At 35.2% G+C, this 57671-nt stretch carries 63 protein-coding genes and 1 tRNA gene (1 of these 64 running past the window's edge); 16 read left to right on the top strand and 48 right to left on the bottom strand.

From position 1 onward, the window contains the following. Positions 1-53, bottom strand: the 5' portion of a protein-coding gene (gene serA / locus RQM59_RS10470; protein ID WP_349242056.1) for a phosphoglycerate dehydrogenase. It extends 1840 nt beyond the left edge of the window; only the first 53 of its 1893 coding nucleotides appear in the window; it begins with the start codon at positions 51-53; the stop codon falls past the left edge of the window. A gap of 147 nt (positions 54-200) precedes the next feature. Next, positions 201-1016 carry a UbiA prenyltransferase family protein gene (locus RQM59_RS10465; RefSeq protein ID WP_349242055.1) on the bottom strand — a complete coding sequence of 272 codons (816 nt, stop codon included), beginning with the start codon at positions 1014-1016 and terminating at the stop codon, positions 201-203. A 129-nt stretch (positions 1017-1145) separates the two neighbouring features. Between RQM59_RS10465 and gcvP the strand changes: the two genes are divergently transcribed. Together gcvP and RQM59_RS10455 are read left to right on the top strand one after the other, a co-directional pair. Further along, entirely contained in the window at positions 1146-3998 is a 2853-nt protein-coding gene (gene gcvP / locus RQM59_RS10460) for an aminomethyl-transferring glycine dehydrogenase (RefSeq protein ID WP_349242054.1), read from the top strand. Positions 3999-4146: 148 nt separating this feature from the next. Then, positions 4147-5019, top strand: a complete 873-nt coding sequence (locus tag RQM59_RS10455) for a TolB family protein (RefSeq protein WP_349242053.1) — start codon at positions 4147-4149, stop codon at positions 5017-5019. 53 nt (positions 5020-5072) lie between these two features. On the opposite strand, the gene RQM59_RS10450 is transcribed toward RQM59_RS10455, so the two are convergent. Beyond that, positions 5073-5324 (bottom strand): type B 50S ribosomal protein L31, encoded by a 252-nt coding sequence (locus tag RQM59_RS10450; protein WP_349242052.1) that lies wholly within the window; start codon positions 5322-5324, stop codon positions 5073-5075. Between the two features lie 169 nt (positions 5325-5493). Here RQM59_RS10450 and RQM59_RS10445 point away from each other — a divergent pair, with 169 nt between their 5' ends. Both RQM59_RS10445 and RQM59_RS10440 read left to right on the top strand, forming a co-directional pair. After that, entirely contained in the window at positions 5494-6537 is a 1044-nt protein-coding gene (locus RQM59_RS10445) for a glutaminyl-peptide cyclotransferase (protein ID WP_349242051.1), read from the top strand. A 41-nt stretch (positions 6538-6578) separates the two neighbouring features. Beyond that, on the top strand, positions 6579-8093 hold the full coding sequence (locus RQM59_RS10440; protein ID WP_349242050.1) for a hypothetical protein: 1515 nt from the start codon (positions 6579-6581) through the stop codon (positions 8091-8093). 247 nt (positions 8094-8340) lie between these two features. Here the strand turns inward: RQM59_RS10440 and RQM59_RS10435 are convergent, their stop codons facing one another. Together RQM59_RS10435 and RQM59_RS10430 are read right to left on the bottom strand one after the other, a co-directional pair. Next, positions 8341-9363, bottom strand: coding sequence for a hypothetical protein (locus RQM59_RS10435; RefSeq protein ID WP_349242049.1), 1023 nt, complete (start codon positions 9361-9363; stop codon positions 8341-8343). A 64-nt stretch (positions 9364-9427) separates the two neighbouring features. Next, complete coding sequence (locus RQM59_RS10430) at positions 9428-10708, bottom strand: metal-dependent hydrolase family protein (protein WP_349242048.1); 1281 nt, start codon at positions 10706-10708, stop codon at positions 9428-9430. 68 nt (positions 10709-10776) lie between these two features. Between RQM59_RS10430 and RQM59_RS10425 the strand changes: the two genes are divergently transcribed. From RQM59_RS10425 to RQM59_RS10415, 3 genes are read left to right on the top strand one after another with little or no spacing between them, the layout of a single operon-like run. Continuing rightward, positions 10777-11457 carry an SDR family NAD(P)-dependent oxidoreductase gene (locus tag RQM59_RS10425; protein WP_349242047.1) on the top strand — a complete coding sequence of 227 codons (681 nt, stop codon included), beginning with the start codon at positions 10777-10779 and terminating at the stop codon, positions 11455-11457. A 9-nt stretch (positions 11458-11466) separates the two neighbouring features. After that, positions 11467-12057: a SprT-like domain-containing protein gene (locus RQM59_RS10420; RefSeq protein ID WP_349242046.1), complete on the top strand. Its 591-nt coding sequence runs from the start codon at positions 11467-11469 to the stop codon at positions 12055-12057. Then, entirely contained in the window at positions 12050-13120 is a 1071-nt protein-coding gene (locus tag RQM59_RS10415; RefSeq protein WP_349242045.1) for a mannose-1-phosphate guanylyltransferase, read from the top strand. Before RQM59_RS10420 ends, RQM59_RS10415 begins: the two co-directional genes overlap by 8 nt. Positions 13121-13145: 25 nt before the next feature. On the opposite strand, the gene RQM59_RS10410 is transcribed toward RQM59_RS10415, so the two are convergent. From RQM59_RS10410 to RQM59_RS10390, 5 genes are all read right to left on the bottom strand, one after another. Next, positions 13146-14606: a DUF389 domain-containing protein gene (locus RQM59_RS10410; RefSeq protein WP_349242044.1), complete on the bottom strand. Its 1461-nt coding sequence runs from the start codon at positions 14604-14606 to the stop codon at positions 13146-13148. Positions 14607-14672: 66 nt separating this feature from the next. Continuing rightward, positions 14673-17069 (bottom strand): TonB-dependent receptor, encoded by a 2397-nt coding sequence (locus RQM59_RS10405; RefSeq protein ID WP_349242043.1) that lies wholly within the window; start codon positions 17067-17069, stop codon positions 14673-14675. 105 nt (positions 17070-17174) lie between these two features. Then, positions 17175-17247, bottom strand: a tRNA-Lys gene (locus RQM59_RS10400). Positions 17248-17305: 58 nt separating this feature from the next. Continuing rightward, positions 17306-18073 (bottom strand): ABC transporter ATP-binding protein, encoded by a 768-nt coding sequence (locus RQM59_RS10395; protein ID WP_349242042.1) that lies wholly within the window; start codon positions 18071-18073, stop codon positions 17306-17308. Continuing rightward, positions 18073-18813, bottom strand: coding sequence for an MlaE family ABC transporter permease (locus RQM59_RS10390; RefSeq protein ID WP_349242041.1), 741 nt, complete (start codon positions 18811-18813; stop codon positions 18073-18075). Before RQM59_RS10390 ends, RQM59_RS10395 begins: the two co-directional genes overlap by 1 nt. Positions 18814-18923: 110 nt before the next feature. On the opposite strand from RQM59_RS10390, the gene pafA reads away from it, so the two are divergent. Further along, entirely contained in the window at positions 18924-20564 is a 1641-nt protein-coding gene (gene pafA / locus RQM59_RS10385; RefSeq protein ID WP_349242040.1) for an alkaline phosphatase PafA, read from the top strand. Here pafA and RQM59_RS10380 read toward each other — a convergent pair whose 3' ends face one another. Continuing rightward, the gene (locus RQM59_RS10380) at positions 20565-21239 is read right to left on the bottom strand and encodes a PrsW family intramembrane metalloprotease (protein ID WP_349242039.1); all 675 of its coding nucleotides are present in this window, start codon (positions 21237-21239) and stop codon (positions 20565-20567) included. It lies immediately after the preceding gene. A gap of 68 nt (positions 21240-21307) precedes the next feature. On the opposite strand from RQM59_RS10380, the gene RQM59_RS10375 reads away from it, so the two are divergent. Both RQM59_RS10375 and RQM59_RS10370 read left to right on the top strand, forming a co-directional pair. Beyond that, positions 21308-21601 carry a CpcT/CpeT family chromophore lyase gene (locus RQM59_RS10375; RefSeq protein WP_349242038.1) on the top strand — a complete coding sequence of 98 codons (294 nt, stop codon included), beginning with the start codon at positions 21308-21310 and terminating at the stop codon, positions 21599-21601. Then, the gene (locus tag RQM59_RS10370) at positions 21588-21926 is read left to right on the top strand and encodes a chromophore lyase CpcT/CpeT (RefSeq protein ID WP_349242482.1); all 339 of its coding nucleotides are present in this window, start codon (positions 21588-21590) and stop codon (positions 21924-21926) included. Before RQM59_RS10375 ends, RQM59_RS10370 begins: the two co-directional genes overlap by 14 nt. Here RQM59_RS10370 and ctlX read toward each other — a convergent pair. Further along, positions 21923-22858 (bottom strand): citrulline utilization hydrolase CtlX, encoded by a 936-nt coding sequence (gene ctlX, locus RQM59_RS10365; RefSeq protein WP_349242037.1) that lies wholly within the window; start codon positions 22856-22858, stop codon positions 21923-21925. The two genes, RQM59_RS10370 and ctlX, sit on opposite strands and share 4 nt — an antisense overlap. 136 nt (positions 22859-22994) lie before the next feature. Between ctlX and RQM59_RS10360 the strand changes: the two genes are divergently transcribed. Next, positions 22995-24155: a M20/M25/M40 family metallo-hydrolase gene (locus tag RQM59_RS10360; RefSeq protein ID WP_349242036.1), complete on the top strand. Its 1161-nt coding sequence runs from the start codon at positions 22995-22997 to the stop codon at positions 24153-24155. Positions 24156-24255: 100 nt separating this feature from the next. Beyond that, complete coding sequence (locus tag RQM59_RS10355; RefSeq protein WP_349242035.1) at positions 24256-24798, top strand: cupin domain-containing protein; 543 nt, start codon at positions 24256-24258, stop codon at positions 24796-24798. On the opposite strand, the gene RQM59_RS10350 is transcribed toward RQM59_RS10355, so the two are convergent. From RQM59_RS10350 to rpsL, 36 genes are all read right to left on the bottom strand, one after another. Then, a complete protein-coding gene (locus RQM59_RS10350; protein ID WP_349242034.1) occupies positions 24784-25698 on the bottom strand; it encodes a dimethylarginine dimethylaminohydrolase family protein in 915 nt (304 codons plus the stop codon). The genes RQM59_RS10355 and RQM59_RS10350 overlap by 15 nt on opposite strands. 60 nt (positions 25699-25758) lie before the next feature. Beyond that, positions 25759-27045, bottom strand: a complete 1287-nt coding sequence (locus RQM59_RS10345) for a citrate synthase (RefSeq protein ID WP_349242033.1) — start codon at positions 27043-27045, stop codon at positions 25759-25761. A 175-nt stretch (positions 27046-27220) separates the two neighbouring features. Continuing rightward, a complete protein-coding gene (gene eno / locus RQM59_RS10340) occupies positions 27221-28507 on the bottom strand; it encodes a phosphopyruvate hydratase (protein WP_349242032.1) in 1287 nt (428 codons plus the stop codon). A gap of 321 nt (positions 28508-28828) precedes the next feature. Continuing rightward, positions 28829-29947 (bottom strand): glutamine-hydrolyzing carbamoyl-phosphate synthase small subunit, encoded by a 1119-nt coding sequence (gene carA / locus RQM59_RS10335; protein WP_349242031.1) that lies wholly within the window; start codon positions 29945-29947, stop codon positions 28829-28831. A 91-nt stretch (positions 29948-30038) separates the two neighbouring features. Then, positions 30039-30524, bottom strand: a complete 486-nt coding sequence (gene rplQ / locus RQM59_RS10330) for a 50S ribosomal protein L17 (protein ID WP_349242030.1) — start codon at positions 30522-30524, stop codon at positions 30039-30041. A gap of 61 nt (positions 30525-30585) precedes the next feature. Continuing rightward, positions 30586-31578 carry a DNA-directed RNA polymerase subunit alpha gene (locus RQM59_RS10325; protein WP_349242029.1) on the bottom strand — a complete coding sequence of 331 codons (993 nt, stop codon included), beginning with the start codon at positions 31576-31578 and terminating at the stop codon, positions 30586-30588. A gap of 98 nt (positions 31579-31676) precedes the next feature. Next, the gene (gene rpsD, locus RQM59_RS10320) at positions 31677-32282 is read right to left on the bottom strand and encodes a 30S ribosomal protein S4 (protein WP_349242028.1); all 606 of its coding nucleotides are present in this window, start codon (positions 32280-32282) and stop codon (positions 31677-31679) included. 82 nt (positions 32283-32364) lie between these two features. Then, positions 32365-32748, bottom strand: a complete 384-nt coding sequence (gene rpsK / locus RQM59_RS10315) for a 30S ribosomal protein S11 (RefSeq protein WP_349242027.1) — start codon at positions 32746-32748, stop codon at positions 32365-32367. An 80-nt stretch (positions 32749-32828) separates the two neighbouring features. Then, positions 32829-33194 carry a 30S ribosomal protein S13 gene (gene rpsM, locus RQM59_RS10310; RefSeq protein WP_349242026.1) on the bottom strand — a complete coding sequence of 122 codons (366 nt, stop codon included), beginning with the start codon at positions 33192-33194 and terminating at the stop codon, positions 32829-32831. After that, the gene (ykgO, locus tag RQM59_RS10305; protein WP_072554239.1) at positions 33194-33310 is read right to left on the bottom strand and encodes a type B 50S ribosomal protein L36; all 117 of its coding nucleotides are present in this window, start codon (positions 33308-33310) and stop codon (positions 33194-33196) included. The genes rpsM and ykgO overlap by 1 nt, the downstream gene beginning before the upstream one ends. A 12-nt stretch (positions 33311-33322) precedes the next feature. Then, positions 33323-33538, bottom strand: a complete 216-nt coding sequence (infA, locus tag RQM59_RS10300) for a translation initiation factor IF-1 (protein WP_068206835.1) — start codon at positions 33536-33538, stop codon at positions 33323-33325. Positions 33539-33540: 2 nt separating this feature from the next. Continuing rightward, positions 33541-34875 carry a preprotein translocase subunit SecY gene (gene secY / locus RQM59_RS10295; protein WP_432208144.1) on the bottom strand — a complete coding sequence of 445 codons (1335 nt, stop codon included), beginning with the start codon at positions 34873-34875 and terminating at the stop codon, positions 33541-33543. A 13-nt stretch (positions 34876-34888) separates the two neighbouring features. After that, positions 34889-35338: a 50S ribosomal protein L15 gene (gene rplO, locus RQM59_RS10290; RefSeq protein WP_349242024.1), complete on the bottom strand. Its 450-nt coding sequence runs from the start codon at positions 35336-35338 to the stop codon at positions 34889-34891. 15 nt (positions 35339-35353) lie between these two features. Beyond that, positions 35354-35533, bottom strand: coding sequence for a 50S ribosomal protein L30 (gene rpmD / locus RQM59_RS10285; RefSeq protein ID WP_349242023.1), 180 nt, complete (start codon positions 35531-35533; stop codon positions 35354-35356). An 11-nt stretch (positions 35534-35544) separates the two neighbouring features. After that, a complete protein-coding gene (gene rpsE / locus RQM59_RS10280; RefSeq protein WP_349242481.1) occupies positions 35545-36069 on the bottom strand; it encodes a 30S ribosomal protein S5 in 525 nt (174 codons plus the stop codon). Between the two features lie 3 nt (positions 36070-36072). Beyond that, positions 36073-36423, bottom strand: coding sequence for a 50S ribosomal protein L18 (rplR, locus tag RQM59_RS10275; protein WP_349242022.1), 351 nt, complete (start codon positions 36421-36423; stop codon positions 36073-36075). Between the two features lie 11 nt (positions 36424-36434). Beyond that, the gene (rplF, locus tag RQM59_RS10270) at positions 36435-36980 is read right to left on the bottom strand and encodes a 50S ribosomal protein L6 (protein WP_349242021.1); all 546 of its coding nucleotides are present in this window, start codon (positions 36978-36980) and stop codon (positions 36435-36437) included. Between the two features lie 10 nt (positions 36981-36990). After that, a complete protein-coding gene (rpsH, locus tag RQM59_RS10265) occupies positions 36991-37389 on the bottom strand; it encodes a 30S ribosomal protein S8 (RefSeq protein ID WP_349242020.1) in 399 nt (132 codons plus the stop codon). Between the two features lie 161 nt (positions 37390-37550). After that, positions 37551-37820 (bottom strand): 30S ribosomal protein S14, encoded by a 270-nt coding sequence (rpsN, locus tag RQM59_RS10260; RefSeq protein ID WP_349242019.1) that lies wholly within the window; start codon positions 37818-37820, stop codon positions 37551-37553. Between the two features lie 3 nt (positions 37821-37823). Next, positions 37824-38375, bottom strand: a complete 552-nt coding sequence (gene rplE, locus RQM59_RS10255) for a 50S ribosomal protein L5 (RefSeq protein ID WP_349242018.1) — start codon at positions 38373-38375, stop codon at positions 37824-37826. Positions 38376-38377: 2 nt separating this feature from the next. After that, positions 38378-38686, bottom strand: coding sequence for a 50S ribosomal protein L24 (gene rplX, locus RQM59_RS10250; RefSeq protein ID WP_349242017.1), 309 nt, complete (start codon positions 38684-38686; stop codon positions 38378-38380). A gap of 12 nt (positions 38687-38698) precedes the next feature. Next, positions 38699-39067, bottom strand: a complete 369-nt coding sequence (rplN, locus tag RQM59_RS10245; protein WP_093868908.1) for a 50S ribosomal protein L14 — start codon at positions 39065-39067, stop codon at positions 38699-38701. Between the two features lies 1 nt (position 39068). Continuing rightward, positions 39069-39326, bottom strand: coding sequence for a 30S ribosomal protein S17 (gene rpsQ, locus RQM59_RS10240; RefSeq protein ID WP_349242016.1), 258 nt, complete (start codon positions 39324-39326; stop codon positions 39069-39071). Positions 39327-39345: 19 nt separating this feature from the next. After that, positions 39346-39537, bottom strand: coding sequence for a 50S ribosomal protein L29 (gene rpmC / locus RQM59_RS10235; protein ID WP_349242015.1), 192 nt, complete (start codon positions 39535-39537; stop codon positions 39346-39348). Positions 39538-39549: 12 nt separating this feature from the next. Further along, positions 39550-39981, bottom strand: coding sequence for a 50S ribosomal protein L16 (gene rplP, locus RQM59_RS10230; protein ID WP_349242014.1), 432 nt, complete (start codon positions 39979-39981; stop codon positions 39550-39552). Between the two features lie 23 nt (positions 39982-40004). Next, positions 40005-40724, bottom strand: a complete 720-nt coding sequence (rpsC, locus tag RQM59_RS10225; protein ID WP_349242013.1) for a 30S ribosomal protein S3 — start codon at positions 40722-40724, stop codon at positions 40005-40007. A gap of 11 nt (positions 40725-40735) precedes the next feature. Beyond that, on the bottom strand, positions 40736-41140 hold the full coding sequence (gene rplV, locus RQM59_RS10220) for a 50S ribosomal protein L22 (RefSeq protein WP_349242012.1): 405 nt from the start codon (positions 41138-41140) through the stop codon (positions 40736-40738). A 6-nt stretch (positions 41141-41146) separates the two neighbouring features. Next, positions 41147-41425 carry a 30S ribosomal protein S19 gene (gene rpsS / locus RQM59_RS10215; protein WP_288955405.1) on the bottom strand — a complete coding sequence of 93 codons (279 nt, stop codon included), beginning with the start codon at positions 41423-41425 and terminating at the stop codon, positions 41147-41149. A gap of 6 nt (positions 41426-41431) precedes the next feature. After that, a complete protein-coding gene (gene rplB, locus RQM59_RS10210; protein WP_349242011.1) occupies positions 41432-42256 on the bottom strand; it encodes a 50S ribosomal protein L2 in 825 nt (274 codons plus the stop codon). An 11-nt stretch (positions 42257-42267) separates the two neighbouring features. Then, the gene (gene rplW, locus RQM59_RS10205) at positions 42268-42558 is read right to left on the bottom strand and encodes a 50S ribosomal protein L23 (protein ID WP_349242010.1); all 291 of its coding nucleotides are present in this window, start codon (positions 42556-42558) and stop codon (positions 42268-42270) included. Positions 42559-42562: 4 nt separating this feature from the next. Next, the gene (rplD, locus tag RQM59_RS10200; RefSeq protein ID WP_349242009.1) at positions 42563-43189 is read right to left on the bottom strand and encodes a 50S ribosomal protein L4; all 627 of its coding nucleotides are present in this window, start codon (positions 43187-43189) and stop codon (positions 42563-42565) included. After that, positions 43189-43806, bottom strand: coding sequence for a 50S ribosomal protein L3 (rplC, locus tag RQM59_RS10195; protein ID WP_349242008.1), 618 nt, complete (start codon positions 43804-43806; stop codon positions 43189-43191). The genes rplD and rplC overlap by 1 nt, the downstream gene beginning before the upstream one ends. A 186-nt stretch (positions 43807-43992) precedes the next feature. Continuing rightward, positions 43993-44298: a 30S ribosomal protein S10 gene (rpsJ, locus tag RQM59_RS10190; protein WP_024740605.1), complete on the bottom strand. Its 306-nt coding sequence runs from the start codon at positions 44296-44298 to the stop codon at positions 43993-43995. 19 nt (positions 44299-44317) lie between these two features. Then, positions 44318-46435 (bottom strand): elongation factor G, encoded by a 2118-nt coding sequence (gene fusA / locus RQM59_RS10185; protein ID WP_349242007.1) that lies wholly within the window; start codon positions 46433-46435, stop codon positions 44318-44320. Between the two features lie 5 nt (positions 46436-46440). Then, positions 46441-46917 (bottom strand): 30S ribosomal protein S7, encoded by a 477-nt coding sequence (gene rpsG, locus RQM59_RS10180; RefSeq protein WP_349242006.1) that lies wholly within the window; start codon positions 46915-46917, stop codon positions 46441-46443. A 27-nt stretch (positions 46918-46944) separates the two neighbouring features. Beyond that, a complete protein-coding gene (gene rpsL / locus RQM59_RS10175; RefSeq protein ID WP_018943587.1) occupies positions 46945-47319 on the bottom strand; it encodes a 30S ribosomal protein S12 in 375 nt (124 codons plus the stop codon). Between the two features lie 266 nt (positions 47320-47585). On the opposite strand from rpsL, the gene RQM59_RS10170 reads away from it, so the two are divergent. From RQM59_RS10170 to RQM59_RS10155, 4 genes are all read left to right on the top strand, one after another. Next, a complete protein-coding gene (locus RQM59_RS10170; RefSeq protein ID WP_349242005.1) occupies positions 47586-49154 on the top strand; it encodes a BamA/TamA family outer membrane protein in 1569 nt (522 codons plus the stop codon). Between the two features lie 89 nt (positions 49155-49243). After that, positions 49244-52486, top strand: a complete 3243-nt coding sequence (locus RQM59_RS10165; RefSeq protein ID WP_349242004.1) for a VCBS repeat-containing protein — start codon at positions 49244-49246, stop codon at positions 52484-52486. A 2-nt stretch (positions 52487-52488) separates the two neighbouring features. Then, positions 52489-53823: a vanadium-dependent haloperoxidase gene (locus RQM59_RS10160; RefSeq protein ID WP_349242003.1), complete on the top strand. Its 1335-nt coding sequence runs from the start codon at positions 52489-52491 to the stop codon at positions 53821-53823. A gap of 415 nt (positions 53824-54238) precedes the next feature. Beyond that, positions 54239-57535, top strand: a complete 3297-nt coding sequence (locus RQM59_RS10155) for a SusC/RagA family TonB-linked outer membrane protein (RefSeq protein ID WP_349242002.1) — start codon at positions 54239-54241, stop codon at positions 57533-57535. Positions 57536-57671 lie beyond the last annotated feature (136 nt).

Below are 57671 nucleotides of genomic sequence, written 5' to 3'. Positions count from 1 at the left end.
CTAGTCAATGTGCTATCAAAATCAAATACAAAGTTTCTCTTTGTTGGGATCATGTCTAAATTTTACAAGGGATAAACTTACAAAATGAAGTGTTAATATGATACTTTTATTATACCTTTTTACTAAACCGTTTTCTTAATTCTATATTGGGTAAAGAATTCACATACAACTTACTAAATGATACAGGAAATGTAGTTTCCTTAGGAGATCATCAAAAGGGATAACCACCAAAAAATGGGAATCGCCTCTACAAAAAAGGAGCTATAATATTTAGGTTGATCTTCTTTGGCTCTCATTAAGAAAACAAGAATGACAAAGAAGAATATCATAAATACATTTTTAAAAGATGTGTTTGATGCCTCCATAAATTCAATCGTCAATGCAAACAACATTAACGCCAATCCAAATCTTTTGGTCTGAGCCACACCAATCCTTTGAGGAATGGTTTGAAGAGAGACCTCATCATACCTTAGGTCCCGGATATCGAAAGGTAGGATAAGAACTACTACAAGAAGAAATCGTTGTACTGCCAACAAGATTGCACTTGCTTCTATAGGTTCTTCCATGTGATATATCGGTAATAATACTGTCGTAGCCGCCCAAATGAAAGCTATTACCAAAACCTTCAAATGTCCAATGCTTCTCAAATTTTTTTGAAAACCACTTAAAAAAGGTACTGCATATAGCACAGTGAGAATTCCGAACGGCACAAAAAACAACAAGGTTCTAATGGGTAATTTATATGCATACCAGCACATAGCAATAAAACAAACCAGTGAAAAAAGCTGAATGATCCGTAAATTTTTAGTTAAGCTCATATGGTGTAATTTTGCAACTCCCGCATATTTCACAAAATTATACCCCGATATGGTAGCAAAAAAAATAAAGTAGTCAAGGTCCTCTTGATAATCAATTCCAAAATACAATGCCGTGATCCTTGTAAAAGCATAAACTGCTAAAGCTACGTGAATACTGGAGTTGATATAAAAATCAAAAATCACTTTTAGAAAACTCATATTACAAAAATAAGTATTCTTTTTACAATAGGAACCTTTTATATAGGCATCGTTTTTTTTATGATAATTGACATATTCTAAATCTCTTTTTTTCACTATTTTTGATACGCAAAATTTAACATACAACTAATGAATACAAATTCGTTTCAACTAAGGCATATTGGTCCTAATCCATCAGAACAGGAGCAGCTATTGTCTGCTATTGGTGTATCCAGTTTAGAACAACTAATTGATGAAACTATCCCAGATGATATTAGATTAACGGCACCTTTACAATTAGACGCTCCAATGAGCGAATATGAATACTTAAACCATATAGAAGCGGTTTCTAAAAAAAATAAAGTATTTCGAAGTTATATTGGACTGGGGTATCATGAAGCGATTATACCTAGTGTAATTAAAAGAAATATTTTAGAAAATCCAGGATGGTATACGGCATATACCCCGTATCAAGCTGAGATTGCACAGGGAAGATTGGAGGCATTACTAAATTATCAAACAATGATTTGTGATTTAACTGGAATGGAGTTAGCGAATGCTTCATTGTTAGATGAATCTACGGCTGCTGCTGAAGCAATGGCCTTATTATATGATGTACGAGAGAGACCTCAGAAAAAAGCAGGCGTAAATAAATTCTTTGTTTCTGAAGAAATATTACCACAAACTTTATCGGTTTTACAAACTAGAGCGATTCCTATTGGCGTCGAATTAATTGTTGGTAATCATGAAGAGTTTGATTTTTCCGATGAATTTTACGGAGCCATTGTTCAATATCCTGGAAAACATGGACAGGTATATGATTATACAGGTTTTGTAGGAAAAGCGAATGCTAACGGAATCAAAGTTGCAGTTGCTGCGGACATCTTATCATTGGTAAAGTTAAAAGCACCAGCCGAATTTGGCGCAGATGTCGTTGTAGGAACTACACAACGTTTTGGTATTCCACTGGGCTATGGTGGTCCTCACGCTGGTTATTTTGCAACTAAAGAAGCATATAAAAGAAGTATTCCAGGAAGAATTATTGGAGTTACTAAGGATAGAGATGGCGGTAGAGCATTACGTATGGCCTTACAAACTCGCGAACAACATATTAAGCGTGAAAAAGCAACTTCTAACATTTGCACAGCACAAGTATTATTGGCGGTAATGGCTGGAATGTATGCCGTTTTTCATGGTAAAAACGGAATGCAGTTTATTGCGGATAGTGTACACACGAGTACAACCACGCTAGCCAATGCCTTAACTGATTTAGGTTTTGAACAAACCAATTCACATTATTTCGATACGATTACTGTAAAAACAGAAGCCGCTGCCTTAAGAACGGTTGCAGAAGCAAATGAAATCAACTTTAATTATATAGATAATAATACCATTTCAATTTCTATAAACGAAACTGTTGGACTAAAAGAAATCAATGCTATTGTGCATACCTTCACGACAGCTTTTAACTTGCCAACAACAGAAGTGGATACTTTTGTAAAGACCGATGTAATTCCTGATTTAGCTAAAAGAAATACCTCTTTCTTAGACAACGAAGTATTTAATTCCTATCAATCAGAGACTGAAATGATGCGTTATATCAAACGTTTGGAACGTAAAGATTTAGCATTGAATCATTCCATGATTTCTTTAGGTTCTTGTACTATGAAATTAAATGCAGCTTCTGAAATGCTACCATTGAGTTTGGCAAATTGGGGAAATATTCATCCTTTTGTTCCTCTAGATCAAGCTCAAGGATATCAAGAGGTACTGAAGAAATTAGAAGAACAATTAAACGTAATTACTGGTTTTGCTGGTACCTCATTACAACCTAATTCGGGTGCGCAAGGTGAATTTGCTGGACTAATGACTATTAGAGCGTATCATCATAGTAATGGAGATTACCATAGAAACATCTGTTTAATTCCTGCTTCTGCGCATGGAACCAATCCTGCTTCAGCAGTGATGGCAGGAATGAAGGTAATTGTAACCAAAACAGCAGATAATGGAAATATTGATGTTGAAGATTTAAGAGCGAAAGCGATTGAACATAAGGATAATTTAGCAGCGTTAATGGTTACTTATCCTTCTACACATGGAGTATATGAAAGTGCTATTAAAGAAATTACGCAAATTATTCATGATAATGGTGGTCAAGTCTATATGGATGGCGCAAATATGAATGCTCAGGTTGGATTAACAAACCCTGCAACTATTGGTGCTGATGTATGTCATTTAAATCTGCACAAAACATTTGCAATACCACATGGAGGTGGTGGTCCAGGTGTTGGGCCTATTTGTGTGGCTCCACAATTGGTTCCATTCTTACCTTCGAATCCAGTAGTAATACCCACAGGAGGTAATCAAGCAATCACTGCTATTTCTGCTGCTCCTTGGGGTAGTGCTTTGGCTTGTTTGATTTCTTATGGATATATTACCATGTTAGGAGCACAAGGCGTAACAGATTCAACTCGACTGGCTATTCTCAATGCTAATTATATCAAAGAACGCTTACACGGTCATTACGAAACGTTGTATTCTGGAGAAATGGGTAGAGCTGCGCATGAAATGATTATTGATTGTCGTGATTTTAAAGAAAATGGCATTGAAGTGGTAGATATTGCAAAACGTTTAATGGATTACGGATTCCATGCGCCAACAGTATCCTTCCCTGTAGCTGGAACTATGATGATAGAACCTACGGAATCTGAAAATAAAGCAGAATTAGATCGCTTTTGTGATTCAATGATCTCTATTCGTAAAGAGATTGCTTTTGCTAAAAAGGAAGACCCAAACAATGTGCTAAAGAATGCACCCCATACGATGGCTATGGTAACAAACGATGAATGGGATTTCCCGTATTCTAGACAAGAAGCGGCATTCCCACTAGAGTTTGTCTCAGATACTAAATTCTGGCCAAGTGTGCGTCGTGTTGATGAAGCTTTTGGTGATAGAAACTTAATCTGTTCTTGTAATCCTATTGAGGATTATATGGAAGCATAAAGAGAAACTAGTACTCTTATAATATATAAACTCAGCAATTGAATTGCTGAGTTTTTTATGCCCATTTATCACAAAATCAACAGCACGTCACAAAAGTGATCCATAGGCAATTGCTAATCTTTAATTTTAGAGTATTAAAACACCCAGTATGAAAATTCTACACTGGCTATTATTCATTTTAGTCCTTCTTTGTATTTCAACAACGATACATTCACAAGAGTATCAGATTCTTTTTACCAAACAGATTAATGGTTCAGATCAATTATTTACATTAGATTCCTATGGAACTTTAAAACAAATTACCAAACATCCAAGAAAAGATAGTAGTCCGGTAATTTCTCCTAGCGGAAGTCATATTATATTTACCTCTGAACGTGTTGGCTGGTGGAAAATCTGGTCTATGGATATCAAAAAGAATTCATTTAAACAGTTAACAAATTCAAATGCTGCGACATACAATCCTTCATGGTCTCCTAATGGTAAAAAAATTGTGTTTGTTTCTTCAAAAAGTGGCAATAGTGACATCTATATAATGGATAAAAGAGGTCAAAAGCAAAAACGAATTACCCGAAGTAAAAAAACAGATACTATGCCTATGTGGGGAAATGATAATTTTATCTACTATTCTTCAGAAATTGATGGAATTTACCAAATCGTAAAAATAAAACCCGATGGCTCTGGCAGACACATAATTACTACCGGTACTAGCAATAAGTTTGCCCCTCAATTATCTAAGGATAAAAAGAAGATTCTCTATTATGGAGACAAGGATGGTAATCTCGAGATTTACGTGTATGACATCCTGGACAAAAAGACAACGCGCATTACAAAAAATCCTTTAATGGATATACGTCCTAAATGGTCCTTTGATGATACCAAGATTGTATTTGAAAGAGGTAATAAAAGAAATAATCAGCATATATATATTATGAATGCAGATGGAAGCAATCAAAAAAAGTTGACTAATAGAAACTACAACTATGCGCCATCATTCATCCCTATAAAATTCAAAATAGAATGAATAAAAAAAGCCTCGACAATGTCGAGGCTTTATATGCTTTAAATTCTAAAAGATTACTTTTTGAATTTTGAGTATTTGTTTTTGAATTTGTCAATACGTCCTGCAGTATCAACTAATTTAGACTTACCAGTGTAAAATGGGTGAGATGTTCTAGAAATCTCTAATTTTACTAAAGGATACTCAGTACCGTCAACATCTAAAGTTTCTTTTGTGTTGGCAGTAGAACGTGTTAAAAAAACATCTCCATTAGACATGTCTTTAAATGCTACCATTCTATAATTTTCTGGATGAATTCCTTTTTTCATTGTATATACTTTTAATACTTTAACTTATATTTATCTCCGAGTAAAGTTGGTAAAGCTATTACTCTAAAAATAGTTAAATACTCACTTTTAACTATCGAGGGTGCAAATTTAACCATATTTTTCTATTTACAAACAAATAAATTATTTTATTTGTATAAAACAATCTCAAATGAATTTCAAAAAGTATAGTATCCTTTGTTTATTGACTATCACGCTGTTATCTTCTTGTGACACGCCCTATAAATTTAAAGTTGATGCTCCTAAGTCGGTCAAAATGAATGGTTCGTTTACAGTGAAGCTGACTGAAAAAAACAATCAACCTATAGATTCGGTACAATTTTTTGTAAATGGAGTACCATATGCCTCGGATGCAAAACATAGTTTTTCGGCAAATTCTGCTAACATTGGTTTAGGAAAACATGCGCTTAAAGCGTTGGTATTCTATCCAGGAAAAGTAAAAAGATTAAACAACACTATAGAAATATTTTCTGACTTCGCCCCTGCCATTTATACGTACAAAATTATAAATACCTATCCTCATGATGCTAAAGCATATACACAGGGCTTAGAATATCATAATGGATTTCTATATGAAAGTACAGGACAACGTGGTGCATCTTCCATAAGAAAAGTAGAAATTAAAACAGGGAAAGTATTACAGAAGATAGATATTGATAAAAAGTATTTTGGAGAAGGTATCACCATCTTTAACGATAAGATCCATTTTCTAACTTGGCAATCGAAAAAAGGTTTTGTCTATGATCTAAAAACCTTGAAAAAAGAAAAAGAGTTTGCATATGGAAAAAGTTCAGAAGGCTGGGGCTTTACTCACAATGATTCTGAATTAATTAAATCTGATGGAACTTATAAGATCTGGTTCCTGGACCCTGAAACGCATAAAGAAAAAAGAGCTATTCAGGTGTATCACCATAAAGGAAGCGTAAAAGATTTAAACGAGTTGGAACTGATCAATGGAGATATTTATGCCAATTATTGGAAAAAGCCAACAATCGCAATTATCGATGCTTCAACAGGAGCTGTAAAAGGATTGGCCAATTTATCTGGGCTTCAAAACCAAATTAAGAAAAGCCAAAAACTTGAAACGGATGATGTATTAAACGGAATTGCTTTTGATGCTAAAAACAATAGATTATTTGTTACAGGGAAAAATTGGGGGAAATTATTTGAGATTGAATTGGTAAAAAAGCAATAATAGAACCGAATAAAAGTTATATTTTTAGCTAAATTTATTGCATGAGATATCTAGTATCTGCCTTACTACTCTTACTTCTAATTTCTATCACTTCCTGTAGAAAAGATTTTAGCACGATCCCAAGTTCGGGAAACCTTGCATTTTCTAAGGACACGGTATATCTAGATACTGTTTTTACCAATATTGGATCGGCTACCTATAATTTAAAAGTATACAACAGAAGTAATAGTGACATTACAATCCCAGACATTCGCTTGGAAAATGGTACGAGTTCTAAGTACAGATTAAATGTTGATGGAGTTCCTGGAAAGGCTTTTCAAAATGTAGATATTTTGGCTAAAGACAGTATATTCATTTTTATTGAAACTACCATTGATATTACTTCGGTAACCAATCCATTATACACAGATAAGATCTTATTCGATACAGGTTCGAATCAACAAGATGTAGATCTAGTTACGCTAGTACAAGACGCTAGATTCATTTATCCTGGCCGGGATCCAGTAACCATGGACATAGATGTGCTTACCTTAGATGGCCAACCCACTACAATACATGGGCGCTTTTTAGAAGACAGTGAGCTGACATTTACCAATGCGAAACCCTATGTAGTTTATGGATATGCTGCAGTACCTGCGAATAAAACGTTGACCATTGAGGCTGGTGCCAGAATTCATTTTCATAGCGATTCTGGATTAATTGTAGACGATGGCGGTAGCTTGAAAGTAAACGGTTCTTTGACTGATAAAGTGACTTTTGAAGGGGATCGGTTAGAGCATTCTTTCAGTACCATTCCTGGACAATGGGGTACCATATGGATGCGTGCCGGTAGTATTGACAACGAAATACATCACGCCATTATAAAGAATGGTATTGTTGGTGTTTTGGTGGACTCGATTTCCGATACTACCACAAGAACCTTAACGCTAACCAATACTGAGATTTATAATCATTCAAATTACGGAATCCTTGGTAGGGAAACCAATATCCAGGGAACAAATCTTGTCCTTGGAAATGCTGGACAGGCGTCTTTAGCAGCGACCATAGGAGGAACTTATAATTTTACACATTCAACCTTTGCTAATTATTGGAACAACGGTATTAGGCAGTTACCTACGGTTTTAGTGAACAACTTTTTTACGTTTACCAATAGTAGCGGTCAAGAAGTAACAGAGACCAGAGATTTACATGCCGCCAATTTCAACAACTGTATCATTGATGGGAATTCCAATATTGAGTTTATCTTAGATAAGGTAGATGGTAGCCTCTTTAATTTTAGCACTACAAATTGTATGATCCAGTTCAATGATATTAATGGCACGTATGCTGGGGTTTCTGAGCTTGATTTTACAAATGCTACTAAGTATCCTGGAGTCATATTAAATGGTACTCCTCATTTTAGAAACACTGCTATCAATGACTTCATTATTGGGAACATGAGTGATGCGATTAACAAGGCCAATGGTGCATTTTCTGCACTTGTACCTTTAGATATATTGGGAGTTGATAGAACAAGCATGCCCGATATTGGAGCGTATCAGCATATTACTTTTTAAGGTTTTCTGACTTTCTTTTTTTATAAAAATCATACAGCGAAAAAAAGCCTATTGCCGTCCAAACAGTCCGGTACAACCATATATTGATCTCAAAATTTAAAAATCTAGGAGTAAACGTTTCACTAACAAAACTCTTCATTAGGAATGCGATACAAACACCTCCGATAATTATTCCAGTGTATTTCATTGCAAACTTTATTCTTGGTTATATTTTGTAACACTATTAGTATATCATTCACCTCATTCGTTACACTGATAAAATATAATTTTCAACGGTCTCAAAAAATCGCTGTTTATCATCTACATAAATAGCTAAGGAAGATGCTTTTTTCTTCAATCCATAAAACCCTGAAAATTGTTCTTCGTTATTAAAATGTAGAATCACATTATGTTCTGTAAGTCCTCCTAAGGGAGAAAAAGGCACAATACTTTTATCCTCAGGAAGGTCTTTATTAGACAATTCTACTTCTCGAATGTTATGTAACGATACAGACCATTCTGAAAAGAATCCAAATCGCAATATTAATTCCTTCTCTTTCATATCAACTGTAATGGGTCTTTTAGAAATAGATCTGGCCAAAGCAAAAATTTGCAATGCTGTATAAGCACTTAATATGGTAAGAATCCAAGCCGCCACGGAGCTCCATTTCAGCAGTAAGAAATGTACAGCAAAGGTTTCAATGAGAATTACCATTAAGAATCCAACTATAATGGAAAGCGTAGTACTCTTTTTATGGTATGAAAATTCATCTTTCTTAAGTTTTTTCTTTCTCCAATGTATAAAACCATAGTACACCACTGAAATCTCCGTAACTAAGATTGCCGCTACCTGCTGGGGCAACACTTCAGAAGCGGCCTTTTTCATCGCTGTGTAAAAATCTCCTGAATTCTTTTGTTCTTTATAGGATCTGGATATCTTCACTGTTTTATAAACAACGAAACTTAATACCGTAACCTCTACAATCGGTATCGCAAATACTTTTATTGCCGTCAATAAAGATTGGTTTTCTTCTGGTAGTGCGAAACTCAAAACCACTATACCTAATACGAACATACTCAGTACCGTAATTTTAGGGATGTTTCGTTTACGTATGATTAAAAAGTAAACGAATGGAATCGTGATTAAGAAGTCTATGGTAATGGCTGTTGACAACGCGCTTGCATTTTGTACGAATGCTTGAGATTGTATGATCAACAATAAACTTATTCCAAACAAAACGGGAATAAAAAGTGGTACCATTTTATTCCCGTATCGAAGTATATTTTTCATCTAAATTGATTTATCAATTCTACATAATTAGTAGAAAATCAACGAAATATGTTACATAAAAAACCTATTTTTTATACACTTTTCCATCTTTCATTACGAACACCACATTTTCCATTGTTTTAATGTTCTTTGTCGGATCTTCATCAACAGCAATGATATCTGCAAAGAATCCTTTCTTTACTTGACCTATTTCGTTATCCATTTTTAAGATCATCGCATTCGTAATGGTCGCTGATTGTATTGCTTCCATTGCTGGCATTCCAACTTCGACCATATAGCCAAATTCTTTTCCGTTTTTTCCATGTGTAAAAACACCTGCATCAGTTCCAAAAGCAATTCCAACACCTTTCTTATATGCTCTTGCAAATGTCCCTTGAATTTGTGGTCCAACTGCCAATGCCTTTGGCACAACAATCGCTGGATAATATCCTTTTACTTTAGCCTTCTCTTCTACTTCCTTTCCTGCAGTAATGGTAGGAACTAAATAGGCATCATGTTTTTTCATCAGCTCCATCGTTGCATCACTCATATACGTTCCATGCTCAATAGTTTTTACGCCTCCGATAATAGCTCTTTGCATTCCAGCATCGCCGTGTGCATGCGCAGCAACGTGCATTCCGTAATCTTTGGCCGTTTCGCATATTGCCTTAATTTCTTCTACGGTAAATTGCGGATTATCTCCGCTCTTCGCCACACTTAATACGCCTCCTGTTGCCGTTATTTTAATACAATCTGCTCCATTTTTATATCGCTGACGTACTGCTTTCTTAGCATCATCAACACCATTCACCACACCATCTTTCGGCCCAGGGTTTCCAACCAATTTTCTACTACTTCCATTTGTTGGATCTGCATGACCTCCTGTTGTTGCCAAAGATTTACCTGCCGTAAACACCCTTGGCCCAACTATTTTACCTGCATCAATCGCTTTTCGCAAGGATATATTAACTCCAGAACCCCCTAGATCACGTACAGTGGTAAATCCTGCCAGTAGCGTAGTTTTGGCGTAACCAGTTGAATTAAAAGCCACATCAGATGGATTTAAAATATATCTTTCTAATCTTGTTTTCGGTCCAAATTCATGTTCTATATGTACATGCATATCTATTAAGCCAGGTAATACCACCTTATTTTTAAGATCTATAGACGCATCTCCTTTAGCTTTACCTTTTATATAGCCGTTTAACACATCTACAATTTTGTTCTTCTCAACAACTACTGTCTTTTTTGTCAACACTTTTCCCGATTTGGTGTCAACCAATTTTCCACAATGGATATATGTTTTTTGAGCAAAAATGTGCGTTGCTAAAAATAATAATGATAGGGTGATTAGTAATTTTCTCATTGTTGTTTGTTTATTGCCTAAATGTATGAAAAAATGACTAGATTGCTCTTTGAAATGAATAGGAAAGCATGAAGAATATTATTATTACAGGAACCAGTAGAGGTATTGGTTTTGCCTTAGCTCAACATTTCGCTAAGAACGGACACAATGTATTAGCAATCTCCAGAAATACAGCAACTATTGACAACCTCAATCTTTCAAATATTACAGCTTTATCGGTTGATCTTTCGGAATCTAGTGATTTAAAAAAAGTCTCTGATTTTGTAAATTCAAAATGGGATCATGTTGATATTGTAGTTAATAATGCAGGAATGTTAATCAATAAACCCTTTTCAGAATTGACCGAAAAAGATTTTATAGATGTATATAAAGTAAATGTATTTGGTGTTGCGGCCATCACGAAATTATTGATTCCTTTTATGCAATCTGGAGGGCATGTAGTAACCATGAGTAGTATGGGTGGCATTCAAGGAAGCATGAAGTTTCCTGGACTTGCGGCATATAGCTCTGCAAAAGGAGCCGTTATTACCCTTTCAGAAGTTTTGGCAGAGGAATATAAAGAATCTGGCATTGCTTTTAATGTATTAGCCATTGGTGCCGTCCAAACGGAAATGCTGGAAGAAGCTTTCCCAGGATACCAAGCGCCTTTATCCGCTCCTCAAATGGCAGATTATGTATACAATTTTGCGCTAACTGGTAATCAGTTTTACAATGGTAAAGTTTTACAAGTCTCAAATTCTACACCATAAGATCGAACTTTGAATTTTCAAGAGTACATCCCTGAAACAGCAGTTCCTTCCGTCACATCTTTGATTTCTGAATATAATATTAATCTAAAGATCGTCAATGAACGTCAAACAAAGCATGGTGATTTTAGGAGACTTCCCAATGGTCAATTTTTGATAACCGTTAACAACAATCTCAATCAATATCAATTCTTGCTAACGTTTATTCATGAAATTGCGCATCACGTAACCTATCAAAAATACGGTCGTGTTAAACCTCATGGGAAGGAATGGAAGATGACATTTCAACATTTAATGCTTCCCTTTTTAACCTCTGAGATATATCCTGAGGCTATATTAAAACCACTAGCTCAATACCTAAAGAACCCTAAAGCAAGTACTGGTTCTGATGTAAACTTAACACTAGCTTTAAAAGAAGGTATCGCTCCTAAAGGAAAGAGTTTTATCTTTGACGTTCCAATGGATGGTAGTTTTACTTTTAAAGGGAAGCTATATAAACGAGGAAAAAAAAGAAGAACGCGATATGAATGTCTGCAAGTTTCGACAAATAAAATGTATTTGTTCAATCAAAATGCAGAAGTAAAAACTATAGAACATGAATAACTATTATGCGGTAATTATGGCCGGTGGTGTCGGATCGAGGTTTTGGCCAGTAAGCACGCAAGAATTCCCTAAACAATTTCATGATATGCTGGGGGCAGGAGAGTCGTTAATTCAAAGGACTTTCAATAGAATTAATGGACTAGTTCCTTCTGAAAATATATTGATTGCCACAAATGAACGCTATGAAAATCTAGTTTTAGAACAATTGCCTAAAGTCTCTAAAAACCAATTACTTTTAGAACCTATCATGCGAAATACTGCGCCCTGCATTCTGTATGCCGCGTTAAAAATATATGATCAAAACAAAGATGGTGTAATGTTAGTGGCTCCTTCGGATCATTGGATCAATAATGAAGCAGAGTTTATTCGAAACATCGAAACATCTTTTAAAGCTTCTTCTGAGAATGATATCTTAATGACTTTAGGAATACAACCCAATTCTCCAAATACAGGGTATGGTTATATTCAGTTTGAAGAAGGCTCAAATGATATAAAAAAGGTGAAAAACTTTACGGAGAAACCAAATCTGGAAACGGCAGAAAAATTCTTAGCTAGTGGAGACTATCTATGGAATGCCGGCATCTTCGTTTGGTCTGCAAAGAGTATCATTGAAGCATTCCAATCACATTTACCAGAGATGATCTCGCTGTTCAATGAGAGCGGCACCTACAATACAGAAAATGAAAAGTCCTTTATAAAAGATCATTATAAGGATGCCGAAAATATCTCAATTGATTTTGGTATTATGGAACGTGCTGGCAATGTACATGTACTTCCTGTTGATTTTGGATGGAATGACTTAGGAACCTGGGGCTCTTTATACAACAAGTTAGAAAAGGATGCTCATAAAAATGCTACTGTCGGTGCAGATACTATTTTTAGAGACGCCAATGGAAACATGATAAAAACGCAAAATGGAAAAAAAGTAGTGATCCAGGGATTATCAGATTTCATAATTGTTGAAAAAGAAGATGTATTATTGATCTGTCCGAAAAAGGATGAACAAGATATTAAGCAAATTGTCTCGGAAGTACGGGATACTTTTGGAGATTCACAAGTCTAAAAAAAAGCACCATATGGTGCTTTTTTTATTTTTCTCTTTTAATATATAATGTATCTAAGCCTAATTCTCCTTGCATCCAGGCTCTCAATTCATTCTCTTTAATCGAAATGATACTATCACTCAAATTTGGTTGCCAGGAAATCATGGCAACTGGAATCGTGTCAATTTTGATAAAATCCTTTGACGATAGAACGTTAGCAAACCCAATAGTATTGATATCAATATACCTAATCTTCGCTTGTTGCGCAATTCTGCTAAAAGCAATGGCCTTTTGATTATTTGCTTGTGCATCTTGCTCTATTCTATTATTTAAGGAAGTGATTGTTTCTTCTAAATCCTTGATTTTATTTTGTAATCCTTCTATAATATTCTTGCTCTCCCTTAGCTCATCTCTTTTTTCCTGATAAGCGGTGGTGATCAGATCAAAACTTTTTGTATCACTTCCCTTTATCTTCAATTTTACATCCACCAGATTCGCATATCTAGGGTCGTTTACCAATTGGTTTTTTAAAGAGTTCTCCTCCGCTACATTGACCTCATTAAAAAAGTTCAAGTTGAGCGTTTTGGTTTGCATATCAAAATCTTCATCCATTAATTGGTACGAAGGATTTGCATTAATTTCGTTTTTAATAAAAGCTGCAATCTGATTATTGATTTTGTTTTCCTTATACACCGTTATAAAAGTAAAAACAGCAGGAATCATTACTACAATACCTACTACTGCAGCAATCGTTTTATAGCGTTTTCTTTTAGCAGAATTCGCATACTTATGCATTGGGAAGTTCAATAGTTTCAATACGATGAAAGTAGCGAGTGCAATAAAAATAGTATTGATCGTAAACAAGTACATAGCTTGTGAGAAATATACCAAGTTCCCTTCGGCTAAACCATACCCGGCGGTACATAAAGGAGGCATTAAAGCGGTTGCAATAGCTACCCCAAATATTACAGAAGCAATGGTTCCTTTTTTTGTTCTAGCAACCATTAATGCTAAACCTCCAAAGAACGCTATTAACACATCTCTAATATCTGGTTTTGTTCTACCCAATAACTCAGAGGTATCTTCGCTTAGCGGAAATAAATAGAAGAATAAGAATGATGCGAATAAACTCAGAACGATCATCGTTGCCAAATTCACCGCCGATTTTTTAAAAGTATCTATATCATTCAAAGCAAATGACATTCCAACGCCCAGTATTGGCCCCATTAAGGGCGATATTAACATGGCTCCTATTACCACTGCCGTTGAATTTGCATTCAGTCCAATGGACGCAACAAACACTGCGAATATGAGAATCCAAGCAGTGGCTCCTTTGAATGGAATATCATTTTTTATCGCCTCTACGGTAGCCGCATGATCAGTGTCATGCCTAAAGTCTAATAACTCAACTAAAAACCTCTTTATACTTTCAAATAAGCCCCTAGCATCTTTTTGAACATCTTGTTTGGACTGCTCTACATTATCTTTGACAGGCTGCTCTTCCATAAATTCAATTCTCTTTTTAGATTACCATGGAAATATACAAAAACAAATCGTACTACTTGAAAACAATTAAAAATCAACGATGAATCCAAACCTTGGTAAAACCGTTCCATTTTCGTTCTTAATCTCTTCTAGAATATATCTATTAGCGTCATTTGGATCTATTAATGGATTCCCGTTAACATCTAAGCTTGGAGTAAGAAATGGTTGCTCGAGTGCTTTATTGTTTAATAGATTCTGAATATCGACATAGAAGTTTAATGCCCACTTCTTCCAATACCACGTTTTATCAATTCTAACATCCAGCTGAGAAAAAGCATTGAATCGTGCGGTATTCAATTGTGTGAAATCTAAGATTCCCTGATTCGCGACATTGTAATTCGAGATCAAACTTGAGGCATTCATATCATAAGGTGTATAGGGCCTACCTCCAACCAAGCGGTACTTTACACCAATCTCCCAGTTTTTTTGAAGCTTTTTACCGCCAGTAAATGTCAATAGATGTCTATTATCCCATGTGGCTGGTATAAATTGATTTGAAGCATTCTTAAATTCACTGCGAACATATGTATAGGACAGTATTCCATATAGTCCATCATATGATTTTTTCTGCGCCAAAAGTTCAAAACCAAAAGCTCTTCCTTCAGAATTTGATGTTACTTCTTCTGTCCCCACTACGCCAAAATCGGATCCCAGATTTGCCAAACTAATTTGATCTCTTAACGAAAAAGGATAGTTACTATATCTCTTATAAAATCCTTCTAAAGTCAGTTTGATCGTTTCTGTCGGTTTATTTTCAAGGCCCAAAACAACATGGGTTGCCTTTAAGAATTTTAACCTATCTCTATTCACTAATACACTTGCATTATTTCTAAACCCTAGTATGGTATACGCTGGCAGTTGTTGATAGATCCCAGTTGTGGCATTTAAAGACCATGTATTACTTAACGCATAGTTCACAGAAATCCTAGGAGAGAACTGATTCCATGGGTTTTTCATTTCACTATTATAGTCATTTGCATCCAGCCTGAAACCAGCAGAAAGTGAAAGCCTATCCCCAAAATAACGTTTCGATAATTGTCCAAATAACGCATATTTAAACATGTTTAGCTTCGTGTGATAATTTCGAACATCTACTCCTGAGCTATTGGCTATTTGTTGAAACGTTGTATTCTTGTAAGTAGACTGCTCTAATCCCACGCCAACATTTATTGAGTAACCATTTAAAGTAAATCTATTCTCAAATCTAAACCTGTTCTCAATCTCTCTAGAATCGTAATCTAATAAGAGGTCAGTTACTATTCCAGAATTCTGAAAATACTTAATCGCGCTATTATCCCAAACACTTCTGCTTAGCACAAATTGTTGTGTGCCATGTTCTTTAAAAACCTTGTAATTTGCACCGATGGTATAATTCCATTGATTCTGAACAGGAATATTTGCCAATATATATCGATTTCTTTTCAAAGTTTCTTCATCACTTACATCGTTGTTAACCTCTTCATTCAATTCAAAAGTATCTATAGCTCCAATACCTATAATGGACAGTTGACTATTTTCGAACTCTGTTTTTATATTGAATTGAAAGTCATTGTAAGTAGGCAAAAAAGGTAGTTTAATAAGTTTAAAGAGTACCTGTAAATAGGACTGTCGAACAGATGCTATTAAAGTTGTATTCTTACCTAAAGGTCCATCTATGGTAATTCCAGCATCTGATGTTCCTAAAGTAGCTCTAAAATCAAACCGATCGGGGTTTCCTGTTTTTTGAGTAAATTCTATAACTGAACTTAACGTGTTTCCCCTATTCGCAGAAAAAGCACTGGAATAAAAATCAACATTTCGTATTAAATCTGTATTCACGATTCCGACTGGGCCGCCAGTAGCTCCTTGGGTTTGGAAATGGTTGATAACTGGAACCTCTATCCCGTCTAGGTAAAACTTATTTTCTGAAGGAGCCCCTCCTCTAATGATAATATCATTCCTAAACCCAGGATTAGAAGCTACTCCAGGCAATGACTGTAGCACCTTTAATATGTCTCTGTTTCCTCCAGGTATTTTTTCTATTTCTGCTAAACCTAATGATTTTAGAGATAATGGGTTCTCAATGTTTTTTTTAAATAGCTTTCTCTTGATCACAACCTCGTCTAATGCACTATTTTCCTCTTCCAATTCAATAAGGATATAGGGTGTTTTTTCTTGTGTAACTAGGTAATCTGAGGAAAGTATCGTTTTATAACCTAGATATGAAGCTTGGATTTTTACATAACCAAAAGGAGCATTTTCAATCTCAAAAGTTCCATCATCTTTAGTAACTCCTCCAACAGATGTTCCTACAATACTAATATTCACAGAAACGAGCGGTTCTCTAGTTGCTGCATCAATTACTTTACCACTAATTCTTCCTTGTGAAAGCACAGAGGAAATAGACAATAACAGCGCGAAAGAGAGAGCTATGGTATGTTTCAATTTTTGTTTAATTTATTCTAATTATCATTAAACAAAAATAAGTTTTTCTTTTCAAATAGGAAAGTCTTGAAAACAAAAAAGCTTCTCAAATTTGAGAAGCTTTTGTGACCGGGCTGGGGCTCGAACCCAGGACCCTCTCCTTAAAAGGGAGATGCTCTACCAACTGAGCTACCCGGTCATCCTTTCTTAGCGGGTGCAAATATAGAAACCTATTTCATAAAAACCAAAGGAATTTTTTATTTTGTTTCATTTAAATATGCCTCTCGAACTTTCTTAAATAATTTGGAACTATACACAAATTTTACAACCGACTCATTATCAGTTTTAAAGATATCATCCTTAGTTCCTTCCCATGCTTTTACACCATCTTTCAAAAAAACTATTTTCTCTCCGATCTCCATAACCGAGTTCATATCATGGGTATTAATGACCGTAGTAATTTGGTATTCGTGCGTAATTTCTTGTACAAGATTATCTATCAATATTGCCGTGTTAGGATCTAATCCTGAATTAGGCTCATCACAGAATAAATATTTAGGATTCATCACAATCGCTCTAGCAATGGCAACTCTTTTTTGCATTCCTCCAGAAAGCTCTGCTGGCAACTTAAAATTTGAGTTTTCCAAATCTACTCTTTGTAACACAAAGTTGACCCGATCTAACATTTCATCTTCAGGTTGTTTTGTAAACATTTTTAGCGGAAACATAACATTTTCCTGAACGGTTTGAGAATCAAACAGCGCACTTCCTTGAAATACCATCCCAATTTCTTGACGCCATTCTCTTTTCTGTTCTAACGTAAAGTCAATATTCAATTTTCCGTCATAGGAAATCGTTCCTTCTTCTGGAGTATGCAGTCCAATTAATGACTTTAGGAATACGGTTTTTCCGGAACCACTTTGACCAATGATCAAACTTGTTTTACCTGGTTCAAAAGTGGTTGTAATTCCCTTTAACACCTGAACATCATTAAATCCTTTATGTAAATTTTTGACTTCTATCATTATGTTAACAACATTTGTGTTAAAAAGTAATTGGCAATTACAATTAATATAATGGTCCAAACTACAGATTGAGTACTTGCTTTTCCTACTGCTATGGAACCTCCTTTTACATAGTATCCATGATACGAAGGAACTGTTGCAATTAAAAAGGCAAAGACCAATGTCTTTACAAGGGCATATTTAATTAGAAAAGGATCAAACTGCAATTGTACTCCATATAAAAAATCGACATGAGAAAAGATTCCAGAAGTAACTCCGGCAACCCATCCTCCTAAAATTCCTAAAAACATGGACAGCACAATTAAAAATGGGTAGAAGAAAACAGTAGCCAATACTTTTGGAAAGACTAGGTGGTTTATCGAGTTTATCCCCATCACTTCCAAGGCATCTATTTGCTCTGTTACCCGCATTGTACCAATACTAGACGTTATATACGACCCTACTTTTCCTGCCAAAATAATAGAGCAAAATGTAGGAGCAAACTCTAAAATGATAGATCTCTTCGTGGCAAATCCAATTAAATATTGCGGTATAAAAGGTGATTCGATATTCAAGGCAGTCTGTAACGCAATAACTCCGCCAATAAAAAAAGAAATGAACATAATAATACCCAATGACTTCAGACCAAGTTCATCAATTTCTCTAAACAAGGCTTCTTTGAAAACACGTCCTCTTTGAGGCCTTCTAAAAACCTGACCCAACATTAAAAAATATTTACCAATATGACTTAGGTAATTCATCCAAAATTAATTTATGCTAAAGTATTAAAATATCATTAACTCTCTGTGTAATTGTAATGAACAAACGAAAAATAATTACATTTGATATATCTAAATCCAATTTCCTATTTATGAGAAATTTAATCTCAGTTTTTCTTCTTACATCTCTTATTTGTTTAGGTTGCAAAAAAGAAAAAGAAATTCACAAAAAACCATCCTTAGTGGTTGGAATCGTAATCGATCAAATGAGATATGATTATCTCACCAGATACCATGACAGATATGGGAATGATGGTTTTAAAAGAGTACTTAAAAACGGGTTTTCTTTAGAAAATGCGCATTACAATTATATTCCTACTTACACAGCTGTTGGTCATACTTCTATTTATACTGGGACAACTCCAGATATGCACGGTATAATTGGTAATTGGTGGTATGACAAATATGCGCACAAATCTATTTATTGCGTCACTGACACAACGTATACCACCGTAGGATCTGAGTCTAAATATGGTCAACGTTCTCCATACAGAATGTTTACAACAACGATTACCGATCAATTACGACTGGCTCAAAATATGAAAGGTAAAACTATAGGTGTGGCTATAAAAGATAGATCGTCTATCTTACCTGCGGGTCATACTGCAACCGCTGCTTATTGGTTTGATAGTTCACCTGAAAGTAAGGTTATCACTAGCAGCTTCTATATGAGTGAACTTCCACAATGGGTGCAGCACTTTAACAACTCTAAACCCGCTGAAAAATATGTTTCAAAACCGTGGAAAACACTCTATAATATTCATACATACACGAATAGTCTGCCCGATAATAATCCATTTGAAGCAACATTTAAAGGGGAAGAGACGCCTACATTTCCACATGATTTACCAGGTTTAAAGGATCAGAATGGAGGAAATAGTATTATCAAAGAAACACCTTTTGGCAATTCGCTGACATTGGATCTTGCTAAGGCAGCATTAAAGGGTGAAAATCTTGGAAAAACAACATACACCGATTTTTTAGCCATTAGCTTTTCTGCTACCGACTATGTTGGACATAAATATGGTCCTGATGCGGTTGAAGTAGAAGATACTTATTTGCGCTTAGATAAAGATTTGGCAGAACTTTTTGCGTTTTTAGATACTGAAGTTGGAAAAGGTAATTATACCTTATTTTTAACGGCTGATCATGCCGCTGCTCAAGTTCCTTCGTACTTACAATCTATCAGAGTGCCTGCACATTATTTTGATTCGAAAGGATTCAGACAATTTGTGAAAGACCTTTGCATAAAACATTTTAAGTCGGGTAATCTTGTAGAGAATATTTCAAATCATCAAGTATTTTTAAACAAGAAAGAATTGGAAAGGTTAAGATTATCAGCTGATAAGGTAAGTCAGATAATCGCTGATGAGGCCATTAATTTTGATGGCATATTTAAAGCCCTTACAGCCAGAACAATGCAAACGACCAGTTTTACTGACGGTATTTTAAAGACACTACAAAATGGCTATAATCAAAAATTCTCTGGTGATGTATTACTTGTTCCATACCCTGCATCTATAACTGGTCATAAAAATGGAGGTACTACGCATGGCTCAGGGTATTCATATGACACACATATTCCGATGATCTTTTATGGAAATGGTATTAAAAAAGGAAGGTCGGCAAAGCGATATAACATTATCGATATTGCTCCAACACTTTCAAATTTATTACAAATAGAGTTTCCGAATGGATCTACCGGGAAAATAATACACGAAGTACTTGAATAGTTAAAACCTAAAGTTAGAGCTGTTCTGATGCGTCTTCATTGCTCTTTTTGATAATACAATTCCTACGATCAACGAAACAATGGCTCCTAACCATATTCCTGGAATGTAATTGATAAACAAAAAGAAATCATATGCTCCATGAAAAAGAGTAGCAACGAATAACCCAGTTAGGTTTAGTACAACTCTATTTGTAGAGAATTTGGCTTTCCCCATAAAGTATCCCATCAGAATGGCAAAAGTTGCATGCGCCGGCACAGCGGTAAATGCTCTGGTAATACCTGTGCTAACCCCATACTGAAAAACATAGAGGATATTCTCCAAAGTTGCAAAACCCATAGACACCATTACAGCGTAAACAATCCCATCAAAAGGCTCATTAAACGCTTTATTTCTTTGTGAAACATATCTAACAATAACATATTTAGAAAACTCTTCAACCAGTGCAACTACTATAAATGCCTTCAGAAACATCTGGAACACACTCCTTTCATCAGGTAGTGGTAAAATACTCCCAACCAAATATCCTAATGCAATAGTAATAAGAACACTTATAATTGCGCCTAACAGAAAATTCTTAATTAGTAATCGTAAGGGTTCTTTTTCAAACTTATCTTTTATGTAGATATATATAATAATTACCATAGCGGGTGCTATAGCCAACAATAGTAAATTCATAATGCGAAAGATACATTTAATTTTGACATCTGATCAGAATTCTTAACTTAGCGAGAAACAACCAACTTATGAAACGTCTACTTTTTTTACTTGCTATTCTATTAGGTTTATCTAGCTGCAAAAATGAGCAGAAACCTGATGTCGAATTAAACGAATTATTTGCCATAATGCAAGGTTCTTTTAACTCCGAAGCGCAAGCAAAAATAGACTCTTCCTATTATAATATTTCGCTTCATATGTATCCTATTTGGAGAGACAAAGGAAATTATTTGTATGTCGAACAAGCTTTGAATTCTATGCAAAACAGACCCTATAGACAACGCGTATACAAAGTAACTCGTTTAAACGATAGCGTTTTTTAGTTCTGCCATATATACTATTCCTTCGGATTCTTTATGGATAGGTGCATGGAAAAACCCTAAAGATTTTGACAAGATCCTACCTGAGGACCTTACGGAGCGAACCGGATGCGAAGTGTTACTTAAAAAGGTTGGGGCAAATCACTTTAAAGGTGCCACTGGAGTTAAAACATGTAAAAGTTCGTTACGTGGAGCTAGTTACGCGACCAGTGAAGTGGAAATCACAAAAGGTAAAATAGTATCCTGGGACAGAGGTTTTGACTCAGACGGGAATCACGTCTGGGGAGCGGAAAAAGCGGGGTACGTCTTCGACGAAATAGAAAATTAATTTCTCGGCAAAAAGACTTCCGCCATCATACAACGTGCACTACCTCCACCGCAAGCTTCAATAGTATCTAATGAACTAGAAATAATTGGACAGTGTTTTTCAATTTGAGCTATTTGTGCTTTGGTAAGTGAATCATATGCCGCTTGGCTCATCACCAAAAAACGTTGATCTCTTTCACCTCTAACCTGCAACATATTTCCAGCAAAATTGTTGACTTGATCTTCAGAAATATCAATTACTTCTTTACCATCTTGTTTTAAGTGCTTGATCACATTTTTTCGTTCTTTCTTATCATCAATACTATCTAAACATATTACGGCAAAAGTTTCTGCTAAACACATCATAACATTAGTATGATAAATAGCCTCTCTTTTTCTGTTCACTGTTTGATTTGCCGTAAAAACAACGGGCGTGTATTCGAAATCTTCACAAAACTCAATAAAGAGGTCTTCGTCTGCTCTTGGTGATAATGCACAGTATGCTTTTTTATGGATTCTATCCAACAACAGACTCCCTGTTCCTTCTAAAAAAACTTCTTCTTCTTCGGCCGAAGTATAATCCACAATATCATTTATAAGAAATCCTTCAGACTCTAGTTTTTCTAGGACATCTTCTCTTCGTTCCAAGCGACGATTTTCTGCAAACATCGGATATAGTCCAACGGTTCCCTCCTGATGAAACGAGATCCAATTGTTGGGGAATATAGAATCTGGTGTATCAAATTCTTTTGTGTCAGATACCACAACTACATGAATACCATAACTACGAAGCTTTTCAACATATTGATCAAACTCTTCCTGTGCTTTTTTGTTCACTGTTGCTGGTAATAAATTATCGAGCACCTTTTGATAATAGTTATTTACAGCAGTTTGTTCGTTCATCCTAAAACCTATAGGGCGAATCATTAGAATGGTATTTGTAGTCTGTTGCATTTATAAAATCTTGATACGCAAAATTATCACTTTAAATGGAATTTATAAATAGATAACAATAATAAAAAAGGTCATTTTCGTCATCCTTTGTTAATCGCTTGAAAAGCCATAAATTAGCACAATCATTAATTCAAATATGTTTAAACAAATACTCCTGAGCTTTTTGTTGTTTATAGTTCTGTCTGCTACTGTCAGCGCTCAAACATTGAATAGCTTTTATAGCGGAATCGTAAATAACGTTTCTTCTGCTAATATTCTAGCAGATCTTAACACCTTTGAAAGTTTAGGCGTTAAAGAAATCAATACCACTGCATTAGATAATACTCAAGCCTGGATAAAAAGCAGATATGAGAGTTTAGGTTATACTGATATTGTGGAACAAGCATTTTCTTTTTCCGGCGGAACAACCCATAATATTATCATAACTAAAACGGGAACCCTTTATCCGAATACATATGTGATCATCGATGGACATTATGATACTATTAATGGAACTGGAACCAATGATAATGGTAGCGGAACCGCTTTGATTTTGGAATTGGCCAGATTGCTAAAAGATATTGACACAGAATACTCCATAAAGTTTATACACTTTAGTGGCGAGGAAAATGGTTTAATTGGGAGTAACTATTACGTAAATAATACTGTGGTCCCACAAAGTTTGGATATTGAGCTTGTTTTTAATATTGATGAAGTAGGTGGTGTCAGTGGTATGGTAAATGATACCATAGTTTGTGAACAAGATACAAGTAGTCCAACCACCAACAACGCTGCATCTGCTGCTATGACACAAATTCTAGCGAATGCTATGGAGTTGTACTCTACTTTAGATACAGAAATATCGAATGCCTATGGATCAGATTATGTTCCTTTTGAAAATAATGGAGAGATTATTACTGGTTTATACGAAAAAAACGAAAGCCCTTACGCTCATACTTCAAATGATGTGTTATCCAACATGGATGTAGATTACCTTTTTCAGGTGACCAAAGGATCTTTAGGAGCAGCGCTACATTTTGCCGTTGGCACGCAAACACTGGGTGTAGATCTGGAGGATGAAATGGCTAAAAAAGTTACGATCTATCCTAATCCTTCCGATGGAATCATTAATTTGAAAAACACTAGTACAAAAACATTTAATATTAAAATACTAAATGTATTGGGTAAAGAAGTGTACACGTCTTCGATCGATACTACTACCACAAGTCTTGACCTATCTTCATTAAGAAAAGGTATCTATATGGTGGTCTTTAAAACTGAGAATGCTTCCTTTACCAAGAAGATCGTATTAAACTAGCTGGACGTTTATTAATTATGTGACAAAGTACACACATATGTGACGAATTGCTGATGCACGAACTCACATCTCTGAGTATCTTTGTAAAAACATTTTAAGCATGAGTGATACGCTGTTTAATCCAGTAACTGGAGATACTCTTAGATTTATTAAAACGGCCAAGGAAACAAATGGCGAAGTTTCAGAATTCATTTTAACATTAGCACCTAAATCGGATTGGGCAAAAAGTCCAAAACATTTTCATCCACATCAAAAGGAAAGCTTCAAAGTATTGTCGGGTGAACTACATCTTTATGAAGGAAAAAAATTGCATATTCTCACTGCAGAAAGTGATAAGGTTATCATTGATAAACTGACACTACATGCCTTTTGGAACCCGTTGGATACAGAGACCGTTTTGCATGCAGAAATTTATCCTCCAGTTGATATAGAAAAGGGGTTACGGTTCAATTATTATCTTGCTCAAAAAGGGAAAGTTTACAAAAATAATATTCCGCGCAACTTGTTTCACAGCTTTATTTTGATGAACTATGTCGACTCTTATTTCAAAGGAATTCCTTGGAAATTTCAAAAACAGGTTTGGAAATTTGGCGCTAAGATTGCACGCTTTTTAGGCTATAAGGATCCCTTAATCTCTAATTAAAGGCATCGTGGAACAACGTAACAGCCCTTCTTGTTTTGCTATTTCTTGATACGGCACTTCCTCTACGGTAAATCCTTGGGCTCTTAACCAGGTGTTTAACCGGGTGAAGTTCTTTTCTGAAATGATTACATTTTCCGAAATTGAGAATACATTACTATTCATATTGTACATCTCTTCTTTATTAATTTCGAAAATATTCTCTTGACCGAAATAACTAACCAGCCATTCATACTCGCTCTCAACTAAAAAGCCATTCTTATGTAGTATTGCTTTGTCTTTCCCTATAGGTTGAAAACAACAATCTAAATGCAATGCATTATCCTTTGCATTTGTATTAGATTTTCGGAGCTCAAAAGACTTCACTTTCTTATTTGGAAATAATTCTTGTAATGCAATTACCGCGTCCATATTTGTTCTTGCAGTAATATAGTCTGGGTAATCTTCACCTGAATACGTACCAACAAAGATATAATCATTCCATGGCATTACGTCCCCTCCTTCTATATGACATTCTTCAGGTAATGTAATTCTATTTTCTTTTGGTATTTGGCTCCAGACATGTTCTATCGCTAAAATCTCTTTATCTCTATCAGGTAAAATATTCGCTCTAATAAATTTATCTTCAATAACAAAAGCTATATCACGTGAAAATATTTGATTATAGTCTTTAATAATCTCTGGTCGATATACTGCTACGTCGTACTTATTAAAAACAGCTGCTACCGATTCCATTTCTGGTATCATGTCTTCTTCTTTTGGGTACGTTCCAGCTAACACATGTTCTCTACTCTTTGGGTCGTAACATTCGTCAAGTAACGGCGCTGGGCCATTATTTTCAGCAGTCCCTAGTACTACTGCTCTTAATCTTGACGTTTCGTTCTTTATATTTAATTTTAGCATAAACTACACATAAAAAAGCTTCATTGGAATATGAAGCTTTCATTTTATATTATATCTAAATTATCTTTTTTTAATTTCTGTAAAGGCTCTATGGTTTTCTCCAGTATAAATCTGGCGAGGCCTTCCAATAGGCTCCTTGTTTAAGCGCATTTCTCTCCACTGCGCTATCCATCCCGGTAAACGTCCTAAGGCAAACATTACGGTAAACATTTCTACTGGGATTCCCATGGCTCTATAGATTATACCTGAATAAAAATCTACATTAGGATACAATTTTCTATCTACAAAATATGGATCGTTCAATGCTTCTTGCTCCAGGCCTTTAGCAATCTCCAAAATAGGATCCTCTACTCCTAGGTCATTCAAAACTTGATCCGCAGCTTTTTTTATGATCTTAGCTCTTGGGTCAAAGTTCTTATAAACTCTATGTCCAAACCCCATTAAACGGAAAGGGTCATTCTTATCCTTAGCTTTCGCCATGTATTTTTTAGTATCTCCTCCATCTTCTTTAATAGCTTCCAGCATTTCTAGCACCGCTTGATTTGCTCCGCCATGCAATGGTCCCCAAAGCGCTGAAATTCCAGCTGATAAGGATGGAAATAGTCCTGCATGAGAAGATCCAACTATTCTTACCGTTGAAGTAGAACAATTCTGTTCGTGATCTGCGTGTAAAATCAATAATTTATCAAGAGCATCTTTTATAATTGGATTAATTACATATTCTTCATCTGGTCTTTGGAACATCATTGTTAATACATTCTCTACATATCCTAAAGAATTGGAACCATAGCTTAATGGTAGGCCTTGTTTTTTTCGCATTGCCCAAGCTACTAAAACAGGAAATTTCCCCATAATTTTCACAATCGCTCTGTACATTTCTTCTTCAGAATCAACATTTACAGATGACGGATTAAAAGCTGTCAACGCAGATGTTAGTGACGATAACACTCCCATTGGGTGTGCCACTTTCGGAAAAGCATCTAAAATTTTCTTTACATCATCATCTATAATTGCTTTTTCACGGATATCACTGTGAAATTGTGCTAACTGATCAGTCGTTGGTAAATCCCCAAAAATTAACGCATAAGCAACCTCTAAAAAATCCGCCTTCTCTGCTAGCTCTTCAATAGAATACCCTCTGTATCTTAAAATTCCTTTTTCTCCATTTAAAAAGGTAATCCCACTTAAACAAGCTCCTGTGTTTTTATATCCTGGGTCAATAGTGATTATGCCATTAGTAGCTCCTCGAAGCGTTTTTACATCAATTGCTATTTCATTTTCTGTTCCTTCTATTAATGGAAACTCATAAGAATTTCCTCCTACTTGCAACGTTGCTTTATCTGACATTATATATATTTTTTTAATTATTCTGAAGTCTTACAAAGATAGCCAAATTAAAGTATTTTTAAAAAATACAGCTATAGTTTTTCGATATGAGAAAATAACTTCTGTCGATTATGAAAGTCGAAAAAAAACCTCATAATTTACATTATGAGGTTTTCACTTTATTTCGTTTACTATATTAGATTTTAAATGCCTTTTGCTGAGGAAAATAGGCAACTTCTCCTAATTCTTCCTCTATACGCAATAATTGATTGTACTTCGCCATTCTGTCAGATCGAGATGCAGAACCCGTTTTAATTTGCCCAGTATTTAATGCTACAGCCAAGTCTGCGATTGTATTATCTTCTGTCTCCCCTGATCGGTGACTCATTACGGATGTGTATCCAGCATTTTTTGCCATGTTAACAGCTGCAATGGTTTCCGTCAATGTACCAATTTGGTTTACCTTTATTAAAATAGAATTCGCAATACCATTATCAATTCCTCTAGACAGACGTTCAACATTCGTTACAAATAAATCGTCCCCTACTAATTGTACAGTATCTCCCACTTTTTCCGTTAAATACTTCCATCCTTCCCAGTCATTCTCATCCATTCCATCTTCAATTGAAATAATTGGGTATTTTTCAGTTAATTCAGCTAAATAATCTGCTTGTTCTTGACTGGTTCTAACTTTTCCAGAATCTCCTTCAAATTTAGCATAGTCATATTTTCCATCTACGTAGAATTCTGCAGCGGCACAATCTAGAGCAATCATAATCTCATCTCCAAATGTATATCCAGCATTTTTCACAGCTAACTCAATCGTATCTAGAGCATCTTCTGTACCATCTAACGTAGGTGCAAATCCACCTTCGTCTCCTACAGCGGTCGATAGGCCTCTATCATGTAACACTTTTTTAAGGTGATGAAATATTTCTGACCCCATTTGCATTGCCTCTGTAAAATTTGATGCTTTTACTGGCATGATCATGAATTCTTGAAAGGCAATCGGTGCATCTGAGTGAGAACCTCCATTTATAATATTCATCATTGGAAGTGGTAATGTATTTGCAGAAACACCTCCTACATATCTATACAATGGCATTCCAAGTTCATTCGCCGCTGCTTTAGCCGCCGCAAGCGAAACTCCTAAAACAGCGTTCGCCCCTAGCTTTGATTTATTTGGTGTTCCATCAAGGTCGATCATTATTTTATCTATCAAGTTTTGCTCAAACACAGAAGTTCCAAGTAATTCTTGAGCAATAATGGTATTTACATTTTCCACAGCCTTTAAGACTCCTTTTCCCATATATGTAGTTCCTCCATCTCGTAATTCAACAGCCTCATGTTCTCCTGTAGAGGCTCCTGACGGTACAGCTGCTCTTCCTGAAATACCGTTTTCGGTAGTTACATCAACTTCAACCGTTGGGTTTCCTCTTGAATCAAAAATTTGACGCGCGTGAATGTTAATTATGATACTCATATTGGTTTATTTTTTATGTTTTTTATTACCATTATTTTTCACGCGCTAATTTACGCAATAAGTAGGGTTTTTATAGATATGAAATTAGATTTATTACGAAATCGATTTCAAGAAACCTCTTTAGAAAAAAACAAATGGAAATATATGGCATAAAAAAACCCACTCCTAAGAGTGGGAAAATTGCTATGAAAAAGAAAGTGATATAAATATCACTCACGTCAAAAATAGCAGATTAATGGGCTTTTACCAAATAAAATCGATAAAAAGTTTAATTTCTTAGATGAATGGTAAAAAAATATCGTTCAATGAAAAAAACTGCTGTTATATAACAGCAGTTTTTTGTTTTTTAATATTTTCTATAAACTCATCGAATAAATATTCGGCATCATGAGGTCCTGGGCTAGCCTCCGGATGGTATTGAACAGAAAAAATATTTTTACCTTTTATCCTTATTCCAGCTACTGTATGATCATTTAAATGCTCATGCGTAATTTCTATATCCGGATGTGTTTCAGTTTCCTCTCTATTGATGGCAAATCCATGATTCTGCGAAGTAATCTCTCCTTTTCCTGTAATCAAGTTTATTACTGGGTGATTGATTCCTCTATGTCCATTATGCATCTTATATGTCGAAATTCCATTAGCTAATGCAATTACCTGATGACCTAAACAAATTCCAAATAACGGCAGGTCTCTTTTTATAATTTCCTTGGCTACATTTTGTGCATCTGTTAGCGGTTCTGGATCCCCAGGTCCATTAGAAATAAAATACCCGTCTGGGTTAAACGCTTCTAGCTCTTCAAAGCTGGCATTGTATGGGAATACTTTTACATACGCTCCTCTCTTCACTAAATTTCTTAAGATATTCTTTTTAATTCCGATATCCAGGGCAGCCACTCTATAAGGTGCATTTTCATCACCCACAAAATAAGGTTCTTTGGTAGAAACTTTAGATGCTAGTTCCAATCCTTCCATACTTGGTACCTCATCTAATTGTTTCTTAAGCGTATCTATATTACCAACTTCTGTCGAAATAATAGCGTTCATAGCTCCATTATCTCTAATATATGAAACCAACGCTCTGGTGTCTACATCAGAAATAGCCACCAAATTATGCTTTTCAAACCAATCAAAAAGATTCCCATCAGAATCCACTCTCGAATGTGGAAAACTAAAGTTTCTACACACTAGACCGGCAATTTTTATTCCTTCAGACTCTACTTCTTCTTTATTTACTCCATAGTTTCCAATATGTGCATTGGTAGTTACCATTAACTGACCGAAATATGATGGATCTGTAAAAACCTCTTGATAACCAGTCATTCCTGTATTAAAACAAATTTCCCCAGTCGCTGTTCCTTCTATCCCAACAGACTTACCATAAAAAATAGTTCCGTCTGCCAATAAAATAAGTGCTTTTTTTCTTTCTTGATACGCCATTAGTAAAGTGTTGTTTATGTAATGTAAAAATATAAAAAAAGGGATAAACTTAAACGTTTATCCCTTTAATATGATTTGATAAAATCATCATTTATTCTTCTGTTTTTTCTTCTGTTGTTGTTTCAACAGCTTCTACAGTTTCAGTTGCCTCAGCAGCTTTCTTACTTCTACCTCTACGAGTAGATTTCTTAGCTTTTTTACCATTAGGATTATATAGTTCGTTATAATCAACTAGTTCTACCATTGCCATTGGAGCGTTATCTCCCTGACGGTTTCCTAACTTGATAATACGTACATATCCACCTGGTCTGTCCGCTACTTTAACAGATACTTCTTTAAATAGCTCTGTTACTGCATATTTGTTTCTTAAGTAACTAAACACAATTCTTCTATTGTGAGTAGTATCCTCTTTAGACTTAGTAATTAACGGCTCAACAAACTGACGTAAAGCTTTTGCTTTTGCTACTGTTGTATTGATACGTTTGTGCTCGATTAAAGAGCAAGCCATATTGGCTAACATCGCCTTTCTATGCGCTGTCTTTCTTCCTAAATGATTAAACTTTTTTCCGTGTCTCATGACCGATGTGTTTTAGCTCCCATCTTGCTGCAACTCTTTTGAGGAGCAAAATATGGAAGGGTTAATCTCTATCTAATTTATATTTGGTTAAATCCATTCCGAAATTCAATCCTTTAACATTTACTAGTTCTTCTAGTTCCGTTAATGATTTTTTACCGAAGTTTCTGAATTTCATTAAATCACTCTTGTTAAATGAAACTAGGTCTCCTAATGTATCTACTTCTGCAGCTTTTAAACAATTTAAAGCTCTTACAGAAAGATCCATGTCGATCAATCTAGTTTTCAATAATTGACGCATGTGTAATGACTCTTCATCATACGTTTCAGTTTGAGCAATTTCATCTGCCTCTAATGTAATTCTCTCATCGGAGAATAACATAAAGTGGTGAATCAAAATTTTTGCTGCTTCTGTTAATGCATCTTTTGGGTTAATTGAACCGTCTGTATCAATATCGAAAACTAATTTTTCGTAATCCGTCTTTTGTTCAACACGGAAATTTTCGATTGCATACTTTACATTCTTTATTGGGGTGTAAATAGAGTCCGTAAAAATAGTACCTATTGGTGCTCCAGATTTTTTATTCTCCTCAGCCGGTACAAATCCTCTACCTTTTTCAATAACAAGTTCCATATTTAATTTCACAGACTTGTCCATGTTACAAATTACCAAGTCTGGATTTAATACTTGAAATCCTGAAATGAATTTTTGTAAATCACCTGCAGTTAATTGATCTTGACCAGATACTGCAATAGATACAGTTTCTTTATCAGTCTCATCAATTTGCTTCTTAAAGCGTACTTGTTTAAGGTTTAAGATAATCTCTGTTACGTCTTCTACGATACCATTGATAGTTGAAAACTCATGCTCTACACCATCTATTCTAAGAGATGTAATTGCAAAACCCTCTAAAGAAGAAAGTAAAACTCTTCTTAAGGCGTTACCTACTGTTAAACCAAAACCTGGTTCTAAAGGTCTGAATTCGAATCTTCCAGAAAAATCTGTAGACTCTATCATTATTACTTTATCCGGTTTTTGAAAGTTTAATATTGCCATATTTATTTCTTCGTTTTAATTGTTTTCTAGTTGCGCGGTTTATAAGTGTGAAGAAGTACAAACAAACCCTTTGGCTAAATTCCAATATGATTAATTTATTACTTAGAATATAATTCTACGATTAATTGCTCTTTGATGTTTTCAGGAATCTGTAATCTTTCCGGAGACTTAATATACGTTCCTTCTTTCTTATCAGCATTCCAGCTTAACCATTCATATACAGCACTATTAGACGCTAATGAATCGTCAATAGCTTGTAATGATTTTGATTTTTCTCGTACAGCAACAACATCTCCATCTTTTAAAGAGTATGACGGTATATTTACAATACCACCATTAACGGTAATATGTCTGTGTGATACTAATTGACGTGCAGCACTTCTCGAGTTAGCAATACCTAAACGGTATACTACATTGTCTAAACGAGCTTCACATAATTGTAATAAAACCTCACCAGTAATTCCTTTAGAAGCTGATGCTTTTTTAAATAAGTTACTGAACTGACGCTCTAAAATACCATAGGTATATTTCGCTTTTTGCTTCTCCATTAACTGGACAGCATATTCAGATTTTTTTCCTCTTCTTTTAGCATTTCCATGCTGCCCTGGAGGGTAGTTTCTTTTCTCGAAGTTTTTATCTGCTCCGAAGATTGCTTCGCCAAACTTACGAGCAATTTTTGTTTTTGGTCCTGTATATCTTGCCATTTCTTAGTTATTAAAGCAGGGATTATGAATTAAGGCTTACTCCTTCGATAATCTTTATTTCCTACTTAGTTAAAATATTTAATTATACTCTTCTTCTTTTTGGTGGTCTACACCCGTTGTGTGGCATTGGAGTAACATCGATGATTTCAGTTACTTCAATTCCTGAGTTATGCAATGATCTGATAGCAGATTCTCTACCATTACCAGGTCCTTTTACATATACTTTTACTTTACGCAAACCGGCTTCGTGAGCTACTTTTGCACAATCTTCTGCAGATAATTGAGCTGCATATGGAGTATTCTTTTTAGAACCTCTAAAGCCCATTTTACCAGCTGATGACCATGAGATCACATCACCTTTCTTATTTGTTAAAGAAACAATGATGTTGTTAAATGATGCGCTTATATGCGCTTCACCTACTGCTTCTACGATTACTTTACGTTTTTTTGAACTTGCTTTTGCCATAATTGTTTTGTTTTAGTAATAGCTATCTAGTAAAATATGTTCGAGAACACGGCACACTAGCAGCATATAACTATTTCTGACTATTTTTTCTTGTTAGCTACGGTCTTTCTCTTACCTTTTCTGGTTCTAGAATTATTCTTAGTTCTTTGACCTCTTAAAGGCAACCCAGATCTATGTCTAATTCCACGTTGACATCCGATATCCATTAAACGCTTAATGCTTAATTGAACTTCAGAACGTAACTCTCCTTCTATGGTAAATTTACCAACCTGTTCTCTAATTGCTGCGATTTGATCATCAGTCCAATCTTGAACTTTAATACTTTCGTCAACCTTTGCGTTCGCTAAAATTTCTTTAGCTCTACTGTTTCCTATACCAAAGATGTAAGTTAAAGCAATAACTCCTCTTTTATTCTTTGGAATATCTATACCTGCTATTCTTGCCATTACCCTTGTCTTTGTTTAAATCTAGGATTTTGTTTGTTAATTACATATAATCTGCCTTTTCTGCGTACAATCTTGCAGTCGGCACTTCTTTTCTTTATTGATGCTCTAACTTTCATTAGTTCTAATTTTTAATATCTATAAGTAATTCTAGCCTTCGTTAAATCGTAAGGACTCATTTCTAATTTTACTTTATCACCTGGTAATAACTTGATATAGTGCATACGCATTTTACCAGAAATATGAGCCGTTACAATATGTCCATTTTCTAATTCTACACGAAACATAGCATTTGATAATGCTTCTGTTATAGTTCCGTCTTGTTGAATTGCTGGTTGTTTAGCCATTTTTACTTTGATGATTTTCTGTTACTATTACTTCCTGTTTTCATTAAACCATCATAATGGCGATTTAATAAATAAGAATTTACTTGTTGAATAGTATCTATGGCAACACCAACCATAATGATCAATGATGTACCTCCATAGAATAATGCCCAATTTTGTTGAACACCAAACTGTACCACAATTGCTGGTAATACAGATAGTGCTGCTAAAAATAATGATCCTGGAAATGTAATTCTAGATAACACACTATCTAATCTTTCGGCTGTATCCTTTCCTGGTCTAATTCCAGGAATAAAACCTCCACTTCGCTTTAAATCTTCTGCCATTTTATTCGTAGGAATTGTAATTGCAGTATAGAAAAAGCTAAAGATGATAATCAATAATGCGAACACTATGTTATACGATAACCCATTTATATCTTGTAAATCATTCAACACAGGGAATCTCTTCGCCAGTGCTAATGGTAAAAACATGATTGCTTGTGCAAAAATGATTGGCATTACTCCCGCTGCATTAAGCTTTAAAGGAATATAATCCCTAGAGCCTGCGACGTTCTGAATATTACCTGCTACTGTTCTTCTAGCATATTGTACCGCAATTTTACGAACTGCAGTAACTAATAATACTGTTAACAAGATAATAACAAACCAAACTATGATTTCAATTAAGATGGTCATAATTCCTCCAGCTCCAGCTCCCGAAGCAGTTGTTTTAGAAACTAACTCTTGGATGAAAGCTGCTGGGAAATTAGCTATAATACCTACTGTAATTAATAAAGATATCCCATTTCCAACTCCTTTATCCGTAATACGTTCACCTAACCACATAGCAAAAATAGTTCCTGCTGTTAAAATGATCAATGAAGATATAGTAAAGGTAGTTCCACCTACAAGAAATGCTTCTGGTGGTAAACCAAACGAATTTTGAATTGCAATAATATATGTTGGTCCTTGAACTAACGTAATTGCAATCGTTAACCATCTGGTAATTTGAGTGATCTTCTTTCTACCACTCTCCCCATCTTTTTGTAGTTTCTGCAAATAAGGAACCGCAATTCCCATTAACTGCACTACAATCGACGCAGAGATATAAGGCATAATACCCAATGCCATTACAGAGGCTCTCGCAAAAGCTCCTCCAGTAAATACATTTAATAAAGCCAAAAGACCTCCACCATCGGTACTATTTTTTAGCGCTGTTAACTGTGTAGGATCAATCCCAGGTAATGGAATTTGAGCCATAAAGCGATATACAGCAATTAAACCGATAGTAAGAAGAATTTTATTCTTTAATTCTTCAATTTTCCAAATGTCTTTTAACGTTTTTATAAAATTCATCATTTATGTGATCTTATAAAGTAACTGCTTCTCCTCCAGCTGCTTCAATAGCGGCTTTTGCAGTTGCAGTAAATTTATGAACAGTAATATTTAATTTAGCTTTTAATTCTCCACGACCTAAGATTTTAACTAGATCATTTTTACCAACGATACCGTTAGCAACTAAAATTTCTAAATTTACTGTATCCGTAATTTTCTTGTTATCAACTAATTCTTGAAGTCTGTCTAAATTGACTCCAGCATATTCCTTACGGTTTATGTTAGTGAAACCAAATTTAGGCACACGTCTTTGAAGTGGCATCTGTCCACCTTCAAATCCAATTTTTCTAGAATAACCTGAACGAGATTTTGCACCTTTGTGACCTCTAGCGGCTGTACCACCTTTACCAGAACCTTCACCTCTTGCAATTCTTTTCCCGCTTTTAACAGATCCTTCTGCTGGTTTTAAGTTATGTAAACTCATTTGTAATATCTTATATTAAATTTCCTCTACAGAAACTAAATGTTTAACTTTATTTACCATACCAATAATTGTAGGAGTTGCCTCATGTTCTACAGTTTGGTTCATTTTACGTAAACCTAATGCCTCTAAAGTTCTTTTCTGATTCTGTAGACGCCCGATTTGACTTTTTACTTGTGTAACTTTAATTTTTGCCATCGCTCTTAGATTTATCCGTTAAATACTTTTTCCAAAGAAATCCCTCTTTGTTTCGCGATTAAAGCCGCGCTACGTAATTGTAATAAAGCATCAAAAGTTGCCTTTACCACATTATGAGGGTTAGATGATCCTTGAGATTTTGATAATACATCATGAATACCTACAGACTCTAATACGGCACGTACTGCACCACCCGCGATAACTCCGGTACCATTTGAAGCTGGCTTGATAAATACTTTAGCTCCTCCAAATTTTCCTTTTTGTTCGTGCGGTAATGTTCCGTTTAATATTGGAATTCTTACCAAATTCTTCTTTGCATCTTCTACTGCCTTAGCAATAGCCGAAGAAACATCTTTAGATTTCCCTAGTCCATGACCTACAACACCGTTACCATCGCCAACTACAACAATAGCAGAGAATCCAAATGCTCTACCACCTTTAGTTACTTTAGTTACACGTTGTACACCTACTAATCTATCTACAAGCTCTAATCCGCTTGGCTTAACTCTTTCTACGTTTTTATATCCTTGCATAATTTCTTAAAATTTTAAACCAGCTTCTCTAGCAGCGTCCGCTAATACTTTAACTCTTCCGTGATATAAATATCCGTTTCTATCGAAAGCAACAGTTTCTACACTAGCTTTAGTAGCTTTTTCTGCAATGGCTTTTCCTACTGCAGTAGCTGCCTCAACTTTTGAAGTTGCTTTAATGTCTTTATCTCTTGATGAAACGCTAGCAATTGTTACTCCGTTTACATCGTCAACTAGTTGTGCATAAATTTCTTTATTACTTCTAAACACAGATAATCTTGGTTTAGTAGCCGTTCCAGAAACAATTTTTCTGATTCTATGCTTAATTCTAGTTCTTCTTTCAAGCTTTGATAATGCCATAACTCTATAAATTATGCAGATTTACCTGCTTTTCTTCTTAATTGTTCACCTACAAATTTCACTCCTTTTCCTTTATATGGCTCTGGCTTACGGAAACCACGAATCTTCGCAGCAACTTGGCCTACCAATTGTTTATCAAAAGAAGTTAACTTAACGATTGGGTTTTTCCCTTTTTCAGAAATTGTTTCAACCTTAACTTCTGGAGCTAATTCTAAAACAATATTATGAGAATATCCTAATGCTAAATCTAATTTTTGCCCTTGATTTGAAGCTCTATAACCTACACCGACTAATTCTAATTCTTTAGTCCATCCTTTACTTACACCTTCAATCATGTTATGTAACAAAGCTCTCATTAAACCATGTTGCGCTTTGTGTGTCTTACTTTCAGATGCTCTTTCTAAAGTGACTGTTGCATCTTCAATTTTTACAGTAATTCCTTCTGAAACTTCTTGAGTTAACTCACCCAATTTTCCTTTTACTGTAATTGTGTTGTCGTTAATGTTTACATCTACACCTTGTGGAATGCTCACTGGATTTTTTCCTATTCTACTCATCTCCTAAGGCTTAATAAACGTAACATAAAACTTCTCCTCCAACATTCTCTGTACGTGCTTTCTTATTAGTCATCACACCTTTGGATGTTGAAACAATAGCAATACCAAGTCCATTTAATACTCTAGGCATTTCTTTTGCACTAACGTATTTACGTAAACCTGGTGTACTGATTCGTTGAATCTTTCTAATTACTGACTCTTTTGTATCGCGGTCATATTTTAAGGCAATCTTGATGGTTCCTTGAACAGAACTATCATTGAATTGGTAACTTAAAACATACCCTTGTTCGAACAAAATCTTAGTCATCTCCTTCTTCAAATTCGAAGCAGGAATTTCTACTACTCTGTGTCCTGCAGATATTGCATTTCTAACTCTCGTTAGATAATCTGCGATTGGATCTGTATACATATTTATTTAAATTGCGATTACGGTTTTTAATTACCTCTATTTACCTACAGATTTCTCTGTGATAATTAAACCTATAATCAGTTAATTTTCTTTATACTCAAAAAAATAGAGCGTGCAAATGTACACATTCTATTTTTATTTTTTGAGGTTATTTTTAACTTCTACCAGCTTGCTTTTTTAACACCTGGTATCAATCCTTGATTTGCCATTTCACGGAAAGTCACACGAGAGATTCCGAATTGACGCATATACCCTTTTGGTCTTCCAGTTAGTTTACATCTATTGTGCATTCTAATTGGCGAAGCATTCTTTGGTAATTTTTGTAAACCTTCATAGTCTCCAGCTTCTTTTAAAGCTTTTCTCTTTTCAGCATACTTTGCAACCATTTTTGCTCTTTTCACCTCACGGGCTTTCATTGATTCTTTAGCCATTTCTTAATTTTTTTTGAATGGTAAACCTAATTCTCCTAATAATGATTTTGCTTCTTTATCAGTGTTCGCAGATGTTACAAACGTAATATCCATTCCATTGATTTTCTTCACTTGATCAATATTAATTTCCGGATAGATGATCTGTTCAGTAATTCCTAAATTGTAATTACCTCTTCCATCAAATCCATTTGCCTTTATACCGTTAAAGTCTCTTACACGAGGTAAAGAAGCTGTAACCAATCTATCTAAGAACTCATACATCTTATCTCCACGTAAAGTAACTTTAACACCAATTGGCATTCCTTTACGTAATTTAAATGATGCAACGTCCTTTTTAGACATCGTAGAAACTGCTTTCTGACCTGTAATAGTCGTTAACTCTTCTACAGCATAATCAATTAATTTCTTATCAGCAATAGCAGCTCCAACACCTTTACTTACTACAATTTTCTGTAGTTTAGGCACTTGCATTACGTTGCTATAGCTAAATTCTTCCGTAAGAGCTGTTATTACTCTGCTCTTATATTCTGCTTTTAATCTTGGTACGTAACTCATGATTATATTGCTTTATTCGTTTTCTTAGAGATTCTAGTTTTAGTATCTCCATCAACTGTATATCCTACTCTAACAGCTTTACCATCCTCAACTAACGATAAGTTTGAGATATGGATAGAAGCTTCTTTCTTTACAATTCCTCCTTGAGGGCTTTGAGCACTCGGTTTAGTATGCTTAGAAACTAAGTTTACACCTTCTACAATTGCTCTATTCTTATCTCTAAGGATTTGTAATACTTTTCCTTCAGATCCTTTATGATCTCCTGCGATTACTGTAACAGTATCTCCTGATTTGATTTTAAACTTTGTCATCGTCTTATCTTTTTAAAGCACTTCAGGTGCTAATGATACTATCTTCATAAATTGTTTCTCACGAAGTTCACGCGCAACTGGACCAAATACACGAGTTCCTCTCATCTCCTCTGTAGGATTTAAAAGTACACATGCATTATCATCAAATCTGATGTAAGATCCGTCTTTACGACGTACTTCTTTCTTCGTACGAACAACTACTGCTCTTGATACTTGACCTTTCTTAACGGTTCCGTTTGGAGTTGCAGACTTTACAGTTACTACAATTTTATCTCCAACGCTAGCATAACGCTTTTTAGTTCCTCCTAAAACTCTAATCACTAAAACTTCTTTTGCTCCAGTGTTGTCTGCTACTTTTAATCTTGATTCTGTCTGTAACATATTATTTAGCTCTTTCTAGGATTTCTACTAATCTCCAACGCTTAGATTTACTCATAGGACGTGTTTCCATGATCCTAACAGTATCTCCTTCGTTGCAATCATTCTTTTCGTCATGCGCAACGTACTTTTTCGTTTTCAATACGAACTTTCCGTACATCGGGTGTTTTACTCTTTTTACTTCTGACACAACAATAGATTTCTCCATTTTGCTGCTAGAAACAACACCTATTCTTTCTTTTCTAAGATTTCTATTTTCCATCTTTAAAACTGACTTAGAATTATTGTAATTCTCTTTTGGTTAACTCTGTTGCAAGTTTTGCTACAGTTCTTCTTAAGGTTCTTAACTGCATTGGGTTTTCCAATGGAGTTATGGCGTGAGCCATCTTAAGATCAGTATAATTTTTTTGCAACGCTCCAAGCTTCTCTTGTAAATCAGCTGCTGATAATTCTTTAATTTCTGACTGTTTCATGTTCTTATCGAATTAAGCGTTATAATCAAAATCTCTTGCTACTACAAACTTCGTTCTTACTGGAAGTTTCTGAGCTGCTAAACGTAAAGCTTCTTTTGCAATATCCATTGGCACACCACCAACTTCAAACAAAATTCTACCTGGTTTAATAACAGCAACAAAATGATCTGGAGCTCCTTTACCTTTACCCATACGTACCTCTAAAGGTTTTTTAGTGATAGGTTTATCCGGGAAAATTTTAATCCAAAGTTGCCCTTCTCTTTTCATATGACGAGTAGCCGCGATACGAGCCGCTTCTATTTGACGAGAAGTTAGTAGGTTTTGGTCTAGTGATTTGATACCAAACATTCCATTAGAAAGTTGATTTCCTCTACCAGAAATACCCTTCATATTTCCTTTCGCCTTCTGTACCTTACGGTATTTTACTCTTTTTGGCTGTAACATTGTTAATTTCTAATTTTTAAAAATTATTTTCTTCTACGAGGTTGACGTTTTTGATTACCACCTTTATTAGCACCACCTTGTTTTTTAGATAATCCTACTAACGGAGATAATTCTCTCTTACCATAAACCTCACCTTTCATAATCCATACTTTAACACCTAATCTTCCATAGGTAGTATGAGCTTCAACAAGTGCATAATCGATATCAGCTCTAAATGTAGAAAGAGGAATTCTACCTTCTTTAAAATGCTCAGAACGTGCCATCTCTGCTCCGTTTAAACGACCAGAAATTTGAATTTTAATCCCTTCTGCATTCATTCTCATAGAGGCCGCGATAGCCATTTTGATTGCTCTCTTGTAAGAAATTCTATTTTCGATTTGACGAGCTACACTAGCCGCAACTAATTTTGCATCTAATTCAGGTCTTTTAATCTCAAAAATATTAATCTGAACTTCTTTCCCTGTAATGTTTTTAAGCTCTTCTTTTAACTTGTCTACCTCTTGACCTCCTTTACCAATGATGATACCAGGACGTGCCGTAGTGATAGTAACGGTTACAAGTTTTAAAGTACGCTCGATAATTACACGAGAAACACTTGCTTTAGATAATCTAGCATTAATATACTTTCTTATCTTATCATCTTCAGCAATTTTATCACCGTAGTTCTTTCCTCCGTACCAGTTAGATTCCCATCCTCTGATAATTCCTAAACGATTTCCTATTGGATTAGTTTTTTGTCCCATTTCTACTATGATTAATTACTGATATTTTTTGCACCTAACTCTAAAGTAACATGATTAGAACGCTTACGAATTCTATGAGCACGCCCTTGTGGAGCTGGTCTTAATCTTTTTAACATTCCTGCGCTATCTACACAAATAGATTTTACAAATAATCCAGCATCCTCGATACTAGCATCTTCGTTCTTAGCTTGCCAGTTTGCAATTGCAGACATTAACAATTTCTCTAAGTTTCTTGATGCTTCTTTAGGGCTAAATTTTAAGATTTGTAAAGCTTTTTCAACTTCCACTCCTCTTACCTGATCTGCTACTAAACGCATTTTTCTTGGTGATGTAGGACAGTTAGTTAGTTTAGCAAAAGCTCTGCTTTTTCTAGCCTCTTTTAACTGATCTGCCATATTTTTTTTACGAACTCCCATTTCCTACTATTTTTTTCCTTTATTTTTTGCACCAGCGTGTCCTCTAAAAGAACGAGTTGGTGAAAATTCGCCTAATTTATGTCCTACCATATTTTCAGTTACATAAACTGGCACAAATTGACGTCCATTATGTACTGCGATAGTTTGACCTACGAAATCAGGGGTAATCATACTTGCTCTAGACCAAGTTTTGATTACTGATTTATTTCCTGACTCCACATTAGCCAATACTTTTCTCTCTAATTTATAGTGAACGTAAGGTCCTTTTTTTAATGATCTTGCCATGACTTATTATTTCTTTCTACGTTCTATAATATATTTATTACTCGCTTTGGTCTTAGATCTGGTCTTGAATCCTTTTGCAGGAATACCATTTCTAGATCTTGGATGACCTCCTGAAGCACGTCCTTCTCCACCTCCCATTGGGTGATCGACTGGGTTCATTCTTACAGCGTTGGTTCTAGGTCTTCTTCCTAACCATCTACTTCTACCTGCTTTACCAGATACTAGTAATTGGTGATCTGAATTAGACACTACTCCAATCGTAGCCATACAAGTTAATAAGATCAATCTTGTCTCTCCTGATGGTAATTTCACTGTTGCATACTTACCATCCTTTGCCATTAACTGCGCAAAAGAACCAGCTGAACGAGCCATTACAGCTCCCTGACCTGGGCGTAATTCTATACATGAAATTGTAGTCCCTAAAGGAATACCACTTAAAGGCATCGCGTTTCCGATCTCTGGAGCAACTCCATTACCTGAAACAATTGTTTGACCTACTTGCAAACCGTTTTGTGCAATCACATAACGCTTTTCACCATCAGCATAACTAAGTAAAGCAATAAATGCCGTACGATTTGGATCGTACTCAATAGTTTTTACTGTTGCGGGGATATCCTTCTTATCTCTTTTAAAATCGATAATACGATATCTTTGTTTATGACCACCTCCGATATTACGAGTTGTCATTCTACCCTGACTGTTTCGACCTCCAGATCGTTTTTTCGGAGCAAGTAAACTTTTCTCCGGCTTATCAGTTGTAATGGTGTCGAACCCATTTACAACTCTAAAACGCTGACCTGGTGTTATTGGTTTTAATTTTCTAACTGACATGCTGTCTTTTCTTAAAGATTGTTATAAAAATCAATACTTTCTCCTTCTGCTAACTGCACAATTGCTTTCTTGAAAGCACTTTTCGTACCTGTTACTAAACCTTTTTTAGTGAATTTAGTATTTCTTTTTACAGGATAATTTAAAGTCTTTACACTAGAAATTGAAACTCCGTATGCAGTTTCTACCGCATCCTTAATTTCTAACTTGTTAGCTCTCTTATCTACAACAAAAGCGTAACGATTAAATAATTCGCTATCACCTGTTGCTTTTTCCGTAATAATAGGTTTAATTAAAATATTCATCCTATTAGCTTAAATTTGAGTTAATTCCTTCTAAAGAGCTCTCAGTGATTACTACTTTGTTGGCATTTAAAATACCATAAGTACTTAATCTTGAGTTATTTACAACTTTAGAACTTTTTAAATTGCGCGACGACAAATATACATTATTATTTGACTCACCCAACACAAACAATGACTTTTTAGTATCTAACTCCAATGCTTTCAACACATTGACAAAATTCTTTGTCTTTGGCGTATCAAAGTTAAAGTCTTCAATTACTACTAAATTATTGTCTTTTGCTTGAATACTTAACGCAGATTTACGCGCTAAACGTTTCAAGTTTTTATTCAATTTGAAAGAGTAACTTCTCGGTCTTGGCCCGAAAACACGTCCTCCACCTCTAAAAATCGGAGACTTAATACTTCCCGCACGCGCTGTACCAGTTCCTTTTTGTTTTTTAATCTTTCTTGTACTACCTACAATTTCCGCTCTTTCTTTAGATTTGTGAGTTCCCTGTCTTTGATTAGCCAAGTACTGCTTTACATCTAAATAAATAGCATGATCGTTAGGCTCAATTCCAAATACGTCCTTAGAAAGTTCAACTTTCCTTCCCGTATCTTTTCCTGTGATGTCTAAAACTGCTACTTTCATTATTTCTGAATAGTTATGAACGCGTTTTTATGCCCAGGAATTGCTCCTTTGACAACAAGTAGATTCTTTTCAGCAACTACTTTTAAAACACGTAAGTTTTGAACTTTTACTTTTTCGCCACCCATTCTTCCTGCCATTTTCATTCCTTTGAAAACTCTTGCAGGATATGATGCAGCACCAATAGATCCTGGAGCTCTTAAACGGTTATGCTGACCGTGAGTAGCTTGACCTACACCCGCAAAACCATGACGCTTTACAACTCCTTGGAAACCTTTTCCTTTAGAAACTCCAGACACATCAACAAACTCTCCTTCTACGAAGTGCTCTACTGTGATGGAATCACCTAATTTGTACTCTTCTTCAAACCCTTGGAATTCAACGACTTTTCTTTTAGCAGTGGTGCCAGCTTTTTTAAAGTGACCGTCTAACGCCTTGTTAGAACTCTTCGCCTTTTTGTCATCGAAACCAAGTTGCAACGCATTGTATCCGTCAACCTCTTCGGTTCTGACTTGGGTAACAACGCATGGACCTGCTTCGATTACTGTACAAGGAATGTTCTTCCCATTTTCGTCGAATAAGCTGGTCATTCCGATTTTTCTTCCTATTAACCCAGACATATTTAATTAATTATTAATTTATTTACTTATTTATTTTTCCTTTAAATTCCTTTCAAAAAAATAGGTTGAAAATACCTTCAACCTTGAATGTATTTTACCGTTTTTCCTTCGCGAAACCCTCCGGACATGTTTTTCGATTTCGCTCGATAACCATTATGATTACCGAGCTACTTCGAAATGTTTTACTTATACTTTAATCTCAACTTCAACTCCACTAGGCAATTCAAGTTTCATTAAAGCATCAATAGTCTTAGATGAAGAACTATAGATATCTAACAAACGCTTGTAAGCAGATAATTGAAACTGTTCTCTAGATTTCTTATTCACGTGAGGTGAACGTAAAACCGTAAAGATTTTTTTATTCGTTGGTAAAGGAATTGGACCGTTTACAACAGCGCCAGTACTCTTTACTGTCTTTACTATCTTTTCAGCAGATTTATCTACTAAATTGTAATCGTAAGACTTTAATTTTATTCTAATTTTTTGACTCATCGTTTTTCTATTTAGTAGGTTATCCTTTTGCTTCAGCGATTACTTCTTCAGAAATATTTTGTGGAGTTTCTGCATAATGAGAAAATTCCATTGTAGAAGTTGCTCTACCAGAAGACATTGTTCTTAAAGCAGTAACATAACCGAACATTTCCGACAATGGAACTATTGCTTTTACAACTTTAGATCCAGCACGATCACTCATGTCGTTTACCTGACCCCTTCTTCTATTTAAATCTCCTACAATATCTCCCATGTTTTCTTCAGGAGTCAATACCTCTAATTTCATCAATGGCTCCATAATCTTAGCTCTTGCAGCTTTTGCAGCAGCTTTGAAACCTAATTTAGCAGCTAACTCAAAAGATAGTTGATCAGAATCCACCGCGTGGAAAGACCCATCTTTTAATGTTACTTTCATTGAATCCATTTCATATCCTGCTAAAGGACCATTCTTCATTGCTTCTTTAAATCCTTTTTCTACAGACGGTACAAATTCTCTTGGAACGTTACCTCCTTTGATAATAGATTCAAATTGCAATCCTTGAAAACCTTCATCAGCTGGTTCCATTGTAAATACAATATCCGCAAACTTACCACGTCCACCAGATTGTTTTTTGTAAACTTCTCTGTGATCTGCAGCAGCCGTAATAGCTTCTTTATATTCTACTTGCGGTTGCCCTTGGTTTACCTCAACTTTAAACTCACGTTTTAAACGATCTACAATTACATCTAAATGTAACTCACCCATTCCAGAAATAATAGTCTGTCCTGAAGCTTCGTCTGAACGCACTGTAAAAGTAGGATCCTCTTCAGCTAACTTTCCTAAACCAATACCTAATCTATCAACATCCGCTTTAGTTTTAGGCTCTACCGCGATACCAATTACTGGATCTGGAAAATCCATCGATTCTAATACGATTGGATGTTTCTCATCTGATAATGTATCACCTGTTTTAATACTCTTAAATCCTACAGCAGCACCAATATCTCCAGCTTCAATATATTCGATAGCATTTTGCTTATTCGCGTGCATTTGGTAGATTCTTGAAATACGTTCTTTTTTACCTGAACGATTATTCAACACATAAGAACCTGCATCTAAACGACCTGAATATGCTCTAAAGAAAGCTAAACGTCCTACGAAAGGATCTGTAGCAATTTTAAAAGCTAAAGCAGCAAAAGGCTCCTTTACATCTGGTCTACGCACTTCTTCTTGTTCTGTATCTGGGTTTACACCTACAATACCTTCCTTATCCGTAGGAGAAGGCAAGTAACGACATACAGCATCCAATAAAAACTGAACACCTTTGTTTTTAAATGCAGAACCACAAATCATTGGAATGATAGCCATATCCATTACAGCAGCTCTCAGTGCAGCATGCACCTCTTCCTCAGTAATAGAATCTTCATCCTCCATAAATTTTTCTAAAAGATCCTCATCGTAACTTGCAACTTCTTCAATTAAAAGTGCACGATACTTACGAGCTTCTTCTTTCATATCCTCAGGAATATCAACAATATCAAAAGTTGCCCCCTGAGTTTCATCATGCCATACGATAGCACGATTTTTTACTAAATCAATAATACCTTTAAACTCATCTTCGTCACCAATGTTTAAAACAATTGGCACCGCGTTTGACTTTAACATATCTTTCACTTGCTGACAAACTCCTAAAAAGTCTGATCCTTGACGGTCCATTTTATTAACGAAACCAATTCTAGGCACTTTATAGTTATCCGCTAATCTCCAGTTAGTTTCAGATTGCGGCTCAACACCATCTACTGCACTAAATAAGAAAACTAAACCATCCAAAACACGCAATGATCTATTTACCTCAACAGTAAAATCAACGTGGCCCGGAGTATCAATTATATTAAAATGATATCCTTTAGTTTCTGGAGTTTTTTCTCCATTTTCAATTGGAAAATCCCATGTACATGTTGTAGCAGCAGAAGTAATTGTAATACCTCTTTCTTGTTCTTGCTCCATCCAGTCCATAGTCGCTGCACCATCATGAACTTCTCCAATTTTATGAGAAACTCCTGTATAATACAATACACGTTCCGTAGTTGTAGTTTTTCCAGCATCAATATGAGCTGCAATACCTATATTTCTTGTAAATTTTAAATCTCTAGCCATTTCTATTAAAATCTGAAGTGTGAGAATGCTTTATTTGCCTCAGCCATTTTGTGAGTATCTACTCTTTTCTTAACAGCAGCTCCTTCTTCTTTAGCCGCAGCTAAAATTTCGGCAGCTAAACGCTGTGCCATGGTTTTTTCGTTTCTCTTACGAGTATACAAAATCATCCATTTGATAGCCATAGATACTTTACGATCTGGTCTAATTTGCATTGGAATTTGGAATGTTGCTCCACCTACACGTCTTGAACGAACTTCTACGTGCGGCATTACATTAGATAATGCATCTTTCCAAATCTCTAATGCTGTTTTTTCTTCGTCTTCTTTCTTTTGCTCTACGATATCTATTGCATCGTAAAATACTCTGAACGCTACTGACTTCTTACCATCCCACATCAAGTTATTCACGAAACGTGTAACTAACTGATCATTAAACTTTGGGTCTGGTAAAAGAATTCTTTTTTTCGCTGCTCTTTTTCTCATGTCTTTACATTAAAAAAGTTACTAATTTTACTTCTTTGGGCGTTTTGCTCCATACTTTGATCTTCGTTGAGTTCTTCCCTCAACTCCCGCTGTATCTAAAGCTCCACGTACTACGTGATACTTTACTCCTGGCAAATCTTTTACCCTTCCACCTCTAACTAATACTATCGAGTGCTCTTGTAAGTTATGTCCTTCACCTGGAATGTACGCGTTAATCTCATTACCATTCGTTAACCTTACCCTAGCTACTTTACGCATAGCAGAATTAGGTTTCTTAGGTGTAGTAGTATATACACGTGTACAAACTCCACGTCTTTGAGGACAAGACGACAAAGCGGCCGATTTACTCTTCTTAGTTATTTTGGTTCTTCCTTTACGAACTAATTGTTGAATAGTTGGCATACTAAATTATTACTGTTTTTCGTTTATTATTAAACTTATCTCTCTTTTTAAGAGTGTGCAAATGTACAACTAATTTCTATTTAATCAAATATCAGTAAGTTATTTTTTCTTAATCATTGAAACAGCCTTCAATTAATTGATTTTATTATACTTTTGGCAACATCGTTAATTTCATTTTTAATATCAAATTTTCATCTAAAATATCCATCATTGCCATTTACCTTCTAGGTCATGGAATTTTTGCGCAAAAACTTACGCTAAAAATCATGTCTGACGATCCAAATGAGAATATCTTTCTTCAAAAAATTGAATACACGAATTCTCATAATGATAGTTCGTCTGTTTATAAAGAAATTGAAAAGATTGATCTACTGCTAAAAAGAAATGGTTACTTTTTACATCAAAAAGAGATAAATCAATCAAGCGAAAATGTGTATACTGTTAACTACTCTTTGGGTTTTCGTATTGAATCTGTTCATATATATATACCAACCTCGATCAATCATTTAAAAAAAGGCGACACTCTTAAGCTAAAAACGAACAACGTTGAATCATTTTTAAGTTCAATTTCTAATCAACTTGATCAAGAAGGAAAGTCTTTCTCCGAAGTGTCATTAAAGAATTTGCAACTAAAGAACACTATCCTTCTCGGCACGTTGCACGTTATTGAAAGAAATATTCGCAAGATTGACAACATAATTATTAAGGGATATTCAAATATTTCAGACAGGGTAGTCACTTATGATTTAAATGTTCGTAAAAACGATGTATTCAACTCTCAAAAGTTGACTGAAATTTCTGACCTGACAAAATCTCTTTCTTTTATTGAAGAAATAAAACCTCCAGAAGTTTTATTTGCAAAAGATTCTACCATACTTTACTTATACCTAAAAAAGAAAAGTAATAACAGCTTTGACGGTATCGTATCATTTGCTTCGAACGACAATAACAGTAAACTTTTATTCAACGGGACAGTAGATCTAAAACTAAATAATCTATTCGATGGTGGTGAAAATGTATCGCTATTTTGGAATAGCATTGGTAATGAAAAACAAGAATTCTCATTAGCTACGCGAATCCCTTATGCATTCAACTCCCGAATCAGTCCTGACGTACGTTTTAACTTATACAAGCAAGATTCCACATTCTTAAACACACAATTTAACCTTGCATTACCGTACAAGATCAATACTAAATCTAAGATCTCATTTAACTATTCAAACCTTACATCCAACAACTTAAAAGAAACCATCACAACTAATAACATTGAAGCTTTTGACCGAAGCTTTTTCGGTGTTGGCTTTCAATACCAAAACCCAAAAACAAGCATTTTGGGCCAGGCCGGACTAAATATATCTTTTCACGCTTTGTTTGGCACCAGAAAAACCGATGCTCGCAAGAGCGAACAATATGAGTTTAATTTAACCTTATCGAACACATTTGTTTTGAATGAGCGTAACCAAATTTATTTTCGCAATCAAACCGGCATTCTGTTATCCGACTTCTTTCTGGAAAACGAAGTTTACAGAATTGGTGGAGTTAACAGTATGAGAGGCTTTAATGAACAAAGTATATTTACATCGCAGTTTACCTATATGAATATGGAATATCGATTCGCAACCTCAAGAACATCCTATTTATATACTATTTCAGATGTCGGATTTATCAAAACTATTGCTGATTTAACGGAATCCGTTTTTGGTTTAGGTTTTGGATACCTTTTTTCAATAAAAAGTACGCAGGTAAACCTAGGGGTTGTTTTGGGTAAGAGTTCCAACAGTGATTTTGATTTCAATAATGCCAAGCTCAATGTAAGTTTTACTAGCTTTTTTTGAAAACTTTAACAATTATTTATATTTTTCTTAACAATAGGTATTTTTTATATCTTTGGGACACTAACTAATACATTATTTCAAATACAACTATGAGAAAATGGTACTTAACGCCAATCCTCCTCATTTTTCTATGTTTAGGGTGCGCTAAAGATTCTCAAAATGCCGGCTATCTATTTAAAGAGCTTTCTGCCGACAAAACAGGTATTGATTTTAAAAACAATCTTACAGAAGATGTAAATCACAGCATTATTAATTACATCTACTATTATAATGGTGCAGGTGTAGCAGCAGGAGATGTTAATAATGATGGGCTGAGCGATCTGTACTTTGTCTCTAATCAAGGAAAAAATAAATTATACCTGAACAAAGGAAACCTCCAGTTTGAAGATATTTCCGAAAATGCCAATATAGGAGGTGCATCTAGCTGGAATACTGGAGCAACGATGATAGACATTAACAATGATGGTTATCTGGATATTTATGTTTGTGCTGTAAGTGGATTACTTGATTTTAAAGGACATAATGAATTGTTTGTCAATAACGGAGATGGTACGTTTACAGAAAAAGCCAAAGAATATGGACTAGATTTCAAAGGATACTCAACACAATCTTATTTCTTCGACTATGACAAGGATAACGATCTTGACGTTTATATCGTAAATCACGCAGTACATACTACAAGCACTCATGGACCAGCAAGTGCCAGAAATAAGCGTATGCCGCTAGTAGGTGATGTTTTACTTCAAAATAACAATGGGAAATTTACCGATGTAAGCAATAGCGCCAATATCTATGGCGGAGTTAACGGCTATGGCCTTAGTGCTTCCATTGCAGACTACAACAACGATGGATGGGATGACATCTATGTTTGTAATGACTTTCATGAAGATGATTATTACTATATAAATAATCAAGACGGCACATTCTCCGAAAAACTATCGGAAAGCTTCTCTACTATTAGCAGGTTTTCTATGGGTAGTGATGCTGCAGACCTAAATGGTGATGGTTATCAAGACATCGTTACATTAGATATGCTACCTAGCGATGAAAAAGTGCTTAAGGAATCAGAAGGAGATGACGCTATGTTTAACCAACAAGAGCGTTTAAGAAAATTAGGATATAAGGATCAGTATTCTAGAAATATGCTTCAGATAAATAATTCTGGAGATTACTTTTACGAGGCTGCATTTTTAAATGGTATTGCAGATACGGATTGGAGTTGGGCGCCTCTAGTCGCAGATTTTGACAACGATGGACATCAAGACTTATTTATTTCAAATGGAATTCTTCGTAGGCCAAATGATTTAGATTTTAAGAAATATGTGGCAAGTACATTCAAAACAAAAGGTGTTAAACGAGGTTTAGCATGGCTCTATAAATCCATTAACGAAATGCCAAGCGGAAAAGTTTCCAATGAAATCTTTAAGGGAAACTCTAAGAAGTTAGCCAATAAAACGGGGACTTGGATTGAAAAAAAACCTTCTCTTTCTAATGGTGCTATTTATCTGGACCTTGACCAGGATGGTGATCTTGACTTGGTTACGAACAACCTAAATGATTATCCTAGTATATTAGAAAACACAACAAATAACACCAAAAATCACATCGCGATAAAACTAGATTATGTTCCTGGCAACAAAGAAGGAATCGGTTCTAAGGTCATGATCTATAATAACGGTAAAATACAACTGAAGCAACTTTTTAAATCCAGAGGTTTTTTATCATCCATTGACAATCAATTGCATTTTGGTCTTGATACAATTAGCAGCATTGACTCGCTAAAGATTATTTGGCCTAATAATACCTACCAAAAAATAATAGCTCCAGAGATAAACAAAAGTATTGTTATACGCTACAATGAGGATAATCCTAATTATGGATATGACCTAAATAATGAAAACCAAAAATACACTATAGAAAAAGAGTTGATTCACTTTAAACATATTGAGGACAATTATAATGATTTTAATCACGAAAGATTGATTCCATATAAAGTATCAACATTGGGTCCTGCAATGGCAATAGGAGATGTGGACAATAATGGTTTTGATGATGTTTTTATTGGGAACGGCTCTGGTGAAAAAGCCGCGTTATTTTTAAACAATGGAACCAACTTTTCAAAAGCCATAGATGTTGGAGTTGAAAACGATGCGTTATTTGAGGATAATGATGCACAATTCTTTGACGCTGATAACGATGGAGACCTTGATCTATACGTAGCATCCGGAATTAACTCATTGAGAAATAAGAATTATGAAGTCGACAGATTGTATATTAACAATAACGGAATACTTAAGAGATCAACAGACCAAATTCCAGCTAACAATTTCAATACTTCTACAATTGCAGCATATGATTATGATAATGATGGTGATGAAGATCTATTTGTAGGAAATCTATCCGATCCTAATAATTATGGATTGAACGCTCCTTCGTATATTTTGGTAAATGATGGAAATGGAAACTTCACTAAAGACCCTGATTTTACCCTTTTCTCGAAAGTTTCTTCTGCTACCTGGCAAGATATTAATAGCGATGGAATAAAAGACCTTTTAGTATCTGCGGAATGGGATACACCAAAATTATACATGAATACAAAAGGATCACTTAAACCTATAGACAGCCCTAAAAACCTAAATGGCTTGTGGCAAGCTATCACAAGTTATGATATTGATGGCGATGGTGATAAGGATATTTTATTAGGAAACTGGGGACTAAACACAAAGCTTAACCCGAACCCTAAGGCACCATTAAGAATGTATCACAGTGATTTTGATGCTAACGGAAGATATGAGACAATACTGGCCTATGCTGTTAATAACAAGTACTACCCTTTAAACTCTAAAGACGAACTGGCTTCACAGATGAATGTTGTTAATAAAAGGTTTGTGAATCATAAGACATTTGCAATGCAACCCATAGAAACAGTATTGACAAAGTACGGAGTGGATAATGCAACCTTATACGAAGTTCACACGCTTGCTTCTGGTTATATTGAAAATAATAATGGTAACTTCGACCAATTCATTAAGTTCCCTCAAGATTTTCAATTAGCCCCGATTAATTCATTTTCAAAAATCAATATTGACAATAAAGAAAAAATCCTGTTAAGTGGGAATTCCCTAAAAGTAAACACCTATCATGGAGCGTACAAGGCCTTAAAAGGCCTTGTTGTAAACACGCTAAAGGACTACAAACCAGTCTCAAAGATCGGCTTGCATCCCTTTAACGGTCAAATTAAGAAAACCGCTACCATCAAAATGAAAGAAGATAATGTTCTGCTAGTTCTTTCCAATAATGATAGCTTAAAAGTATACACATCTAAAAAATAGCAATGGGCATTCAAAAACTCACAATCACGATTCTTATCTCTTTTGTGCTACTCTCATGTTCCTCAAGTACAGAAAAAATAGAGATTACGCCGAATGACTATCATCATGCAGTAGATAAACTAACCTCTGTAATGATTCATGACATCTTTTCTCCACCAGTAGCTAGTCGCATATATGCATATCCAAATATCGCCTCGTATGAGGTTCTTAATCAAGGAAGTACGCGTTATAAATCACTAGCAAATCAGTTGAACGGTTTGGAGAAACTACAACATGAGGCTAGCACTACTGGTATTGACCTGAAATTGGCTTCTATAATCGCATATTTAGATGTTGCAAAAGAATTGGTCTTTTCTAAAGATCAAATCACTTCCTATAGAGATAGCTTATACAATGTATGGGAATCGAAAAATAAAGATGCGTTCTTGCAAGCTAAAAACCACGCCCTACCGATTTCTACACATATTATATCGTGGATGAACACAGATAATTACAAAGAGACCCGTACTATGCCTGAGTTCAATATCTCTTCTGATGACCCTTCAAGATGGCAACCGACGCCTCCGGCCTATATGGAGGGTATAGAACCTCACTGGAATAAGATTAGAACCTTCAGTCTTGATTCTGCTGCGCAGTACAAGCCACTTTCTCATCCTAAGTTTTCTCTTAAAAAAGGAAGTGATTTCTATAAAGAATTGGAAGAGGTCTATACGATAAGTCAAGAAATAAGAAAAAAGGGAGATACATCTGAAGAGATAGCAATAGCACAATTTTGGGATTGTAACCCTTATGTATCCATTAACAAAGGACACTTCATGTTTGCCGCTAAAAAGATCACTCCTGGGGCACATTGGATTGGTATTTGTAAAATAGCATGTAAACAAACCAATTCGGATTTTGAGAAAACAGTTTTTGCATACACAAAAACCTCTATTGCTATTACTGATGCTTTTATCAGCTGTTGGGACGAGAAATACAGAAGCAACCTGATAAGACCTGAAACTTTAATTAATAAGCATATTGATGAGTCGTGGGAACCTATCCTTCAGACTCCTCCATTTCCTGAGTACACAAGTGGACATTCGGTTGTTTCTGGAGCCGCTTCCGAAGTGCTCACCTCCATTTTTGGTGACAATTTTTCCTTCGAGGATACTACAGAGATTCCGTACAACCTACCAATGAGAAAGTTTTCATCATTCAGAGTCGCGGCAGAAGAAGCCGCAATAAGTAGGATGTATGGAGGGATACATTATATCTCCGCAGTCAATTTAGGGATCGATCAAGGCATAAAAGTAGGAGAACACGTAAATACCACCATTTCTTTTAGGAAAAATTAATTCCGTGATAGGAATATTAGTTTCTTTCGACTTATTAGGCAATGGATAGTAGTAGTTTACAAATTTTCTAGATAAACATATAGCGAAGAGTACGCTTTTCATTAAATATCATTTTGAGTTAATGACACCTTAATGATCATGCTTCTAGAAGGCGTAAGTATTTAACTGTTTGCTCTTTAGCCATTATCAGGATCTATTGAATCTTGAATTATCTTGTCCAAAAGTTCTTTAGCACAAAGAAATTAAAAGACTCCGAAATTATTGTTGGCCTATCGTTCTTTTTTTAACGATGTGTCAACAAAACTCAAAATCGATTAACAATTTGTTAACCTTTTTAAGTTTTTTTTTGTTAAAAAATTGGAGTTTTAAGATTTATTTAAGACTTTTGGCATTAATTAATTCAAATAATTATACAATGAAGACAAAGTTTAATGGAATTTTAACGCTATTACTAGCGTTTGTAGTGCAAATTTCTTTTGCACAACAAAAGACAATTTCGGGTACTGTTTCTGATGATTCAGGGGGCTTACCTGGGGTTAGTGTTTTAATTAAAGGTACTACTACTGGAACTGAGACAGATTTTGATGGAAAGTATTCTATCAAAACTAAGGTTGGTGATGTTTTAGTCTTCACCTATTTAGGTTACAAGACAGTTGAAAAAACAGTTGGAGCAGCTAATACTATTAACGTAAAAATGGTTGAAGGTGGAGAAGTACTTGATGAGGTTGTAGTTGTAGGTTACGGTACTACCACTAAGAAAGCGTACGCAGGTACTGCATCTGTGGTAAAAGCTGAAAACCTAGAAGCTAAATCATTCTCAAATGTATCACAAGCGTTAGCAGGTGAGGTTGCTGGGGTAACTGTAATTAATACATCTGGTCAGCCAGGTACTATTGGTACAGTGCGTGTAAGAGGATATGGTTCTCCATTAGGTAACCGTGCTCCTTTATACGTTGTAGACGGTGTTCCTTTTTCTGGAAATTTTGATCTAAACTCTATTAACCCTGCAGATATCAAGAGTACAACGGTACTTAAAGATGCGACTGCAACAGCTATTTACGGTTCTAGAGGTGCAAATGGTGTTGTATTAATTACAACTAAAACTGGTACTTCTAACGAAACTGGTTCTATTGAAGTTGACGTAAAGACAGGTGTTAACTCTCAGGTTATTCCTAGATATAACGTAATTTCTTCTCCAGAGCAATATGTTGGCTTAGTTTGGGAAGGACTTTTCAATAGAGGAGTTGTTACAGGTAACCCTGATCCAGTTGCATTTGCAAATGGTAGATTACTAACTGACAATGGTATTGGTGCAGGTTATAACATGTGGGCTGCTGCTACTGCTGCAGACTTAATTGATCCTGCAACAAAAACAGTTAGAGCTGGAGTTAACAGATTATTTACTCCTGAAAGATATGCAGATTTAGCATTTGGTACTGGTATTAGAACTGAAGCTAACCTACGTGCAAGCGGAGGTTCTGCAAAATCTAGATATTTCGTTTCTATTGGATATTTAGACGATAAGGGTTATTCTATAAACTCAAACTTCAAAAGATATACTACAAGACTTAACTTAACTTCTAACTTAAAAGATTGGTTAAAGATTGGTGCTAATATGGGATATTCGTATTCTGAGAGTACTAACAACGGGCAGATTGCTGGATCAGAGAACGTATTTGAGTTCGCTGATAAAATGGCGCCTATCTACCCTGTTTTTGCAAGGTACCCAGATACTGGAGATTTAGTTCCAGATCCTATCTTTGGTGGAGCTCAGTATGACTATGGTTCTCCAACGGGAACTACAGCACCTGTTCCATTTACAAGAAACCGTCCAAATGCGAACTTATTGAATCCAATTGGTTCTGCAGTGTTAGATTTTGATGGTAGAGATATTCACTCTTTAAATGGTAACTTATCTGCTGAAATCAAAATTAACGAGGAGTTCACTTTTGAAACTAGATTTGGTGGACAATTCTCTTTCTTTAGAAGAAATAATGCATCTAACCATGTTTATGGTACTGGTGCAAACACAAATGGTAACATTACAGTAACTGATCAATTAAGATGGTCTAAAACTTTCTTACAGTTATTACGTTATAACAAAACATTTGGAGATCATAATATTAATGCATTGGTTGCACATGAATCATTTGAGCAACTTTTCACGCAAGATCGTCAATTCAAGCAGGATGTTGTAATCCCTGGATTGTATAATCTAAGTAACTACTTACAAGAAACTAGTCCATCTGACGGATGGAGTAATGGATCAGGTATTGATTCTTATTTCTCACAAGTAAACTATAACTACGCTGGTAAATACTATTTAACAGGTTCTTTGAGAACGGATGGATCTTCTAGATTTGTTAACGATCAATGGGGTGTATTTGGTTCTGTTGGTGGAGCATGGGTACTTAGTGAAGAAGACTTTTTAGAGGATAGTGTATTCTCTTACTTAAAAGTTAAAGCTTCTTGGGGTATTACTGGTGATCAACAAGGTGTATCTACATCTTTAGGTTTCAACACATTTAATGCTGGTTTTGTAGGAGGTTCATTAGCACTTTCTGAAAACCTAGTAGGAGATCCTAACTTAACATGGGAAACTTCTAAAATGTTACAAGGTGGTGTAGAGCTTAGTTTAGGAGATTACTTAGATGCAAACTTTGATTACTATAGAAAAAACACTGATAACTTATTCTTTAACCAAAGAGTTGGACCTTCAGCTGGTTTTTCTTCTGTAAGAGTTAATGATGGTGAAGTATTGAATGCTGGTTTCGAATTTGACGTAACTGGACACCTTATTAATAAAGAGGACTTTAAATTAGACCTTTCTATTAATGGTGAAATGCTTAGTAATGAAATGAAAGTTATGCCATTAGATCCAAGTACTGGTCTTCCAAAAATTATCGATGAGAACTCTAGTTTAGATGGAGCTTATGCATACTCTGTTGGTCGTTCTATATTCGATTTCTACATGAGAGAGTGGGCAGGAGTTGATCCTTCTGACGGTGCTCCAATGTGGTACCAATACTATGATGATAGAAACAACAATGATGTACTAGACGCTGGAGAGGGTGATTTTTCAACTCTTGAAGACGGTAGCGCAAGTTCAACTAGTTCTTTATTCGAATACCAACAAAGTGCTTCGAATGCAAACATAAAGAGAACTGTTACTAAAACGTATGCAAACGGTACACAAGTATATTTAAACAAATCTTTTATTCCTACAGTTAGAGGTGCTTTTAGACTTTCTGGTAAGTGGAAAGGATTTGATTTCTCTACTCAGTTTACTTATAGTTTAGGTGGATACGCTTATGACGGACAGTATGCTGAATTAATGAGTGATAGATTTGGAGCTGCAGGTAATAACTTCCATAGCGATATCTTAAACAGATGGCAAAATCCTGGAGATATTACAGATGTTCCTTTATTATCAGATAATGCAATTACAAACTCGACTTCACAATCGTCGCGTTTTATAACAAGCACAGACTTTATAGCACTTAACAATGCAAGAATCGGTTATACTGTACCAAGTACATTTATGGCAAATTCAGGTATTGATGCACTAAACTTGTGGGTTTCAGGAGATAACCTTTTCATTAAGACAGCAAGAAACGGATTTAATCCGTCTGTTAGAGAAACTGGAAGCTCGGCAAGAAGAATATACGCACCTGCTACAACAATAACATTAGGTGTAAGAGTTAAATTTTAATAAAAAAATTAATTAACAATCATGAGAAAAATTTTAAAATTAACATTAGTTGCTGCTATACTAAGTTTTAGTTTTGGTTGTAATGAAGATATACTAGACAATAGTGGTGTATCTGGAACAAGCCAACAAACTACGA

The sequence above is a fragment of the Asprobacillus argus genome (assembly GCF_032248395.1).
GTDB lineage: Bacteria > Bacteroidota > Bacteroidia > Flavobacteriales > Flavobacteriaceae > Polaribacter > Polaribacter argus.
This window is presented reverse-complemented; position numbering and strand designations above follow the sequence as displayed.

What these genes read in the sequence shown, in the direction of transcription:
- RQM59_RS10440 (WP_349242050.1), top strand. Translation starts at nt 6,579, where the DNA reads ATGAGATATCTAGTATCTGCCTTACTACTCTTACTTCTAATTTCTATC.
- rpsH (WP_349242020.1), bottom strand. Translation starts at nt 37,389, where the DNA reads ATGTATACAGATCCAATCGCAGATTATCTAACGAGAGTTAGAAATGCA.
- rpsN (WP_349242019.1), bottom strand. Translation starts at nt 37,820, where the DNA reads ATGGCTAAAGAATCAATGAAAGCCCGTGAGGTGAAAAGAGCAAAAATG.
- rpmC (WP_349242015.1), bottom strand. Translation starts at nt 39,537, where the DNA reads ATGAAACAGTCAGAAATTAAAGAATTATCAGCAGCTGATTTACAAGAG.
- pafA (WP_349242040.1), top strand. Translation starts at nt 18,924, where the DNA reads ATGAGAAATTTAATCTCAGTTTTTCTTCTTACATCTCTTATTTGTTTA.
- RQM59_RS10395 (WP_349242042.1), bottom strand. Translation starts at nt 18,073, where the DNA reads ATGATAGAAGTCAAAAATTTACATAAAGGATTTAATGATGTTCAGGTG.
- RQM59_RS10160 (WP_349242003.1), top strand. Translation starts at nt 52,489, where the DNA reads ATGGGCATTCAAAAACTCACAATCACGATTCTTATCTCTTTTGTGCTA.
- carA (WP_349242031.1), bottom strand. Translation starts at nt 29,947, where the DNA reads ATGGCGTATCAAGAAAGAAAAAAAGCACTTATTTTATTGGCAGACGGA.
- rplC (WP_349242008.1), bottom strand. Translation starts at nt 43,806, where the DNA reads ATGTCTGGGTTAATAGGAAGAAAAATCGGAATGACCAGCTTATTCGAC.
- RQM59_RS10390 (WP_349242041.1), bottom strand. Translation starts at nt 18,813, where the DNA reads ATGAATTACCTAAGTCATATTGGTAAATATTTTTTAATGTTGGGTCAG.
- gcvP (WP_349242054.1), top strand. Translation starts at nt 1,146, where the DNA reads ATGAATACAAATTCGTTTCAACTAAGGCATATTGGTCCTAATCCATCA.
- ykgO (WP_072554239.1), bottom strand. Translation starts at nt 33,310, where the DNA reads ATGAAAGTTAGAGCATCAATAAAGAAAAGAAGTGCCGACTGCAAGATT.
- rpsS (WP_288955405.1), bottom strand. Translation starts at nt 41,425, where the DNA reads ATGGCAAGATCATTAAAAAAAGGACCTTACGTTCACTATAAATTAGAG.
- RQM59_RS10465 (WP_349242055.1), bottom strand. Translation starts at nt 1,016, where the DNA reads ATGAGTTTTCTAAAAGTGATTTTTGATTTTTATATCAACTCCAGTATT.
- rplV (WP_349242012.1), bottom strand. Translation starts at nt 41,140, where the DNA reads ATGGGAGTTCGTAAAAAAAATATGGCAGATCAGTTAAAAGAGGCTAGA.
- RQM59_RS10380 (WP_349242039.1), bottom strand. Translation starts at nt 21,239, where the DNA reads ATGAATTTACTATTGTTGGCTATAGCACCCGCTATGGTAATTATTATA.
- rplX (WP_349242017.1), bottom strand. Translation starts at nt 38,686, where the DNA reads ATGACAAAGTTTAAAATCAAATCAGGAGATACTGTTACAGTAATCGCA.
- fusA (WP_349242007.1), bottom strand. Translation starts at nt 46,435, where the DNA reads ATGGCTAGAGATTTAAAATTTACAAGAAATATAGGTATTGCAGCTCAT.
- rplR (WP_349242022.1), bottom strand. Translation starts at nt 36,423, where the DNA reads ATGGCATTATCAAAGCTTGAAAGAAGAACTAGAATTAAGCATAGAATC.
- rplD (WP_349242009.1), bottom strand. Translation starts at nt 43,189, where the DNA reads ATGAAAGTAGCAGTTTTAGACATCACAGGAAAAGATACGGGAAGGAAA.
- rplB (WP_349242011.1), bottom strand. Translation starts at nt 42,256, where the DNA reads ATGTCAGTTAGAAAATTAAAACCAATAACACCAGGTCAGCGTTTTAGA.
- rplF (WP_349242021.1), bottom strand. Translation starts at nt 36,980, where the DNA reads ATGAGTAGAATAGGAAAAAATCCAGTGAGCATTCCACAAGGTGTAGAT.
- rpsM (WP_349242026.1), bottom strand. Translation starts at nt 33,194, where the DNA reads ATGGCAAGAATAGCAGGTATAGATATTCCAAAGAATAAAAGAGGAGTT.
- RQM59_RS10155 (WP_349242002.1), top strand. Translation starts at nt 54,239, where the DNA reads ATGAAGACAAAGTTTAATGGAATTTTAACGCTATTACTAGCGTTTGTA.
- secY (WP_432208144.1), bottom strand. Translation starts at nt 34,875, where the DNA reads ATGAATTTTATAAAAACGTTAAAAGACATTTGGAAAATTGAAGAATTA.
- RQM59_RS10345 (WP_349242033.1), bottom strand. Translation starts at nt 27,045, where the DNA reads ATGTCAGATAAAGCAACGTTGCAAGTAGGAGGAAATTCTTATGAGTTT.
- rplO (WP_349242024.1), bottom strand. Translation starts at nt 35,338, where the DNA reads ATGAGTTTACATAACTTAAAACCAGCAGAAGGATCTGTTAAAAGCGGG.
- rplN (WP_093868908.1), bottom strand. Translation starts at nt 39,067, where the DNA reads ATGTTACAGACAGAATCAAGATTAAAAGTAGCAGACAACACTGGAGCA.
- RQM59_RS10410 (WP_349242044.1), bottom strand. Translation starts at nt 14,606, where the DNA reads ATGGAAGAGCAGCCTGTCAAAGATAATGTAGAGCAGTCCAAACAAGAT.
- rplW (WP_349242010.1), bottom strand. Translation starts at nt 42,558, where the DNA reads ATGAATATTTTAATTAAACCTATTATTACGGAAAAAGCAACAGGTGAT.
- rplE (WP_349242018.1), bottom strand. Translation starts at nt 38,375, where the DNA reads ATGAGTTACGTACCAAGATTAAAAGCAGAATATAAGAGCAGAGTAATA.
- rpsL (WP_018943587.1), bottom strand. Translation starts at nt 47,319, where the DNA reads ATGCCAACTATTCAACAATTAGTTCGTAAAGGAAGAACCAAAATAACT.
- rpsC (WP_349242013.1), bottom strand. Translation starts at nt 40,724, where the DNA reads ATGGGACAAAAAACTAATCCAATAGGAAATCGTTTAGGAATTATCAGA.
- rpsG (WP_349242006.1), bottom strand. Translation starts at nt 46,917, where the DNA reads ATGAGAAAAAGAGCAGCGAAAAAAAGAATTCTTTTACCAGACCCAAAG.
- RQM59_RS10425 (WP_349242047.1), top strand. Translation starts at nt 10,777, where the DNA reads ATGAAGAATATTATTATTACAGGAACCAGTAGAGGTATTGGTTTTGCC.
- rpmD (WP_349242023.1), bottom strand. Translation starts at nt 35,533, where the DNA reads ATGGCAAAAATTAAAGTTACACAAGTAAAAAGTCAAATCGGGCGTCTA.
- RQM59_RS10170 (WP_349242005.1), top strand. Translation starts at nt 47,586, where the DNA reads ATGTCTGACGATCCAAATGAGAATATCTTTCTTCAAAAAATTGAATAC.
- rpsD (WP_349242028.1), bottom strand. Translation starts at nt 32,282, where the DNA reads ATGGCAAGATATACAGGACCAAAAACAAAAATTGCTCGTAAGTTTGGC.
- RQM59_RS10445 (WP_349242051.1), top strand. Translation starts at nt 5,494, where the DNA reads ATGAATTTCAAAAAGTATAGTATCCTTTGTTTATTGACTATCACGCTG.
- RQM59_RS10360 (WP_349242036.1), top strand. Translation starts at nt 22,995, where the DNA reads ATGTTTAAACAAATACTCCTGAGCTTTTTGTTGTTTATAGTTCTGTCT.
- ctlX (WP_349242037.1), bottom strand. Translation starts at nt 22,858, where the DNA reads ATGCAACAGACTACAAATACCATTCTAATGATTCGCCCTATAGGTTTT.
- RQM59_RS10355 (WP_349242035.1), top strand. Translation starts at nt 24,256, where the DNA reads ATGAGTGATACGCTGTTTAATCCAGTAACTGGAGATACTCTTAGATTT.
- rplP (WP_349242014.1), bottom strand. Translation starts at nt 39,981, where the DNA reads ATGTTACAGCCAAAAAGAGTAAAATACCGTAAGGTACAGAAGGCGAAA.
- rplQ (WP_349242030.1), bottom strand. Translation starts at nt 30,524, where the DNA reads ATGAGACACGGAAAAAAGTTTAATCATTTAGGAAGAAAGACAGCGCAT.
- RQM59_RS10325 (WP_349242029.1), bottom strand. Translation starts at nt 31,578, where the DNA reads ATGGCAATATTAAACTTTCAAAAACCGGATAAAGTAATAATGATAGAG.
- RQM59_RS10450 (WP_349242052.1), bottom strand. Translation starts at nt 5,324, where the DNA reads ATGAAAAAAGGAATTCATCCAGAAAATTATAGAATGGTAGCATTTAAA.
- eno (WP_349242032.1), bottom strand. Translation starts at nt 28,507, where the DNA reads ATGAGTATCATAATTAACATTCACGCGCGTCAAATTTTTGATTCAAGA.
- infA (WP_068206835.1), bottom strand. Translation starts at nt 33,538, where the DNA reads ATGGCTAAACAACCAGCAATTCAACAAGACGGAACTATAACAGAAGCA.
- RQM59_RS10430 (WP_349242048.1), bottom strand. Translation starts at nt 10,708, where the DNA reads ATGAGAAAATTACTAATCACCCTATCATTATTATTTTTAGCAACGCAC.
- RQM59_RS10375 (WP_349242038.1), top strand. Translation starts at nt 21,308, where the DNA reads ATGAAACGTCTACTTTTTTTACTTGCTATTCTATTAGGTTTATCTAGC.
- rpsK (WP_349242027.1), bottom strand. Translation starts at nt 32,748, where the DNA reads ATGGCAAAAGCAAGTTCAAAAAAACGTAAAGTAATCGTAGAAGCAGTA.
- RQM59_RS10455 (WP_349242053.1), top strand. Translation starts at nt 4,147, where the DNA reads ATGAAAATTCTACACTGGCTATTATTCATTTTAGTCCTTCTTTGTATT.
- RQM59_RS10350 (WP_349242034.1), bottom strand. Translation starts at nt 25,698, where the DNA reads ATGCTAAAATTAAATATAAAGAACGAAACGTCAAGATTAAGAGCAGTA.
- RQM59_RS10435 (WP_349242049.1), bottom strand. Translation starts at nt 9,363, where the DNA reads ATGAAAAATATACTTCGATACGGGAATAAAATGGTACCACTTTTTATT.
- rpsQ (WP_349242016.1), bottom strand. Translation starts at nt 39,326, where the DNA reads ATGGAAAATAGAAATCTTAGAAAAGAAAGAATAGGTGTTGTTTCTAGC.
- rpsJ (WP_024740605.1), bottom strand. Translation starts at nt 44,298, where the DNA reads ATGAGTCAAAAAATTAGAATAAAATTAAAGTCTTACGATTACAATTTA.
- RQM59_RS10165 (WP_349242004.1), top strand. Translation starts at nt 49,244, where the DNA reads ATGAGAAAATGGTACTTAACGCCAATCCTCCTCATTTTTCTATGTTTA.
- RQM59_RS10415 (WP_349242045.1), top strand. Translation starts at nt 12,050, where the DNA reads ATGAATAACTATTATGCGGTAATTATGGCCGGTGGTGTCGGATCGAGG.